The organism is Streptomyces sp. NPDC047042 (assembly GCF_040644035.1).
Lineage (GTDB): Bacteria > Actinomycetota > Actinomycetes > Streptomycetales > Streptomycetaceae > Streptomyces.
Window position 1 is genome coordinate 170,847 of the sequence record NZ_JBEYVP010000004.1, and the last position, 57,671, is coordinate 228,517.

General features: G+C 70.6%; 45 protein-coding genes and 2 pseudogenes (1 of these 47 only partly in view). 12 read left to right on the top strand and 35 right to left on the bottom strand.

All coding sequences use genetic code 11. The annotated features are described in order from the left end of the window. The first annotated feature begins 443 nt into the window (after positions 1-443). The 3 genes from ABZ855_RS05895 to ABZ855_RS05905 all read left to right on the top strand — a co-directional run bounded on the left by ABZ855_RS05895 (position 444) and on the right by ABZ855_RS05905 (position 2,454). Positions 444-992, top strand: a complete 549-nt coding sequence (locus tag ABZ855_RS05895) for a sigma-70 family RNA polymerase sigma factor (RefSeq protein WP_319201900.1) — start codon at positions 444-446, stop codon at positions 990-992. Between the two features lie 147 nt (positions 993-1,139). Beyond that, on the top strand, positions 1,140-1,655 hold the full coding sequence (locus ABZ855_RS05900) for a hypothetical protein (protein ID WP_319201898.1): 516 nt from the start codon (positions 1,140-1,142) through the stop codon (positions 1,653-1,655). 139 nt (positions 1,656-1,794) lie between these two features. Next, positions 1,795-2,454, top strand: a complete 660-nt coding sequence (locus ABZ855_RS05905) for a zf-HC2 domain-containing protein (RefSeq protein ID WP_360801556.1) — start codon at positions 1,795-1,797, stop codon at positions 2,452-2,454. 43 nt (positions 2,455-2,497) lie between these two features. Here ABZ855_RS05905 and ABZ855_RS05910 read toward each other — a convergent pair whose 3' ends face one another. The 3 genes from ABZ855_RS05910 to ABZ855_RS05920 all read right to left on the bottom strand — a co-directional run bounded on the left by ABZ855_RS05910 (position 2,498) and on the right by ABZ855_RS05920 (position 5,824). Further along, positions 2,498-3,361, bottom strand: coding sequence for a DNA-formamidopyrimidine glycosylase family protein (locus ABZ855_RS05910; protein WP_360801559.1), 864 nt, complete (start codon positions 3,359-3,361; stop codon positions 2,498-2,500). A gap of 50 nt (positions 3,362-3,411) precedes the next feature. After that, a complete protein-coding gene (locus tag ABZ855_RS05915) occupies positions 3,412-5,499 on the bottom strand; it encodes a SpoIIE family protein phosphatase (RefSeq protein WP_360801562.1) in 2,088 nt (695 codons plus the stop codon). Positions 5,500-5,563: 64 nt separating this feature from the next. Continuing rightward, positions 5,564-5,824: a hypothetical protein gene (locus ABZ855_RS05920; protein WP_360801565.1), complete on the bottom strand. Its 261-nt coding sequence runs from the start codon at positions 5,822-5,824 to the stop codon at positions 5,564-5,566. An 86-nt stretch (positions 5,825-5,910) separates the two neighbouring features. On the opposite strand from ABZ855_RS05920, the gene ABZ855_RS05925 reads away from it, so the two are divergent. Then, the gene (locus ABZ855_RS05925; RefSeq protein WP_360801568.1) at positions 5,911-7,338 is read left to right on the top strand and encodes a lipase maturation factor family protein; all 1,428 of its coding nucleotides are present in this window, start codon (positions 5,911-5,913) and stop codon (positions 7,336-7,338) included. Here the strand turns inward: ABZ855_RS05925 and ABZ855_RS05930 are convergent. The 8 genes from ABZ855_RS05930 to ABZ855_RS05965 form a co-directional block, all read right to left on the bottom strand. Further along, positions 7,326-8,162, bottom strand: coding sequence for an amidohydrolase family protein (locus ABZ855_RS05930; protein ID WP_360801570.1), 837 nt, complete (start codon positions 8,160-8,162; stop codon positions 7,326-7,328). The two genes, ABZ855_RS05925 and ABZ855_RS05930, sit on opposite strands and share 13 nt — an antisense overlap. After that, positions 8,159-8,473: an L-rhamnose mutarotase gene (locus tag ABZ855_RS05935; RefSeq protein ID WP_360801573.1), complete on the bottom strand. Its 315-nt coding sequence runs from the start codon at positions 8,471-8,473 to the stop codon at positions 8,159-8,161. The genes ABZ855_RS05930 and ABZ855_RS05935 overlap by 4 nt, the downstream gene beginning before the upstream one ends. After that, on the bottom strand, positions 8,470-9,441 hold the full coding sequence (locus tag ABZ855_RS05940) for an aldo/keto reductase (RefSeq protein ID WP_360801875.1): 972 nt from the start codon (positions 9,439-9,441) through the stop codon (positions 8,470-8,472). The genes ABZ855_RS05935 and ABZ855_RS05940 overlap by 4 nt, the downstream gene beginning before the upstream one ends. A 56-nt stretch (positions 9,442-9,497) precedes the next feature. Continuing rightward, the gene (locus ABZ855_RS05945; RefSeq protein WP_360801575.1) at positions 9,498-10,253 is read right to left on the bottom strand and encodes an SDR family oxidoreductase; all 756 of its coding nucleotides are present in this window, start codon (positions 10,251-10,253) and stop codon (positions 9,498-9,500) included. Further along, entirely contained in the window at positions 10,250-11,590 is a 1,341-nt protein-coding gene (locus ABZ855_RS05950; protein WP_360801578.1) for an L-fuconate dehydratase, read from the bottom strand. The genes ABZ855_RS05945 and ABZ855_RS05950 overlap by 4 nt, the downstream gene beginning before the upstream one ends. A gap of 70 nt (positions 11,591-11,660) precedes the next feature. Further along, entirely contained in the window at positions 11,661-12,686 is a 1,026-nt protein-coding gene (locus tag ABZ855_RS05955) for an ABC transporter permease (protein ID WP_360801581.1), read from the bottom strand. Beyond that, positions 12,679-14,205, bottom strand: a complete 1,527-nt coding sequence (locus ABZ855_RS05960) for a sugar ABC transporter ATP-binding protein (RefSeq protein ID WP_360801584.1) — start codon at positions 14,203-14,205, stop codon at positions 12,679-12,681. The genes ABZ855_RS05955 and ABZ855_RS05960 overlap by 8 nt, the downstream gene beginning before the upstream one ends. Continuing rightward, a complete protein-coding gene (locus tag ABZ855_RS05965; RefSeq protein ID WP_360801587.1) occupies positions 14,202-15,284 on the bottom strand; it encodes a sugar ABC transporter substrate-binding protein in 1,083 nt (360 codons plus the stop codon). The genes ABZ855_RS05960 and ABZ855_RS05965 overlap by 4 nt, the downstream gene beginning before the upstream one ends. 166 nt (positions 15,285-15,450) lie before the next feature. On the opposite strand from ABZ855_RS05965, the gene ABZ855_RS05970 reads away from it, so the two are divergent. Further along, on the top strand, positions 15,451-16,188 hold the full coding sequence (locus ABZ855_RS05970; protein ID WP_360801590.1) for a FadR/GntR family transcriptional regulator: 738 nt from the start codon (positions 15,451-15,453) through the stop codon (positions 16,186-16,188). A gap of 94 nt (positions 16,189-16,282) precedes the next feature. On the opposite strand, the gene ABZ855_RS05975 is transcribed toward ABZ855_RS05970, so the two are convergent. Beyond that, a complete protein-coding gene (locus ABZ855_RS05975; protein WP_360801593.1) occupies positions 16,283-17,830 on the bottom strand; it encodes an alpha-L-fucosidase in 1,548 nt (515 codons plus the stop codon). 19 nt (positions 17,831-17,849) lie between these two features. Further along, positions 17,850-19,724 (bottom strand): family 20 glycosylhydrolase, encoded by a 1,875-nt coding sequence (locus ABZ855_RS05980; RefSeq protein WP_360801596.1) that lies wholly within the window; start codon positions 19,722-19,724, stop codon positions 17,850-17,852. A gap of 261 nt (positions 19,725-19,985) precedes the next feature. On the opposite strand from ABZ855_RS05980, the gene ABZ855_RS05985 reads away from it, so the two are divergent. Next, positions 19,986-21,329 carry an amidase gene (locus tag ABZ855_RS05985; protein WP_360801599.1) on the top strand — a complete coding sequence of 448 codons (1,344 nt, stop codon included), beginning with the start codon at positions 19,986-19,988 and terminating at the stop codon, positions 21,327-21,329. Positions 21,330-21,359: 30 nt separating this feature from the next. Here ABZ855_RS05985 and ABZ855_RS05990 read toward each other — a convergent pair whose 3' ends face one another. Both ABZ855_RS05990 and ABZ855_RS05995 read right to left on the bottom strand, forming a co-directional pair. After that, on the bottom strand, positions 21,360-21,848 hold the full coding sequence (locus tag ABZ855_RS05990; RefSeq protein WP_360801878.1) for a GNAT family N-acetyltransferase: 489 nt from the start codon (positions 21,846-21,848) through the stop codon (positions 21,360-21,362). A 59-nt stretch (positions 21,849-21,907) separates the two neighbouring features. After that, positions 21,908-22,081, bottom strand: a complete 174-nt coding sequence (locus tag ABZ855_RS05995) for a hypothetical protein (protein WP_319201864.1) — start codon at positions 22,079-22,081, stop codon at positions 21,908-21,910. Between the two features lie 375 nt (positions 22,082-22,456). Here ABZ855_RS05995 and ABZ855_RS06000 point away from each other — a divergent pair, with 375 nt between their 5' ends. Then, the gene (locus ABZ855_RS06000; RefSeq protein WP_360801602.1) at positions 22,457-23,248 is read left to right on the top strand and encodes an SDR family oxidoreductase; all 792 of its coding nucleotides are present in this window, start codon (positions 22,457-22,459) and stop codon (positions 23,246-23,248) included. A 64-nt stretch (positions 23,249-23,312) separates the two neighbouring features. Here ABZ855_RS06000 and ABZ855_RS06005 read toward each other — a convergent pair whose 3' ends face one another. From ABZ855_RS06005 to ABZ855_RS06030, 6 genes are all read right to left on the bottom strand, one after another. Then, complete coding sequence (locus ABZ855_RS06005; protein ID WP_360801605.1) at positions 23,313-24,824, bottom strand: SDR family NAD(P)-dependent oxidoreductase; 1,512 nt, start codon at positions 24,822-24,824, stop codon at positions 23,313-23,315. A 115-nt stretch (positions 24,825-24,939) separates the two neighbouring features. Then, positions 24,940-26,286, bottom strand: coding sequence for a wax ester/triacylglycerol synthase family O-acyltransferase (locus ABZ855_RS06010; protein WP_360801608.1), 1,347 nt, complete (start codon positions 26,284-26,286; stop codon positions 24,940-24,942). 152 nt (positions 26,287-26,438) lie between these two features. Then, positions 26,439-28,757 carry a GH92 family glycosyl hydrolase gene (locus tag ABZ855_RS06015; protein WP_360801611.1) on the bottom strand — a complete coding sequence of 773 codons (2,319 nt, stop codon included), beginning with the start codon at positions 28,755-28,757 and terminating at the stop codon, positions 26,439-26,441. A 215-nt stretch (positions 28,758-28,972) separates the two neighbouring features. After that, positions 28,973-30,193 (bottom strand): glucose-1-phosphate adenylyltransferase, encoded by a 1,221-nt coding sequence (glgC, locus tag ABZ855_RS06020; RefSeq protein WP_360801614.1) that lies wholly within the window; start codon positions 30,191-30,193, stop codon positions 28,973-28,975. A 53-nt stretch (positions 30,194-30,246) separates the two neighbouring features. Further along, positions 30,247-31,416: a glycogen synthase gene (gene glgA / locus ABZ855_RS06025; RefSeq protein WP_360801617.1), complete on the bottom strand. Its 1,170-nt coding sequence runs from the start codon at positions 31,414-31,416 to the stop codon at positions 30,247-30,249. 37 nt (positions 31,417-31,453) lie between these two features. Then, a complete protein-coding gene (locus ABZ855_RS06030) occupies positions 31,454-32,164 on the bottom strand; it encodes a (2Fe-2S)-binding protein (RefSeq protein ID WP_360801620.1) in 711 nt (236 codons plus the stop codon). Positions 32,165-32,391: 227 nt separating this feature from the next. Here ABZ855_RS06030 and ABZ855_RS06035 point away from each other — a divergent pair, with 227 nt between their 5' ends. Further along, a complete protein-coding gene (locus ABZ855_RS06035; RefSeq protein WP_360801623.1) occupies positions 32,392-33,483 on the top strand; it encodes a DMT family transporter in 1,092 nt (363 codons plus the stop codon). On the opposite strand, the gene ABZ855_RS06040 is transcribed toward ABZ855_RS06035, so the two are convergent. Continuing rightward, positions 33,473-34,672: a transglycosylase family protein gene (locus tag ABZ855_RS06040; RefSeq protein ID WP_360801626.1), complete on the bottom strand. Its 1,200-nt coding sequence runs from the start codon at positions 34,670-34,672 to the stop codon at positions 33,473-33,475. The two genes, ABZ855_RS06035 and ABZ855_RS06040, sit on opposite strands and share 11 nt — an antisense overlap. A 330-nt stretch (positions 34,673-35,002) precedes the next feature. Between ABZ855_RS06040 and gndA the strand changes: the two genes are divergently transcribed. Further along, complete coding sequence (gene gndA / locus ABZ855_RS06045) at positions 35,003-36,442, top strand: NADP-dependent phosphogluconate dehydrogenase (RefSeq protein ID WP_360801629.1); 1,440 nt, start codon at positions 35,003-35,005, stop codon at positions 36,440-36,442. Positions 36,443-36,891: 449 nt separating this feature from the next. Here the strand turns inward: gndA and ABZ855_RS06050 are convergent, their stop codons facing one another. From ABZ855_RS06050 to panD, 3 genes are all read right to left on the bottom strand, one after another. After that, positions 36,892-37,539, bottom strand: coding sequence for an aspartate/glutamate racemase family protein (locus tag ABZ855_RS06050; protein ID WP_360801632.1), 648 nt, complete (start codon positions 37,537-37,539; stop codon positions 36,892-36,894). A gap of 28 nt (positions 37,540-37,567) precedes the next feature. Next, positions 37,568-37,912, bottom strand: coding sequence for a GNAT family N-acetyltransferase (locus ABZ855_RS06055; RefSeq protein ID WP_360801635.1), 345 nt, complete (start codon positions 37,910-37,912; stop codon positions 37,568-37,570). An 81-nt stretch (positions 37,913-37,993) separates the two neighbouring features. Further along, on the bottom strand, positions 37,994-38,413 hold the full coding sequence (panD, locus tag ABZ855_RS06060) for an aspartate 1-decarboxylase (protein ID WP_360801638.1): 420 nt from the start codon (positions 38,411-38,413) through the stop codon (positions 37,994-37,996). A gap of 181 nt (positions 38,414-38,594) precedes the next feature. On the opposite strand from panD, the pseudogene ABZ855_RS06065 reads away from it, so the two are divergent. Then, positions 38,595-38,675, top strand: a pseudogene (locus tag ABZ855_RS06065) (XdhC family protein); the annotation flags it as partial. Positions 38,676-38,688: 13 nt separating this feature from the next. Here ABZ855_RS06065 and ABZ855_RS06070 read toward each other — a convergent pair. Together ABZ855_RS06070 and ABZ855_RS06075 are read right to left on the bottom strand one after the other, a co-directional pair. Then, complete coding sequence (locus tag ABZ855_RS06070; RefSeq protein ID WP_360801641.1) at positions 38,689-40,641, bottom strand: alpha-L-fucosidase; 1,953 nt, start codon at positions 40,639-40,641, stop codon at positions 38,689-38,691. 223 nt (positions 40,642-40,864) lie between these two features. Further along, positions 40,865-42,139: an ArgE/DapE family deacylase gene (locus ABZ855_RS06075; protein WP_360801644.1), complete on the bottom strand. Its 1,275-nt coding sequence runs from the start codon at positions 42,137-42,139 to the stop codon at positions 40,865-40,867. A 170-nt stretch (positions 42,140-42,309) separates the two neighbouring features. On the opposite strand from ABZ855_RS06075, the gene ABZ855_RS06080 reads away from it, so the two are divergent. Next, a complete protein-coding gene (locus ABZ855_RS06080) occupies positions 42,310-42,747 on the top strand; it encodes an Lrp/AsnC family transcriptional regulator (RefSeq protein WP_360801647.1) in 438 nt (145 codons plus the stop codon). Between the two features lie 4 nt (positions 42,748-42,751). On the opposite strand, the gene ABZ855_RS06085 is transcribed toward ABZ855_RS06080, so the two are convergent. From ABZ855_RS06085 to ABZ855_RS06120, 8 genes and pseudogenes are all read right to left on the bottom strand, one after another. Next, entirely contained in the window at positions 42,752-46,144 is a 3,393-nt protein-coding gene (locus ABZ855_RS06085) for a S8 family serine peptidase (RefSeq protein WP_360801650.1), read from the bottom strand. Positions 46,145-46,215: 71 nt separating this feature from the next. Then, positions 46,216-47,646, bottom strand: a complete 1,431-nt coding sequence (locus tag ABZ855_RS06090) for a polysaccharide deacetylase family protein (RefSeq protein ID WP_360801653.1) — start codon at positions 47,644-47,646, stop codon at positions 46,216-46,218. A 143-nt stretch (positions 47,647-47,789) separates the two neighbouring features. After that, a complete protein-coding gene (locus tag ABZ855_RS06095; RefSeq protein WP_360801656.1) occupies positions 47,790-51,533 on the bottom strand; it encodes a helix-turn-helix domain-containing protein in 3,744 nt (1,247 codons plus the stop codon). Between the two features lie 253 nt (positions 51,534-51,786). Continuing rightward, positions 51,787-51,885, bottom strand: a pseudogene (locus ABZ855_RS06100) (deoxyxylulose-5-phosphate synthase); the annotation flags it as partial. Positions 51,886-51,945: 60 nt separating this feature from the next. Next, the gene (locus tag ABZ855_RS06105; RefSeq protein WP_360801659.1) at positions 51,946-52,824 is read right to left on the bottom strand and encodes an alpha/beta fold hydrolase; all 879 of its coding nucleotides are present in this window, start codon (positions 52,822-52,824) and stop codon (positions 51,946-51,948) included. A gap of 197 nt (positions 52,825-53,021) precedes the next feature. Next, positions 53,022-53,591, bottom strand: a complete 570-nt coding sequence (locus ABZ855_RS06110; RefSeq protein WP_360801662.1) for a TetR/AcrR family transcriptional regulator — start codon at positions 53,589-53,591, stop codon at positions 53,022-53,024. 79 nt (positions 53,592-53,670) lie between these two features. Continuing rightward, positions 53,671-54,966, bottom strand: a complete 1,296-nt coding sequence (locus ABZ855_RS06115) for an SNG1 family protein (protein WP_360801665.1) — start codon at positions 54,964-54,966, stop codon at positions 53,671-53,673. 168 nt (positions 54,967-55,134) lie between these two features. Continuing rightward, on the bottom strand, positions 55,135-55,776 hold the full coding sequence (locus ABZ855_RS06120) for a TetR/AcrR family transcriptional regulator (protein ID WP_360801668.1): 642 nt from the start codon (positions 55,774-55,776) through the stop codon (positions 55,135-55,137). Between the two features lie 259 nt (positions 55,777-56,035). Between ABZ855_RS06120 and ABZ855_RS06125 the strand changes: the two genes are divergently transcribed. Next, positions 56,036-57,671: the 5' portion of an MMPL family transporter gene (locus tag ABZ855_RS06125; RefSeq protein ID WP_360801671.1), read on the top strand. 716 nt of this gene lie beyond the right edge of the window; the window shows 1,636 of its 2,352 coding nt (coding positions 1-1,636); the start codon lies at positions 56,036-56,038; the stop codon falls past the right edge of the window.

Sequence of the window (57,671 nt, forward strand, 5' to 3'; positions counted from 1 at the left end):
CACCGGCACCCCGCACCTGCCGGCCGCCGCCGTCAGCCCATTCGGGCACGCGCCCCCGCTCACGGGCCACGTCACGGACGGGAACGCTCGCCCTGCGCCCGCGCCCCGCAACCATCGGCCCCCACCGCACCCCAGCCACCACACCGGCACCCCGCAGCTGTCGGCCGCCGCCAGCAGCCCGTTCGGGGCGCGCGCCCAGGCTCAGGGACCCCGTCTCGGACCGGGACGCGTGCCCGGCGCCCGCGTCGGCGTTCCGCGGGTGCGTTCGGGCGAGTCACCTCGCCACCGCCGCCTCCGGGCCGCGGCGGGGCGGTGCGCATGTCCGGAGGAGGAAGTTCCCGTTCAGACCGTTCGTCGCACCGTTCGTCGACGCGTCCGACCGTCCGCCGCAGACTCCCGTCCGTGCTCTGTCCCGAATCGGGACCTTGCGATGCCATACGGCCATGACGGCCGGAACCACCATCACCCACGGGACGACGACCGCCGAGCACGAGCTGGCCGCGCTGCAGCGCGAGCACGGCCGACCGCTCTTCGCCCTGCTGCTGCGCCTGTGCGACGGCGACCGGCAGCGCGCCGAGGATTTGGTGCAGGAGACCCTCGTACGCGCCTGGCAGCACCCGGAGGCGCTGCGCGCAGATGCCTTCGAGTCGGTGCGGCCCTGGCTGCTGACCGTGGGACGGCGGCTCGCCATCGACGCGCGGCGGGCCCGGCAGGCGCGGCCCGCCGAGGTCGGGGACGCGATCCTCGAGAACGCGCGGGTGTGCGCCGATCACGCGGAACGGTCCGCGGCGACGCTCGATGTGCGGGAGGCTGTGAAGACACTCACTCCCGAGCACCGTGAAGTCCTGGTGCTGGTGTATTTCCAGGGGGCGAGTGTGGCGGAGGCCGCGACGGCGCTGGGTATCCCGCCCGGTACGGTGAAGTCCCGCGCGTATTACGCGCTGCGCGCCCTGCGCCGAGTCCTTCCGGGTTATGCGGCCGACCTGCGCTGAAACCAATGGTCGGGTCAAACCTCGGTAAAGCGCCTTGCTGAGGACCATGGTTGAGCAATGAGCTGTCTTCATCCGTGTCCGCACCGGGCTACAGCCCGGAGGCCCGGGGTCGGGCGACGCGCACGCACCGGAGGAAGGCAGGAAGGGATGCTGCACCGAGGTCAAGAGGGCACGGACGGCACCGGCGGGGGCGAACTCACCGTCCCCATGGCCTGGTTGTACGCCGAGTACATCGCCGACGAGCTGCTGCGAACGGGCGATCTGATGCCGCCCACGTCCTTCGAGTTCCGCGCGGGTCGGGACGCGCTGGCGCTCACCATCTTCCTGTCCGACACCAGCGGTGAGCTCTCGGGAATCCGGGTCATCACTCAACTGGAGAAGTGGCTTTCGCTGACGGCGTACGACCAGCCCTGGCAGGACTGGGTCCGGACACGTATTTCCAGGTTGGCGGCCGACGCACTCGAATCGAGAGCGCCGGCACCCGACTTGGACCTGGCCGCCGCCGCCTGGCGCTGGCTGGAGGAGACCGAGCTGCTCGCACCGGACCTGGACGCCGTTCCGGGTGGCGGGCCCGTGCTCGGTGAGGACGACGGACCGAAGGTCTGGACCCCCGCCTGGCGGCTGGGACTGCCCCTCGGTCATCTGGCGATCCATCTTTTTTAGAATCCGACCAATCCGCGGTCCCGTCCGCTCCGAACACCTTAGGTCTCGATTCGGTATGGGGCTTGAGTGATTCCGCGATCCGGTGCGTACCGGTGGGAGCAACACCACCCCACCATCACCATCGGCACGAGGATTCGGCATGAGGTCCCTGGAACGGCATCGCGACGTCGGCGCATACGCGCTCGGCGTGCTCGACGAGGCGGACGCCTTCCGCTTCGAGGACCACCTCATGGAGTGCCCTCAGTGCGCGGCCCATGTGACTGAATTCGGTCCCGCCACACGGCAGTTGCTGCTGTACCGGCGGGCCACGCCGCGCTCCGTGCACCCCATGGCTCAACCCGGTCCCAGTCTTCTGGACCGGCTGCTCGGCGAAGTGGCGAACCGGCGACGCGCCGACCGGCGGCGTTGGCTGTACGCCGTGGCCGCCGCCGTGGTCTTCGCGGTGGCCGGGCCCGGCATCGCGATCATGGCGAGCGCCGGCGACGACGCCGACCGGACCCACCAGGTCGCCGCGACCGACGAGCGGTCGGGCGTCTGGGCACAGGTCACCAGTGAGGACACGGTCTGGGGCAGCCAGATCGAACTGAAGGTCAAGGACGGCGCCGGCCCCCGTGCCTGCCATCTCGTCGCCATCGCGGACGACGGCACGGAAGAGACGTTGACCAACTGGAACGTGCCCGAGCACGACGCCCGCGCGAGCACGATGATGGGCGCCTCGACCCTGCACTCGGACCAGATCGACAAGTACGAGCTGCGCACCACCGACGGCCTGCGCCTGGTGACACTCGACGCCCCCTGACCCGAACCGCCCCCGAACCATCCTTCGGGGGGCGCCTGTTGCGCTACTTCAGCAGGCGTGACATACGCCGGTCGGCGAGCGGCTTGCCGCCCGTCTGGCAGGTCGGGCAGTACTGGAGCGAGGAATCGCTGAAGGAGACCTCGCGGACGGTGTCGCCGCACACCGGACAGGGCTCGCCGGTGCGGCCGTGCACCCGCAGCCCGCTCTTCTTCTCGGCCTTCAGGCGGCCTGCAGCAAGTCCCCGGGAGCGCACGACCGCCTCGGTGAGCGTCGAGCGCAGCGCCTCGTACAGCCGGGAGTTCTCCTCGGGCGTGAGCGAGGCGGCGAGCTTGAACGGGGACATCCGCGCGGCGTGCAGGATCTCGTCGCTGTAGGCGTTCCCCACCCCCGCGATCAGGCTCTGGTCGCGCAGCGCCCCCTTCAGTTGGCGCCGCTCCCCCGCCAGCAGAGCGGTCAGGCGGGCCTCGTCGAAGTCGTCGGCGAGCGGGTCGGGGCCGAGGCGGGCCACGCCGGGCACCTCCTGCGGATCGTGGACGACGTACACCGCGAGCCGCTTCTGGGTGCCCGCCTCGGTGAGGTCGAAGCCCTCGCCCGTCTCCAGGGCGACACGCAGTGCGAGCGGGCCTTTTCCGGGTTTCGGCGGGCCGTCGGGGAGGCGGTCGCGCCAGTGCAGCCAGCCCGCGCGGGCCAGATGGGTGACGAGGTGCGGGCCGCCGTCCGCCGTCAGGTCGAGGAACTTGCCGTACCGGTGCACGGCGGTGATCTCGCGGCCCTCGAGGGCGGTGACCGGTGGGTCGTACGTCTTCAGGACGCTGATCGCGACAGGCAGCACCCGGACGACCTCATGGCCCACGAGCCGTTCGGTGAGGAAGTCCCTGAGCGCCTCGACCTCGGGAAGTTCCGGCATAGGTCCAGAGTGCCACCGCCCGCGCCGGTGCTCAGCTCGTGGGCGCCGGCTCAGCTCGTGGGCGGCACCACGAACTCGCACCACACGACCTTGCCGCCGCCCCGCGCCTCCACGCCCCAGTCGTCGGTGAGGAGGTCGACCAGGAGCAGACCGCGCCCGGAGACCCCGGTCTCCCCCGCCTCGCGGCGGCGCGGCAGGGCGCTGGAGGAGTCCTCGACCTCGACGCGCAGCCGGCGTTCGGGTCCGCTCAGCACGCGCAGGGTGACGACCGCCGCGCCCTCGGTGTGCATCAGGGCGTTGGTGATCAGCTCGTCGGCCACCAGTTCGACCTCGTCGGCGCGCGCGTGGGCGCCCCAGGCCCGGACCGCGGCGCCGATCATGTGCCGGGCCTCGCTCAGCGCGTCGGGGTCGGCAGGCGGGACGTGCTGCTGGAGCCGCTCGCCGGACTGTACGGCGGCCAGTCCCCGGCGGCGCAGGAGCAGCAGGGCCACGTCGTCGTCCCCGCTGCGCTCGTCGGCCACCTCGATCAGCCGGTCGGCGAGTTCCCAGACGCTCTCCGGGCCGGCGGCGATGAGCTTCCTGAGGGTGCGCAGGCCGTCGGCGAGGTCGGCGCCGGGCTGCTCGATGAGCCCGTCGGTGCACAGCACCAGGGTTTCGCCGGGTTCCAGCTCTAGGGTGGCCACCGGGTATTCGAGGCGGCCGAACTCGGCGGAGAGGCCGAGCGGCAGCCCGCCGTCCACGTGGGCGCGGCGGCAGCTGCCGTCGGCGTGTCGCACCAGCGGGTCGAGGTGGCCGGCGCGGACCACCTGGAGCACACCGGTGGACATGTCGGCTTCCGCGTACAGGCAGGTCGCGAAGCGGCCGGTGTCGAGTTCGTGCAGGAAGACGGAGGCCCGGGCCATCACGGTCGCGGGCGGGTGCCCCTCGGCCGCGTACGCCTTCAGGACGATCCGCAGCTGGCCCATGACGGCCGCCGCGTGCGTGTCGTGGCCCTGGACGTCGCCGATGACCGCGCCGACCCGGCCGCCCGGCAGCGGGATCACGTCGTACCAGTCGCCGCCGATGTCCCGGCCGAGCTGGCCGCCGGAGGAGGCGGCGCGGTAGCGGACGGCGATGTCGGCGCCGGGCACGTTGGGGATGGAGCGCGGCAGCATGGCCTGCTGGAGGCCCTGGGCGAGGTCCTTCTCCTGTTCGAAGAGCATGGCCCGCTGGAGGCTCTGCGCGATGCTGGTGCCGAGTGCGACGAGCACGGCCCGGTCCTCCGCCGAGAAGCCGTACCGGTCGTTGTAGAGCAGGCCCATGGCGCCGATCGGCTGGGCCTGCGCGATGAGGGGCAGATACGCGGCCGAGGTGACCTTCAGGTCGACGAGATGCGGCCACAGGATCGGGTAACCGGCCGCGAACTCCTCGGGCGACTCGATGAACCGCGGGCTGAGGGTCCGTACGACGTCGCCCATCGGGTAGGGCTCGTCGATACGGGTGATGCGCGTGCCGGGCACGGAGGCGCCCGCCGGGCCCTCGGCGACCAGCCGGATGCGGCCGGCCTCCACCAGCCCCATGACCAGACTGGCCGCCCCGAGGTGGGGGACGCCGTGGGAGTTGGTGAGGACGTCGATGACGTCCTCGACGGTGCGGGCGTGCGCGAGGGCGGCCGTGATGACCTGCACGACATTGGTCTGGCGGCGCCGGACCTCGTCCTTGGCGGCCTGTTCGGTACGGGCCTGGCTGTCCCGCAGTTCCTGCGTGGCGTCGCGGACGATGCCGATGACCCGGCGCGGGCGGCCGGTCTCGTCACGGCGGATGTAGCCCTGGGTGTGGGTCCACTGCAGGGCGCCGTCCCGGCGGCGGAGGCGGAAGTAGGTGCCGTAGTTCTCGCTGCCGTCCTTCATGGCCTCGGCGACGACCGAATCGAGCCGGCGGCCCTCCATCGGGGGCACCCTGATGGCCAGGCTCTCGGGGTGGCCGTCGTATTCCTCGGGGCGTATGTCGAAGATCTCGTACGCCAGCGCGTCCATGTGGAACAGGCCTGCGTCCAGGTCCCAGTCGAACGTCCCCATGCGATTGAGCGCCAGAACCGGGTCCGGGTGGGCGGGCCAGTCGTCCGGGAGTGACAGGGCGCTCGCTCCCCGATCAGCCATGCGCCCACCCTGCCAGTTTTTGGCTGATTCTTCGACTTGTCCGACGTCATTCGCCGGACTTCGCTCACTCGCCGACGCCCTCACAGGGATCGGACGGGGCAAAGGCTTCGTAGGGGGTGTTCTCGTCGGGGATCCGGCCGCCGCCGTCGGGGAGGTCGGGGATCTCCGGGACGGTGTCGGGGCCGATCTCTTCGCAGGGATCCAGGGCCGTGCCGATGCCGAAGTCGTCGGGGATCAGTACCTCCTCGCCGGTCGGGTCGCCGTCCCAGCCCCCGATGAGCAGGGCTGCGGAGAGTGCGCAGGTGGTGACAAGAGTCCGGTGCATTCCCCATTGTCTGCGTCACCCGCTCGGCGCACGCAAGCCGAGAACGTCACCCAGCGTCACACTGGGGGGAGGAAGGAGCACGCGAGATGGAGTGGTTCGACGCACCCGGCTACTGGCTGAGCCGGCTGGCCTTCCAGCGGGGCCTGGCCTGTGTCTATCTGGTCGCGTTCCTGGGCGCGGCCCTCCAGTTCCGGGCGCTCATCGGCGAGCGGGGCATGCTTCCGGTCCCCCGTCTGGTCGCCCGGGTGGACTTCCGGCAGGCACCGAGCGTGTTCCAACTCCACTACTCCGACCGCTTCTTCGCCGTCTGGTCCTGGACCGGCTGTGCGGTGTCGGTGGCGCTGCTCGCCGGGCTGGACTCCCGACTCCCTTTGTGGGCGGGCATGTTGCTGTGGCTGCTGCCCTGGGTGATGTATCTGTCGATCGTCAACGTCGGCCAGACCTGGTACGGCTTCGGCTGGGAGTCACTGCTTCTGGAGGTGGGATTCCTCGCCGTCTTCCTGGGCAACGACGAGGTCGCGCCGCCGGTCGTGGTGCTGTTCCTGCTGCGCTGGATCCTGTTCCGGGTGGAGTTCGGGGCGGGGCTGATCAAGATGCGCGGCGACGCCTGCTGGCGGAAACTGACCTGCCTCGACTTCCATCACGAGACCCAGCCGATGCCGGGTCCGCTGAGCTGGTACTTCCACCGTCTCCCGAGGCCGGTCCACCGGGTCGAGACGGCCGCCAACCACCTGACCCAACTCGCGGTCCCCGTGCTGCTGTTCACCCCGCAGCCGGTGGCGACGGCCGCCGCGTCCCTGATGATCGTCACCCAGCTGTGGCTGGTCCTGTCGGGCAACTTCGCCTGGCTGAACTGGCTCACGATCGTGCTGGCACTGTCGGCGGTGCGTCTCCCGGACACCGCGCCGAGTCCCGTCCCGGACACCCCGCTCTGGTACGAGATCGTGGTCCTGGCGGTCGCCGGGGGTCTGGTGGCCCTCAGCTGGCGTCCGGTCCGCAACATGCTCTCGCCCCGCCAGGTCATGAACCGCTCCTTCGACCCGCTTCATCTGGTCAACAGCTACGGCGCCTTCGGCAGCGTCAGCCGGGTCCGGTACGAGGTGATCGTCGAGGGCACGGACGACGACGTCCCGCGCGAGGACTCCGACTGGCGGGAGTACGAGTTCAAGGGGAAACCCGGCCAACCGGCGCGCCGGCCACGCCAGTTCGCGCCCTATCATCTGCGCCTCGACTGGATGATGTGGTTCGCCGCGCTGTCGCCCGCGTACGCCGGGTCGTGGTTCGGCGCGATGGTCGAACGGCTCCTGGACAACGACCGCGACACGCTCCGGCTGCTGCGCCGCTCCCCGTTCCCGCCGGACGCGCCCCCGCACTACGTCCGCGCCCGCCTCTTCCGGTACCGGTACACGACCTGGCGGGAGCGGCGGGCGACGGGGGCGTACTGGGAGCGGGTGTACGTACGGGAGTTCATGCCGCCGACGCGGCTGGCCCGCGTCTCGGCTCAGAGGCCGTAGACGCGGGTCGCGGTGCCCGCGAAGACCTCCTCGCGTTCACTCGCGTCGAGGGAGGCGGTCAACTCCTCGGCCAGGGAGACCACTTGGCCGTACGAGGCGGCGAGCGTGCACACCGGCCAGTCCGAGCCGAACATCAGCCGGCCGGGGCCGAAGGCGTCCAGGGCGGTGTCCGCGTACGGGCGCAGCTCACCGGTCGTCCAGGAGGCGTGGTCCGCCTCGGTGACCAGGCCGGAGAGCTTCGCGACCGTGTTGGGCAGTGCGGCCAGGGAGCGGAGGGCCGAGGCCCAGGGTTCCAGTGCGCCGGAGGCGATCGGCGGTTTGCCCAAGTGGTCCAGGGCGAAGGTGAGTTGTGGCAGTGACTCGGCCGCCCTGACACACGCGGTCAGCTGGTGCGGGAGCACGATCAGGTCGTACACCAGGCCGGCGTCGGCGACCGCGGCAAGGCCACGGCGTACGTCAGGGCGCAGCAGCCACTCCGGGTCCGGCTCGCCCTGGACCTGGTGGCGGATGCCCTTCAGGTACTCGCCGCCGGGGAGTTCGCGCAGTCGGGCCAGCTCGTCGGCGATGTCGCCGCGGGTCAGGTCCGTCCAGCCGACGACGCCCGCGATCGGCTCCTGCCGGGCCGCGAGCGCCAGGAACTCCGGGGTCTCCTCGGGCACGGTGATCGTCTGGACGAGGATCGTGCGGTCGACGCCCGCCGCGCGGGCCCGCGGTGCGAGGTCGTCCATGGTGAAGTCCCGGCGCAGCGGGCTGTCCTCGGCGATCCAGTCCTGGTCGCGGACCGACAGGTCCCACACATGGTGGTGTGCGTCGATCACGGTCACGGCAGCTCCCACACGACGGGCAGGCCCGCCTCGGAGCCCTCGGCGGAGTAGTCGTGCACGACGTCGAGAAGTTCGGCCATCCGGGCCTGCCAGGCCATGTTGACCGGCAGTTTCTCCAGCTCGGCGAGGAGGCGGCCGTAGTCCTCGCACTCCAGGACGTGGAAGAGGTCGGTGCCGCTGCGCCAGATCGTCCAGGAGGTGGCGCCGGCGGCGCGGATCGCGTCGGTCAGCTCGACGGGGACCTCACGGTGGGCGGCGTCGTACTCGGCGACGCGGTCGGCGCGGACCTTCGTGTGCAAGGCCACTCTCATGACGGCTCCTCGGTGGACAGCAGGCCGGTGTCTCTCAGTTCCTGCCAGAAGGCCTCGGGCACGGACACCGCGAACTGCTCGGCGCAGTCGCGGACTTCGGCGGCCGAACGGGTGCCGACGAGGACCCCGGCGACGGCCGGGTGGGCCGCGCAGAAGGCGAGCGCGGCTGCCCGCAGGGTGATGCCGTGCCGGTCGGCGACGGACTTCATGCGCTGGGCGCGGTCCAGCAACTCGCCTGGCGCCGCAGCGTAGTTGTAGGTCGCCCCGGGTCTCGGGTCCGCCAGCAGACCGGAGTTGAAGGCGCCGCCGATCACGACGGACGTACCGCGTTCCACGGCGGCCGGCAGCAGTTCGGTGAGGGCGCTCCGGTCGAGGAGTGTGTAGCGGCCGGCGCACAGGACCACGTCGACGTCGGTGTCCCGGACGAAGCGGGTGAGCATCTCCGTCTGGTTCATGCCCGCGCCGATCGCCCGTACGACGCCCTCGGAGCGGAGTCTCTCCAGCGCCGGGTAGGCCTCGCGGAAGGCGACCTCGGCGTGGTCGTCGGGGTCGTGGAGATAGACGACGTCGACGTGGTCGAGGCCGAGCCGCTTCAGGCTCGCCTCCAGTGTGCGGCGTACGCCGTCGGCGCTGAAGTCCCAGACGCGGGTGTGGGTGGCGGGGACCGCGAAGCCGTTGGCGAGGTCGTCGCCGGTGGGGGTGCCGGCGGGCTCCAGACGGCGGCCGACCTTCGTGGAGATCGTGTACGCCGAGCGCGGGTGCTCGCGCAGGGCAGCGCCGAGGCGGCGTTCGGAGAGGCCGATGCCGTAGTGCGGGGCGGTGTCGAAGTAGCGGATGCCCGCGTCCCAGGCGGCGGACACCGCGTCGTGCGCCTGTTCGTCGGTGACCTCGGTGAAGAGGTTGCCGATGGCTGCGGCACCGAAGGCGAGGCCGGTGACCTCGACGCCGGTGCGGCCGAGCGTGTGCACCGGCAGGGGCCCAGGTACGGACCCGGGCTCGCTTCCTGGGGTGTGGTTCGGCAGGTTCACCGGGCCGCCGGACGCAGTCGCAGGCCCTGCATACCGCCGTCGACGGCGAGTGAGGTGCCGGTGGTGGCGCCGGACAGGGGGCTCGCCAAGTAGGCGATGGCGCCCGCCACTTCGTCGGCCGAGACCAGGCGGCCGGTGGGCTGGCGGGCCTCCAGCGCGGCGCGTTCGGCGACGGGGTCGGCGGCCGAGTCTAGAAGCCGGCCGACCCACGGGGTGTCGGCCGTGCCCGGGTTGACGCAGTTCACTCGGATGCCCTCGGCGATGTGGTCCGCGGCCATGGCCAGGGTCAGGGAGTACACGGCGCCCTTGGTGGCGCAGTACAGGGCGCGCTGCGGCAGGCCGGCCGTGGCGCCGATCGAGCAGGTGTTCACGATGGCGGCGTGCGCCGAGTGGCGCAGGTGGGGCAGCGCGGCGCGGGAGACACGGACCATGCCGACCACATTGACGTCGTAGACGCGGTGCCATTCCTCGTCGTCGTTGTCCTCCACGGTGCCCAGGGCGCCGATGCCGGCGTTGTTGACGACGATGTCGAGACCGCCGAGGTCGGCGACAGCGGCGGCCACCGCCTCCCGCACGGACGTGTCGTCGGTGACGTCGGCGCGGTAGCCGAGCAGTGGTTTCTCGACCGACGACGGGTCGAGGTCGAGGACGGCGACCTGTGCGCCGCGCGCGGCCAGCAGTTGCGCGGTGGCCCGGCCGATGCCGGACGCACCCCCTGTGACCAGCGCCTTGAGACCCTCGAAGTCGGTCATGCGGCCTGCCCCTTCTCCTTCGCCAGGTCGGCGGCCCAGAAGGTGCCGCCGGGGAACGTGTACTGCGCGACGGACTCCGGCCGCATCGCCGCGGAGAAGCCCGGCGCCGTAGGTGCCTGGTAATGACCTTGCCTGATCACCACGGGGTCGAGGAAGTGGCCGTGCAGATGATCGACGTATTCGATGACCCGGTTCTCGGTCGTGCCGGCCAGGGCGACGTAGTCGAACATCGACAGGTGCTGGACGAGCTCGCACAGGCCGACACCGCCCGCGTGCGGGCAGACGGGGACGCCGAACTTGGCCGCGAGCAGCAGGATGGCGAGGTTCTCGTTGACGCCGCCGACGCGGGCCGCGTCGATCTGCACGATGTCCAGGGCGTCGGCCTGCAGGAGCTGCTTGAACACGACGCGGTTCTGGACGTGTTCGCCGGTGGCGACCTTGACGGGGGCGACGGCCCGGCGGATCGCCGCGTGGCCGAGGATGTCGTCGGGGCTGGTGGGTTCCTCGATCCAGTAGGGGTCGAACTCGGCGAGCGCCTTGGTCCAGCGGATCGCCTCCTCGACGTCCCAGCGCTGGTTGGCGTCGATCGCCATCCGGATGTCGGGGCCGACCACGCTGCGGGCGACCCGGCAGCGGCGTACGTCGTCCTCGAGGTCCGATCCGACCTTGAGCTTGATCTGGGTGAAGCCGTCGGCGACGGCCTCGGTGGCGAGCCGGGTGAGCTTCTCGTCGTCGTAGCCGAGCCAGCCCGCGGAGGTGGTGTAGGCGGGGAAGCCCTTCGCCAGCAGGTCGGCCGTCCGTTCGGCGGCGCCCTCCCGGCCCCGGCGCAGCAGGTCGAGTGCCTCGTCGGGGGTGAGCGCGTCGGTGAGGTAGCGGAAGTCGACCTGCTTGACGAGCCACTCGGGTTCGGCCTCGGCGAGCAGCTGCCACAGGGGCAGGCCCGCTCGTTTGGCGGCGAGGTCCCAGACGGCGTTGACGACGGCGCCGATCGCCATGTGCATCACGCCCTTCTCGGGGCCGAGCCAGCGCAACTGGCTGTCGCCGATCAGGTCGCGGTTCAGGGTGCCGGGGTCCGCGCACAGCTCGTCGACGGATCGGCCGACCACATGCCCGCGCAGCGCGTCGATCGCGGCGACCTGGACCTCGTTGCCCCGCCCGATGGTGAAGGTGAACCCGTGCCCCTCGTGCCCGTCGCCCGCGTCGGTGCGCAGGACGACGTAGGCCGCCGAGTAGTCGGGGTCGGGATTCATCGCGTCGGAGCCGTCGAGCTCCCGCGAGGTCGGAAACCGGATGTCGTAGGTGTCGACCGCGATGACGCGGGCGGGGGTCGGGGACACGGGATGCCTTTCGGTCAGTGGCAGGGGTTCCACCGGGGAACCTCAGGGGTACGTCAGGGGTGGCTCGGGATCAGTCCTGCGCACGTCCCGTCGTCACGCGAGCGATCATGAGCGCGACCAGGATGATCCCGCCGTAGATCGCCTGAATCCAGAACGACGGCACCTGGGCCAGGGTCAGCAGGTTCTGCACGACACCCAGCAGAAGTACGCCGGTCAGCGCACCGAACATGGTGCCCTTGCCGCCGTCGAGGCTGATGCCGCCGATGACGGCCGCCGCGAACACGGTGAAGATCATGTTGTTGCCCTGGTTGGCGCTGATCGCGCCCACATAACCGGTCTGCATGATCCCGCCGACGGAGGCGAGCGCACCGGCGACGACGAACACGCCGAGCATCACCCGTTCGACCCGGATGCCGGCGGCCCGGGCCGCGTCGGCGTTGCCGCCGATCGCGTACAGGGCGCGGCCGACGCGGTGGTACTTGAGGACGAGCCCGGCGACGGCGAAGCAGGCCCCGGCCACCCATACCGACATGGGCACGGTGAGGAAGGTGGTGGTGGCGAGGGAGTAGAAGGAGTCGGGCATGCCGAACAGGGTCTTGCCCTTGGTCGCGCCGACCAGCAGGCCGCGCAGCACGATCAGCATCGCGAGCGTCACGATGAACGCGTTGAGCTTGAACTTGACGACCAGGATGCCGTTGAACGCGCCGACCGCTCCGCCGACGGCCACGATCGCCAACAGGGCGAGCACGGCGGGGAGTTCGGTCCCCCACCCGGACTGCGCGGCCGGCAGCACGAGCAGCGCGCCGACGGCCGGGGCGATGCCGACGACCGACTCCAGGGAGAGGTCGAACTTGCCGGTGATGAGGACGAGCGACTCGGCGAGCACCACCATCGCGAGGGCGGCGGAGGCACCGAGGATCGAGATCAGGTTGCGTTCGGTGAGGAACGAGTCGTTGACGAACGTACCGAGCACCATGAGCAGCAACAGGGCTGGTACGAGGGCGAGTTCGCGGGCGCGGCGGAGCAGGACGGTCTTGGCCGAACGCGGGTCCGGGGCCCTGAGGGGGACGAGGGGCGGGGCCTTTGTGTCAGCCATGGTCCACTCCTTCTATGGAGGCGATCAGCTCGTGGTCGCGCCAGCCCGCCGGATGTTCGGCGGCGACGCGGCCGTGGAAGAGGACGAGGACGCGGTCGCAGCGTCGCAGGTCGTCGAGTTCGTCCGAGACGACGAGGACCGCGGTGCCGTCCTCGCGGGCGCTGTCCATGCGCGCGAGGAGGGATTCCTTGGACTTCACGTCGACGCCCGCGGTGGGGTTGATCAGGACGAGCAGTTTGGGGTCGGAGGCGAGGGCGCGCGCCATGACGACCTTCTGGGCGTTGCCGCCGGACAGGTCGGAGACGGGCTGCTCGGGGCCCTCGGTGTGGATGTCGAGGCGGTCGATGAGGGCGGTGGCGAAGCCGCGTTTGCGGCTCTCGGAGACGAACCCGTACCGGCCGAGGCGGCGCAGGACGCTCATGGTGGAGTTGTCGCCGACGGTCATGCCGGAGACCAGTCCCTGTTCGTGCCGGTCACGGGGCACACAGCCGACGCCCGCCGTCAGGGCCGCCTGCACGTCCCCGAACGGCAGCCGCGCGCCGTCCAGCCGGGCGCTCCCGCCGGTTGGTGTGTGGAGCCCGGCGAAGGACTCGGCCAGCTCGATCTTGCCGCTGCCACTGGACCCGGCGAGCCCCACGACCTCACCGCGGCGCACGGTCAGGTCGATGTTCTCGTACGCCGGTGAGGTGAGCCCCTCGGCTGCCAGCAGCACCGGCGCCCCGGGCTCGACTCCCCTGACGGTGACGGCCTGTTCGGCGATGGACTCGCCGGCCATGGCCTCCACCAGGGCCTGGCGCGGCAGGTCCGCGACCGGGGCGGTGGTGATCCAGCGGGCGTCGCGCAGGACCGTCACCGTCTGGCACACCTCGTACACCTCCTGGAGGTGGTGCGAGATGAACAGGAAGGTGACGCCGGATTCCTGGAGTGCTCGCATCCGGGTGAAGAGCCGGTCGATCTCGCGGCTGTCGAGCTGGGCGGTCGGTTCGTCGAGGACGATGAACCGGGCGCCGAAGCTCAACGCCCGCGCGATCTCCACCATTTGACGGTCCTCGACCTTGAGGTCCGCGGTGCGGGCCTCCGGGTCGACGCGCACGTCCCAGGTGTCGAGGAGTTCGGCGGCCTCGGTGCGCAGCCGGCGCCAGTTGATGGCTCCGCCGCGCCCGGTCGGCTGCCGGTTGATGAAGAGGTTCTCGGCGACCGTCAACTCCGGTACCACGGTGGGCTTTTGGTAGACGCAGGCCACCTTGGAGCGCCATGCGTCGCGGTCGGCGATCGGAGGCGCGGGCCGGCCGTCGAAGCTGACCGTGCCCTCGTCGGGGGCCTGGAGGCCCGTGAGGATGCTGACGAGGGTGGACTTTCCGGCGCCGTTGCGGCCCACGAGGGCGTGCGACTCACCCGGCAGGACGGTGAGCCGCCCGTCCTGCAGGGCGGTGGTGGGGCCGTACCGCTTGGTGATGCCGCGCGCCTCGACGAGCGGTACGGCAGGGGTGTCCGGGTTCTCCCGTGGCTGGCTGTTCATCCGACCGTGTTGCCCCAGAGCGCGGTGTCGTCGACGTTGTCCTTGGTGACCAGGGGCGCGGGGAGCTGGTCCTCGAGGATGCCGCTGGCCAGCTTGACGATCGTGGAGCCGTGGTCGGTCGGGCCCGGCTTGAAGGTCTTCCCCTCCATCGCGGCCTTGATGTAGTACATGCCGTACTTGGCGTAGAGGTCGGCGGGCTGGGAGACGGTCGCGTCGATCTCGCCCTTGCGGATGGCGTCGAACTCCTGCGGGATGCCGTCGTTCGAGACGATCGCGATGTGGCCGGCCTCGCCCGCCTTCTTCAGCATCCCCTTGGACTTCAGGGTCTGGAGGGTGGGCGCGAGGTAGACGCCGCCGGCCTGCATGTAGATGCCCTTGATGTCCGGGTTGGCGTTCAGCAGCGTGTCGAGCTTGGAGGCCGCGGTGTCGGACTCCCACTTGGCCGGTATCTCGAGGACCTTGAGCTTCGGGAACTTGGCCTTCACACAGGCTCGGAACGCCTCGGACCGGTCACGGCCGTTCACCGACGCGAGATCGCCCATGATCTGGACGACCTTGCCCGAGGTGATGTGCTTGCCGAGGTAGTCGCAGGCCTGCTCGCCGTACGCGACGTTGTTCGCGCGGACGACCATGGCGACCTTGCCCTTCTCGGGCGCCACGTCGACGGCCACCACGGGCACGCCCTTGCGCTCGGCCTGGTCGAGCCCGGCCTCGATGGCGGCGCTGTCCAGCGGCGCGACCACCAGGCCCTTCACGCCCTGGTTGAGCTGGTTGTTGATGTCGGTGATCTGCTGCGAGGGATCACTGTTGGAGTTGACCGTCTTCAGCGCGTCGACGCCCTCGGACTTGGCCATCTTCGGCACGTAGTCGTTGTACGACTGCCAGAACGGCGACGTCAGCAGCGGCAGGATCACTCCGACCTTGCCGGTTCCGTCACCACTGTCGCCCCCTGAGGCGACGGTGTCCTTGGTGCTGCCACAGGCGCTGAGCACCAGGCCGGCACAGGCGGCCACGGCCACCGCGCCGAGACGGCGAGCCCTGACTCGCGTCTTCGGTTCTCCCACGGTTCTTTCGAACATCTGACGGCTCCTCGTTGAGCGGGATCGAGCGATGCCCCGCATATTTATCAGACCACTTCCCGTTTGGAATACCCCACAGGGCCAAATTTTCCCGGAATCCGACCGTAGTGGTCCGACCAACTTGCTGGTTAGACTGCGGCGGCACCCGGCGACAGGAGGACACGGCGTGGACGAGATCCCGGCCGACAGCACAGAGGCCGCCCCACAGAAGGGCACCGTGACGCAGCGCGCCATCGAGCAGATCAAGGCGATGATCGGCGAGGGGCGCCTGGAACCGGGCCAGCGGCTGCCCACCGAGCGCGATCTCGCCGCCCGGCTGGGTATCTCACGCAGTTCGATGCGGGAGGCGATCCGGGCGCTCACCGTGATGGGCGTACTGGAGGCCCGGCACGGTTCGGGCATCTACGTGACCCAGCTGGAGGCCGGCGACCTGCTGGAGACCTTCGGTGTGGTCGCCGACCTCTCGCGGGGACCGCGGCTGGCCGAGCTGCTGGAGGTCCGGCGCATCCTCGAGTCGACGGCGACCGCGCTGGCCGCGGCGCGGATCACCCCGGACCAGCTCGCGGAGGTGGAGAAACACCTCACGGCGATGAACGCCACCGACGATCCCGAGGAGATCCTCGCCCACGACCTCGCTTTCCATCGCGCGATCACCGCTGCGGCGGGCAATGACAGCATGGCGGCGATCCTGGAGGGCCTTTCCTCCCGCACGTTCCGCGCCCGCGTGTGGCGCGCCTACCAGGAGGAGGGTGCGTTCACGCGCACGCGGCGGGAGCATGCGGCGATCCACCGTGCGCTTGTCGCCCACGATCCGGAGGCGGCGCGGGCGGCTGCGGCAGCGCATGTGGGTGAGGTGGAGCAATGGTTGCGGGGGCAACCTGATGCTCCGGTGGGAGGGGCGTGATTTTCCGCTCCCGGCCCGGTGGGGGCTTGTCGCGCAGTTCCCCGCGCCCCTGGGCGGGGGCGCTGTGCGCCCCCCCGCCCCCCGCCTTCGGTCGTCAGGCCTGCGTTGATCTGTACAGGCCGAACTGGGTGATCCTCGGCTCCGCGCGTGACTGTGTCACCCGGATGCGCCAGCGCCTTGCCCGGAGCGGGGTCGTCAGGAGCAGGATTCGGCTGGCGCCGATCGTGCCCGCGCCTGCCGCCCGGGTCCAGCGGCCGTTGACGTACGCCTCGACGGTGAAGGCCTCGATCTGTTGGCCGTGCTGGATGTCCTCCGCGAGCCGTAGTCGGTTCACCTCCGCCTCCCTGCCGAGGTCGACGGTGACGGTCGTCGGAGTCCGGGTGACCTGGGCCCCGAGCGTCAGGTCGGCCGGCAGTTCCCGGTCCACGCGCTCCCGGAACTCCCGTAGCCGGGTGACGTCGGACGCGGCGAGGCGTCCATCCGTGTCCGGCGGGACGTTCAGGAGGAGTACGGCGTTGCGGCCGACCGAGCCGAAGTAGATCTCGGTCAACTGGTCTACGGATTTGGGCTGTTGGTCGGCATGGTAGAACCAGCCGTCCCTGATCGACACATCGCACTCGGCCGGCCACCACTGGACGTAGTCGGCGACCCCGCGAGCCGCGACGAGCGCGTCCCGGCCTCCCATGTCCGCCGCGTCGTAGGAGAGCGCGAAGTCGGTCCGGCCGTAGTCCTTCTCGGTGACCGGGACGACGCTCCACTCGTTCTCGCGCGCCAGCCCGCCCTCGTTGCCGACCCAGCGGACATCCGGACCGGAGACGGCGATCGTGGCGTCCGGGGCGAGGGTGCGGACGAGGGTGTACCAGCTGTCCCAGTCGTACTTCTCGACCTTGTCCGGCGGGATGCGTCCCTGGGCGCCGTCGAACCAGACCTCGTCGACGGGCCCGTACTCGGTGAGGACCTCGTAGAGCTGGTCGAGCATATGGGCGCCGTAGTCGGTGGCGGGGAGGGTGAACGTCGGGCCGTCCGGACGGTCGTCGTTCTCGACCGGGGTGGGGATGGTGTGCTCGGTGCGCGCGCTGCCGTTGGCGTAGACGCCATGCAGGAACTGGTTCTCGTCGGCCGGGGAGATGTACACCCCGACCTTCAGCCCGTACCGCCGCATGGAGTCGGCGAACGAGCGCAGCACATCGCCCTGCCCACCGCGCCAACTGCTCGACGCCACCGAGTGGTTGGTGTACCGGGACGGGTAGAGGACGAAGCCGTCGTGGTGCTTGACGGTGAGGATGGCGAGTTTGAAGCCGCCGTCGCGCAGGGCCCGCGCCCACTGGTCGGTGTCGAGGCCGGTCGGCTGGAAGACGTTCGGGTCCTCGTCACCCGTGCCCCATTCGAGGCCGGTGAAGGTGTTCACCCCGAAGTGCAGGAACGCGGTCCGCTCCAGCCGCTGCCAGGCGATCTGCCGTGCGGTGGGCCGGACTTGGGAGGCCTTGCGTACGAGGGTGTCGGCGGAGTCGGCGGAGCTGACCGGGATACGGAAGACCGGCTCCTCCGTCGGCGAGGCCGGAGCGGCCAGGGCCATTGAGGTGCCCCTGGAGGCGACGAGTGCGGCGGCCGCCGTGACGAAGAGACGTCTGGAGACTGTCATGGGGAACGGACTCCTCGGGTCATTGGAGGTCAGTGGAGGGGGTCAAGTGCCAGACGGCGGGCGTGCGTTGGTCCGGCGGGTACTGCACGAGACGACCGTCGTCGGTCACATGCACCGCCATCCGCGTGATCGCGTTGAGGAGTTGGTAACCGCCCGCGGACTGCTCCAACTCCCAGCGCTGCAGGGTGTTCGCGGTGGCGCAGGTCTGCTCGGTGAGTTCGACGCCGGGCTGGAGCGGGGTGTTGAGCGTGAGCTTCCCGCCGCGCACCTCCAGGCAGCCGGTCCCGGTCTTCAAGGTGATGTATCCGTCGGGCGTGCGTCGCACCTCGGCGGCCAGTGAGACGGTGCCCGACCGCAGGGTGTACGTGCCGTCCGCGACCGGCACCTGGGCCGGATCCCGCCAGCCGGGGGCATGCCCGACGGCCGTCCCTCGCGCGGTGAACTGGGCATACGTGGCGTCCGGATGCGGATCGCCCCAGGTCGCCTGCGCGAGATGCCGCAGCGCGGGGTCGGTGTCCACGGCGACCTCGTTCTCGGTCTCGCCCCGCCCGTTGTCCGGCCAGAGGCTGATCTTCGCGCCCACGATGCCCTGGCTGGAGGCGAGTTTCTCGCCCTCGAAGCTGCGCGGGTCCCAACTCTGGTCGTACAGGCCCTTGGTGTCGGTGTGGAAGCCGCCCCGGACGAGGTACAGGGCGTAGGCCGCGTTCATCAACGGGTAACCCTGGGCGTGGAGTTGGCTCGGTTTCACGGCCACGTTCAGCCAGTGCTCCACCGTGGTGCCCGCGGTCACCGGCACGGTGTTGGCTCCGGTGAGCCCGTCGTTCCAGATGCGCAGCTTCTTGCCGTTGGCCGCCAGATAGGTCCGGATTCGGTTGACGAAGTCGATGAACGCGTCCTGGGGTGTGGCGTTCGCCCCGTACTTCTCCCGGGCGTAGCGGAGCATCTGCGGGTACTTGGCGAAGTCCGAGCCGAGCATGTACTCGTCGGCGCCCATGTGCCAGGAGGCACCGGTGAAGACCTGCGTGTACTCGTCGATCAGGCTCGTGTAGTAGTCGAAGGCGGCCGGCTGGGTGATGTCGAGCCTGCTGGGTTGCTTGTTGCCGTCGGAGTCCGTGAGCTGCAGATCCGGGCGGTTCTCGATCCACGGGTCCATGTGGCCCGGAGAGTTGATCTCCGGGATGATCTCGATGTGGTACTTGTCGCCGAGGGCGACGAGCCGCCGTATCTCGTCCTTGGTGTAGTAGCCCCAGGTGTTGGCCTCGGGGTGGGTGTCGCTCTTCACCTTTAGTTCGAGGAGCAGTTGGTTGAGTTTGGCGTACGCCATGTCGCGTACGAGGTTCTCCAGCCACCGCGTCGAGATGTGAATGTAGCAGGCGCACACGCCGACGCCCCGTTCCGCGTACCGGGGTACGTCGACCGTGCGTCCGCCGGGGATCCGGTCACCCTGGGCGAGCAGCTGGAGGAGGGTGCGGGTGCCGTAGAAGGCACCGCTCTCGGTCGCGCCGGTCACCGACAGCCTTGCGCCGGCGCGGAGTTCGTACCCTTCGGCGCCGAGGGCGGTCCGTGCCGGAGCCACGTCGATAACGATGTCACCGGCTCGCGCGCCACCGCTCACGACGGGTACGACACCATGGCCGGCCGCCCGGAGATCGTCGGCGAGAGTGCCCGCGACCCGGCGCTCCCGCTCGGTGTCCGCGACCAGACGGGTGGCGTTCCCGAACTGGTAACTCCCGCTCTCCGGGGTCCAGTTGCCGAGCGCGGGCACGGTGACCGGAGTTGCCGCCGCTTTCGCCGCTCCTGCCGCGCCCGTACGCGCGGACGCCTGGACCGGTACGGCGAGCAGCAGGAGGGCCACCACGGCACCCAGGAGCCGGCCTCTTCGATACGTACTCATCTGGAAGCTCCCATTCATCGGAGGTGTGATGATTGAGCGCGCCCCAGGAGGTGTCAATGGGGCCTCGCGGCATACAGATCCAGCCAGTGATCGGATGACCAGCGGGTCTGCGAGGACGGTCGACGGCGTCGCCGTCAGAAAAGTCCAAGACACCCGGCCCGAATGTCCAAGACCGACTGCTCTCGACGCTCCCTGTACTCACGAGTAGCCTCATCGCCGCACGCGTAGCACGATGTGTTGTATCCACCCCGAGGAGCCCCCGTGACCAGCTGGGTCGGCCGTACCGCCACCGAGATCGCCGCCGCCGTACACGAGAAGCGCGTGTCGCCCCGTGAAGTCGTGGCCGAACATCTCGCGCGCATCGAACTGCTGGACGCCCGCGTCGGAGCGTTCCGCCGGCTGCGGGCGAAGGAGGCGCTGGCCGAGGCGGACGAGGTGGCCGACCGCGCGGACCTGGCGGACCTCCCGCTCGCGGGCGTACCCATCGCCGTCAAGGACAACCTGGGTGTACGCGGTGAGTCGACGCGGCACGGTTCCACCGCGACGCAGGACACCCCCGCCGACCACGACCATGTCACCGTGGCCCGGCTGCGCGCGGCGGGCGCGATCGTCGTCGGGGTCACCAATGTGCCCGAGCTCTGCATCTGGGGCACCACGGAAGGCCCCCTCGGCACGGCCCGCAACCCCTGGGACACCACCCGCACGGCGGGCGGTTCGTCGGGCGGCAGCGCGGCGGCCGTCGGCGCCGGAATGGTGCCGATCGCCCTGGGCAACGACGGGATGGGCTCACTGCGCATCCCCGCCGCCAACTGCGGTGTCGTCACCATCAAGCCGGGCCTCGGGGTCGTCCCGGCGGGCATCGGCAACGGCGACTGGTTCGGTATGTCGGAGAACGGGCCGCTGGCGACGACGGTCGAGGACGCCCGGCTGATGCTGTCGGTCCTCGCCGACACCCGGTTCGTACGGTCGGACGCGCACGCCGGCCGCCGGGTCGCCCTCTCCGTCCGCAGCCCCATCACCGGCGTCACCATCGCCAGGCCGTACGTCTCCGCCGCGCGTGAGGCCGCCGCGCTGCTGGACAGCGCCGGTCACGAGGTGCGGCCCGCCGACCCGCCGTACCCGCTGTCGATCGGGGTGACCTCCTTCACGCACTGGACGGCGGGCACGGCACGGGACGCGGAGGGCTTCGACCGGAGCGGACTGAGCCGGCGGACCCGGGTCCACGCGGCCGTCGGGCGCCGGTTCGTCGGATACGTCGAGCGGGGGCAGCACAAGGAACAGCTGCGCCGGCGCCTCGAGCCGTTCTTCGCCGAGCACGACGTGCTGCTCACCCCCGCCCTCGCCCGGCGCTCACCCGTCGCCGCGGCCTGGCACGAGCGGGGCTGGCTGCGCAACGTCCTCGCCAACACCAACTACTCACCGATGACGCCCCCGTGGAACCTGACGGGCTGGCCGGCGATGGCGGTCCCGTTCGGCACCCTGCCCTCGGGCGCGCCCTGCGCGGTCCAACTCGTGGGCCGTCCGGGCTCGGAGGCCGTACTCCTCGACGTGGCCCAGCAGTTGGAGGAGCTGCACCCCTGGCAGCGGACGGCTCCGCTCGCCTGATCACCGATGGGGAGCGAGTGATGGGGGCTGTCAGTCGCCGAGTGCTTTGTACATGATGTGCAGGCCCACTCGGCCGTCCCGGGGATGCTCGAACGCGTCCGGGACCGTGCCGAGGATCGTGAAGCCCAGCGAAGTCCACAGCCTGACCGCCGGGTTGGTCTCGACGACGGCGTTGAAGACCATGCCCCGATAGCCGTGGGCCTCGGCCTCGCCCAGGACGTGCTCGGCGAGGGCGCGGCCGATGCCACGTCCGCCGCGGTCGGGGTCGACCATGAAGCCGGCGTTGGCGATCCGGGCGGCGGGGCCGGCGTAGTTGGGGGTGAGGTAGGCGGAGCCGACGATGTCTCCGGCGCCGTCCTCGGCGACGTACACGCGCTTGGCCGGGCTCATCCACAGTGCGCGGGCCGCTTCCTCGGAGGTGTCCGGGTCCCAGGTATAGGTGTCTGCGGCGGCCACGATGCGGTGCCAGAACGGCCAGATCCGCGGCCAGTCGTCGGCCGCGGCTCCCCTGATGATCAGCATGGGCGCGAGTCTGGCACGCCCATGCCGACAACGATCTCGAGGGTCCTGTGGGTGCGTCAGTCGACGCTGGGCAGGATGTGGGGCTCGGCGAGGTCGTCCTCGTAGCCCGCCAGGCGGATCGGGGCCGACCTGGCCCACACGTCGAGGCTGCCGAGCCGCTCGCTCCGGTCGCCGGGGGCCGCCGTGCGTTCCTCAGGGCCTTGTTCGAGATTCGTCTTCTCCGGTGTCACCGCGCACTCCTTATGTGTCGGGTCACCCTCAGGGCATTCGGGACCAGTCTGGTGCCGGCCGCTCCATGTCCCTTCGGGCGTGGGTCAAGAACAGTCAGGACGCGGTGGCGCCGGTGACGGACCGTGGGTGTGGGTGGAACCCGTCGTGCTGCCCGTCCGGACCAGTATTAACCAAATGAGCGGGCGCCCGCTCGATGGGGCTGAAAACAAGGGGTAAAGAACTCAAGTCACCCAGTGTTCATTCAGCCATAATCTGCGGTTGTTTGTTACCTGGAGGGCGATTTGACCATCACCCGTACGGCCCAACCGACGTACCCGTGTGCCCCGTACGCCCAGGGTCTGTCGGCTGACGGTCCGTCATGAGACGGTACGCGGATGACGTCACCGCACGGACTCGATGGGCGCGTCGCCCTGGTCACCGGGGGCACCCGCGGGATCGGACTGGCCGTCGCCGCGGCACTGGTACGGGCGGGGGCCCGGGTGTGCGTGACGGCCCGGGATCCGGCCGGGGTACGACGGGCCGCCGAGGAACTCGGCGGTGTCGGGCTGGCGGGCGATGTCGCCGACCCGGCCCACCTGCCGGCGTTGACCGAGTTCACACTCGACACGTTCGGGCGGCTCGACATCCTTGTGAACAACGCGGCGACCAACCAGCCCTACGGCCCACTCATGGACGCCGACCCGGACCTCTGGCGCGAGGCGTTCACACTCAACGTCGAGGCTCCACTGCGGCTGACGCAGTGCGCATGGCGGGCCTGGATGCGCGAACACGGCGGCACCGTGATCAACATCTGCACGGAGGGCGCCACACATGTCGGCCCCAACGTGGGCGCGTACGGCACCAGCAAGGCGGCCCTCCTCCACCTCACCCAACAACTCGCAGGCGAACTGGCCCCACGAGTACGGGTCAACTCAGTCTCCCCCGGCCTGGTACGAACGGAAATGGCCCGCTTCGTCTGGCAACACACCGAGAACCCCGGCTTACCACTCGGCCGCATCGGCGAACCCGAGGACGTCGCCCAAGCAGTCCTCTGGCTGGCCTCGGACGCAGCCGAATGGGTAACAGGAACAGACCTCCTGATAGACGGAGGAACCCGAGCCCGCCCAGCGCATACGGCAGCGAAATCCCCGGTTCATGAACACCTACGGCGACACGAACCCACCTAGGGGCGCGGGGAACTGCGCGACAAGCCCCCACCGTCCCGCAGACGCCCCACGACCCCTCAACCACCTACCACTTACCAGGCGCGTAATCCTTCATGAAGACCCCGTACAGATCCTCCCCCGCCTCACCCCGCACGATCGGGTCGTAGACCCGAGCCGCCCCATCGACAAGATCGAGCGGCGCATGAAACCCCTCGTCAGCCAACCGAAGCTTGTCGTAATGGGGACGCTCGTCCGTGATCCACCCCGTGTCGACCGAGGTCATCAGAATCCCGTCCGCCTCGAACATCTCCTGCGCACTGGTCCGCGTCACCATGTTCATCGCGGCCTTCGCCGCGTTCGTGTTCGGATGCCCCGCACCCTTGTACCCGCGCCCGAACACCCCTTCCATCGCCGACACGTTGACGACATACGCGCGCCCGCTCGCCGCCGCACGCGCCGCCCCCGCCATCACCGGCCGCAGCTTGCTGATCAGGATGAACGGCGCCGTGTAGTTGCACAGCTGCGTCTCGAGGAGCTCCACCGGGGAGATCTGCTCGATGGTCTGCACCCAGGTGTTGGTGTCGACCACGTCGGGAACCAGACCCCCCGCGTCGATGGCGGTGCCGTCGAGGTGCCGGGCGACGCTGGCGTTGCCGGCGACCAGAGCGAGGTCGGCGACCTGCTGGGCGTCGATGCCGCTGATCCCGACGGGCAGCGCGGCAAGTCCGTCGACCGCGCCGGAGTTGAAGGCGCCGATGACGTGGTGGGCAGGCAGCTCACCGGCGGGCAGCGGGGCGCTCTCGGCCTCGACCAGCGCGGCGTAGGCGGAGGGGAGCCGTCGTACCGTCTGGGTCGCGTTGTTGATCAGGATGTCGAGGGTCCCCTGTTCGGCGATCCGGTCGGCGAGGGCGACGACCTGGGCGGGGTCGCGCAGGTCGGTGCCGACGATCTCCAGGCGGTGCAGCCAGTCCGCCGAGTCGTCCATGGCCTTGAAGCGGCGGATGGCGTCCTTGGGGAACCGCGTGGTGATCGTGGTGTGCGCGCCGTCGCGCAGCAGCCGCAGCGCGATGTACATGCCGATCTTGGCCCGGCCGCCGGTGAGGAGCGCGCGCTTGCCGGTGAGGTCGGTGCGGGCGTCGCGGCGGGCGCGGTTCTCGGCGGCGCAGTTCTGGCAGAGCTGGTGGTAGAAGTAGTCGACCTCGACGTAGCGGGTCTTGCAGGTGTAGCAGGAGCGGGGGCGCTGGAGTATCCCCGCGATCTGCCCCTCCTGGGTCACCGACGACGGCAGGATGCCCTCGGTCTCGTCGTCGATGCGCTGGGCGGAGCCGGTGGCCGTGGCCTCGGTGACCGCCTTGTCGTGGGCGGTCTTGGAGGCCCGGCGTTCCTGTCGGCGCCGCTGCTTGACCGTGCGGTAGACACCGGCGGTGGCGCGGCGCACGGCGATGGCGTCGGGGTGGTCGACGTCCAGCTTGTCGAGTTCCTCGAGCACGCTGAGGCAGACGGCCATGCGCTCGGGGTCGATGCCGGGACCGTAGGAGACGTCCGCCACGTCGTCCATGCCGTCCACGGCCGTCGGGCCGTCCTCTGTCACCGTCATCGCGCTGCCGTTCCCTGGGTCGCCTTCGCGGCGCTCGGACCGCGCCAGCTCTCGAACAGGCGATTTTACGGAAGCCCCGGCCCAGGGACCAAACCCGCGACGATCATGACGCGGGTCACAGGGTGCAGGCGGTGACCAGCGTCTCCACCTCCGCGGACAGAGCGGCGGCGAACCGGTCGAGGTCGGGGACGGCCTCGGCGTCCGCGACGAGCCCGAAGTGGACCTGCCCGCGGTAGGTCGAGATGGCGACCGCGAGCGACTGGCCCTGGGCGAGCGGTGCGAAGGGGTAGACCTCGGTGAGCGGGTTGCCGCCGAGTTTCAGGCCGAGGCTGGGCAGCGGCACGCTGGTGACGAGGATGTCGAACCAGAGCCGGGCGGCCTGTTTGACCAGCGGCCCGCCGATCCGGTGTGCGAGCGGCGGCACATGGTCGGCGAGCAGCGCGACCGCGCCGGCGCCCCGTCCGGGTCCGGCGTCCTTGTTGCGGTCCATGGCCCTGCGTACGGCGGCGAGGCGCCCGAGCGGGTCCGGATCGTCGACGGGCAGGCGCATCAGATATCCGGAGAGCCGGTTGCCCTGCGGATGCGCGGTGCGCGGGCGCCGTTTGGAGACGGGGATGAGGGCGCGCGGGGCGACGCCCTCGCTGCCGTCGCCGCGTTCGTCGAGCCAGCGCCGCAGGGCTCCGGCGACGACGGCGATGAGTACGTCGTTCACGGTCCCGCCGACGGTCTTGCGCACCTGGTGGACGTCGTCGAGGTCGACGGCGACCCCGGCGGTGCGGCGGGTGCCGGTCGGTTCGGCGACGAGCGCCGCCGACGAGCGCGTACCCAGGCTGTGCAGGCCGGAGCGGGCGACGGAGGCGCCGATGTCCAGGGCGCGGCCGACGTCGGAGAAGGCGTCGCGGACCAGGCCGGGCAGCTTGCGCATGTCCGGGAAGGGCTTGGTGGCCGGCGGTTCGGGGCGCGGGCGGGGCGCGGGCAGGTCGAGGGGGTCCATGACGCCGGCGGCGAGGGTCAGTGCGCGCAGGCCGTCGGCGAGGGCGTGGTGGAACTTGAAGAGCACGGCGAAGGAGGTGCCGTCCTCGGCGGGCAGCACATGCGCTTCCCAGGGCGGCCGGCCGCGTTGCAGGGAGCGTTGCATGAGCCGTCCGGCCTCGGCGTGGAAGTCCGCGGTGGGTGCGTGCAGCCGGACGTGGTCGAGCGGGTCGAAGTTCGGTGCGGGTTCACGGGTGGCGCCCCCGAAGGCCAGCGGGAGCCGGGGCTGCCAGACGTCCCGGATGCGCATGCGCAGTCCGGGTACGGCGGGGGCGCGGGCGGCGAGGAGGTCGGCCGCGTGTGCTCCGGCGGTGGGCGAGCTCGCGGGGAAGACGCCGAGTGCGCCCAGGTGCATGGGGTGCAGGTCGGAGTCGAGGTGCCAGAACGCCAGGTCGAGGGGGGCGAGCAGGTCCGAGGTCTCAGAGGTCAAGGGATCACTCTCGCGTCGACGACGGGTAGGTCAGCAGTCAATCGCTAGCGAGCGATTACGGTCAAGTACGATCAAGCTACGCACAGTTAACAACGGATTACGTCCCGCCGCTTCGAGAGCGGCGGGACGCCGGTGACTCACGGGATTACTCCCTACCGCACGGGGGCCTGATTCAGGGCGGGCGGCGCCGCGTCCGCGTCCGTTCCCCACCCGGACGGCTCCGGGCCGACCGTGAACTCGAGCGAGCGCGCGCCCTTCAGCATCCCGCTCGTCACATACGTACGGCTGTAGGAAGATCCGTCGACGGCCACCGACTGGACGTACCGTCGGCTGTCCGACGTACCCGGTGCGGTGAGAGTGAGGGCGCCGAGCGGGTAGTAGCGGGGGTCGAGGGTGAGGTCGACCCGGTCGAAGACCGGAGTGGACAGGCCCCAGGTGTCGTAGCCGGGCTGCACCGGGAAGATCCCGAGCGCGGACAGGACGTGCCAGGCGGACATGGTGCCCATGTCGTCGTTCCCGGTCATCCCCGTCGGGCCGTCCGTGTAGAGGGTCAGCGCGGCGTGCACGACCTCGGTCGTCTTCCAGGGCTGTCCGGTGGAGAGGTAGGTGTAGGGGGCGGTGAGGTCGACCTCGTTCTGCGGGTTGTACTTGTCCGCGTTGTAGTAGGCGTACGGCCCGTTCACCCACACGTCGCGGGCCGTCCCCGCCGGGTCCGCCTTCAGCTTGTCGTACGCGAAGAAGGCGTCGAGCCGGTCGTTGGCCGCCTGTCTGCCGCCGAGCAGGTCCACCAGGCCCGGCAGGTCCTGCGGAACCAGCCACTGGTACTGCCAGGCCGTGCCCTCGTGGAACCCCTCGCCCTTGGCCGGATCGGGGTCACCGGTGAAGGCGCCCGAGCCGTCCCGGGGCCGGAAGAACCCGGTCACCGGGTCGAAGACCTGGCGGTAGCTCCGCGCCCGGTCCGCGTAGCGGTCGGCGTCGGCCTCGTGGCCCAGTTCGCGGGCCATCTGCGCCAGCATCGCGTCGGACAGGGCGTACTCGAGGGTCACGGACGCGCCCCAGTGGTAGTCCGAGTCGCCGGGCTTGGTGCGCGCACGGCCCTTGAGGTAGGGCGCGAAACCGTTCTCGATGTACTCGCGGTTCGCCTCGCGCCCCAGCATGGGCACGGCGGTCGGGGGCACACCGTCGGCGTTCTTCTTCAGGGCGCGGTAGGCCCGCTCCTCGTGGCCGTGCAGCAGGCCCTGCTGGTAGGCGTGGGTGAGGAAGGGGGTGACCGGATCGCCGGTCATGATGTTGGTCTCGACCGTGCCGTAGCCCCACTTGGGCAGCCAGCCGCCCTCCTCGTCGATCTTCAGCACGGAGAGCGCCATGTCCCGGGCCTCGCGCGGCGCGAGCAGCGACAGGAGCTGTGCCTGGGTGCGGTAGGTGTCCCACAGGGACCAGTTCTGGTAGTACGTGAAGTCCCGCGCGCGGTGGACCTTCAGATCCCAGCCGGTGTAGCGGCCGTCGGCGTCGCTGCCGATGTTGGGGGCGAGGAAACTGCGGTACAGGGACGAGTAGAAGGTCCGGCGCAGCGTGTCCGTGCCGCCGGTCACGCCCACGTCGTCCAGGCGCGCCTCCCAGGCTTCCCGGGCCGCCTCCCGCACCTCGTCGAACGGGCGTCCGCCCTCGGCGCGCAGATTGCCGGCCGCGCCGGCCGCGTCGACGTACGACAGTGCGGTGGTCGCCTCGACGGTGCGGTCCCCGTCCGTCGTGTCGAAGCGGACGTAGGCGCCGTCGCCCCCGGTCCGGGAGCCGCCGGTGACTGTCGTGCCGTCCCAGGTGCCGTACGCCGTGAAGGGGCGGTCGAAGCGGGTGATCGTGTGGACGGTGTACGGGTTGGTGCCCCGGCAGAAGCCCGAGCCGGTGATCGTCGTGCGCACGGTCCGGTCGTCGAGGATCTCGACCCGGCTCGCCACCTTCGTGTGCAGCGACTGGCCCGCGTTGAGCAGCACGTTGGCCTGCGTGGTCGCCGGGAAGGTGTAGCGCTGGACGCCGGTGCGGGCGGTCGCCGTCAGCTCGGCGTCGATGCCCGACTTCAGGCCGACCCGGTAGTAGCCGGGGCTCGCCGACTCGCCCTCGTGGCCGTACTCGGCGGCGTAGGCCGCGTAGTCGGTGCTCGTGATGTCGCCGGTCGTGGGCAGCACGGGCAGGTCGCCGCCGATACGGCAGCCGACGCCGGAGAGGTGGACGAGGGAGAAGCCCCGGATACGGGTCTGGGAGTAGCGGTAACCGGTCTTGTGGCCGGTGTCGGGCGACAGTTGCACCATGCCGAAGGGCACGGTCGCGCCGGGGAAGGTGTTGCCCTCGTTCTCCGTGCCGATGAACGGGTTGACGAGATCGGTGAGCCGACCGTCGCGGGCATGGGCGGCCGGGGCGGCGAGCACCCCCGCGAACAGGGCGGCGGCCGTCACCGCCCCGGCGGTTCGCAGCATCCATCTCACAGCAGGGACCTCCGTGCGGGTCGGGCCGGTGGGCCGGGTGCCGGATCCGTTCCTCGCCGGACGCTCCGATCCGCGCGACGGCCCGTACGGTCACCTCGCGGCCGTACGGCAACAGCCCGTTCGGCTCACTCGGGGGCCCCGGACACGCCGACGGCCCCGGTGAGCACGGACTCACCGGGGCCGTCGGCGTGGAGACACACCTGTGCCTACGACACGTGCTGGCCCTTCCCCAGGCCGATCACCCCGCCCTTGGAGACGGTGTACAGCTCAGCGTCCCGCTCCGGGTTGACGCCGATCGTCGCGCCCGGCGGGACCTCGACATTCTTGTCCAGGACGGCTCCGCGCACGATCGCGCCCCGCCCGATGCGCACGTTGTCGTGCAGGATCGACCCCTGCACCACAGCACCCGGATCGACGCGCACCCCGGGCGAGAGGACCGAGCGCGTGACCTGGCCCCGGATCAGACAGCCCGCGCTGATGATCGACTCACTGGCGATGCCGCCGGCGTTGAAGCGGGCGGGCGACAACTGGCCGGAGTGCGTGTAGAGGGGCCAGCTGCGGTTGTAGAGGTTGAACGCGGGGCGCTCGGCGATCAGATCCATGTGGGCGTCGTAGTACGCGTCGAGCGTGCCGACGTCCCGCCAGTAGCCCTGGTCGCGGGTGGTCTCGCCGGGGACGTGGTTCTCGCTGAAGTCGTACAGCTGGGCCTCGCCCCGGTCCGTGAGCGCGGGCAGTATCGAACCGCCCATGTCATGGACGGAGTCACCGTCCTCGGCGTCCCGCTGGAGGGCCTCTATCAGCGCCTTGGTCGTGAAGATGTAGTTGCCCATCGAGGCGAACACGGACGACGGGTCGTCGGGCAGGCCGGGCGGGTCGGCGGGCTTCTCCAGGAAGCCCTCCACGGTCTGGCCGTCCGAGCCGGGACTGATCACGCCGAAGGACGACGACTCGGCGCGCGGCACCCGTATGCCGGCGACGGTGACCCCGGCGCCGCTCTCGATGTGCTGGCCGAGCATCTGGCGCGGGTCCATGCGGTACACGTGGTCGGCGCCGAACACGGCGACGTAGTCGGGCTGTTCGTCGTGGACCAGGTTGAGGGACTGGAGGATGGCGTCGGCGCTGCCGAGGTACCAGCGCGGGCCGAGGCGCTGCTGGGCGGGGACCGGGGTGACGTAGTTGCCGAGCAGACTGGACATCCGCCAAGTGGTGGTGATGTGCCGGTCCAGCGAGTGCGACTTGTACTGCGTGAGCACGCAGATGCGCATGATGTCGGCGTTGACGAGATTGGACAGGACGAAGTCGACCAGGCGATACGTTCCGCCAAAGGTCACCGCTGGTTTGGCCCGGTCAGCGGTCAGCGGCATCAGGCGTTTGCCCTCTCCACCCGCCAGCACGATCCCGAGCACAGACGGCCCACCACGACGCATCGCCGCTCCCCTCACCGTGGTTGTGCACGATGCCTTCCCGTACGCCGGTCGGGCTAAGCCTGTTGACCATGTTTGAGGATCTCCTCATAGAGCCTCACCGTCCGCCGGGCCACCGCGTCCCAGCCGAACTCGCCCACCGCGCGCTCCCGTCCGGCGTCCCCCATGCGGCGCGCGGCCTCCGGGTCACCGAGCACGGAGTCCAGGGCACGGGCGAGGTCCGCCTCGAAGACTCCGGGGTCGTCGTCGAGGGACACCAGCACCCCGGTCTTCCCGTCCTCGACCACCTCGGGGATGCCCCCGACCCGCGAGGCCACGACGGGAGTCCCGCAGGCCATCGCCTCCAGGTTCACGATGCCCAGCGGCTCGTACACCGAAGGGCAGACGAACACGGCGGCGTGGGTGAGGAGTTGGATGACGTCCGGACGCGGCAGCATCTGCGGGATCCAGAAGACGCCCTCGCGTACGGCGCTCAGCTCCTGGAAGAGTTCGCGGAACTCCCGGTCGATCTCCGGAGTGTCGGGAGCGCCCGCGCACAGGACGACCTGGGCCGCCGGATCGATGTCCCGTACCGCGCGCAGCAGATGGGGCACGCCCTTCTGGCGGGTGATGCGGCCGACGAACAGGACGTAGGGCCGGGCCGGGTCGACGCCGATCCGGGTGAGGGCCTCCGTGCCGTGGTCGGGCTGGTAGAGGGTGGTGTCGATGCCGTTGTGCACGACGTGGACGGTGGCCGGGTCGAGGGCCGGGTAGCAGGCGAGGATGTCCTCGCGCATGGCCCCGGACACGGCGACCACGGCGTCGGCGGCCTCGATCGCGGTGCGCTCGGCCCAGCTCGACAGGGCGTATCCGCCGCCGAGTTGCTCGGCCTTCCAGGGGCGCAGGGGCTCCAGGGAGTGCGCGGTCATGACGTGCGGGACGCCGTACAGCAGCTTGGCGAAGTGGCCGGCGAGATTGGCGTACCAGGTGTGGGAGTGGACGAGTTCGCGGCCTTCGAGGGCGGCGGCGATGGACAGGTCCGTGGAGAAGGTGCGCAGGGCGTCGTTGCTCCCGTCGAGCGCCGACCAGGGCCGGTGGCGGATGACGCCGGTGCCGCGGCCCTCGCCCCAGCAGTGCACCTCCAGGTCGGTGAGGGCGCCCAACTCCCGGGCCAGGAACTCGACATGAACGCCCGCGCCGCCGTACACATCCGGCGGGTACTCCCGGGTCAGCAGGCCCACTCGCACCCAAAACTCCCTGTCTCGGCGGTTGGTTCCCACATGGTCACCCAGATGTGGCGTCCGGGGAAGACCATGGGGTCCTGGTGAAGCAGCAGTCGCCGCAGACTCCGCCGCCGGGCACCCGGTAGTAGAGGCAGCAACTGCGCCGCCGGAAGGAGGTGCCGGTGAACGTTCCCGTCGGGGCGAGGCGCGGGTGGGCGAACAGTTCGGCGGCGAGGGCGCGCGCGCCGTGCGACCGGCGGCCGAGTTCGCGGGCCGCGCCGGCCAGGGCGGAGCCCGCGTTGCCCCACAGCAGGCCCTCGGCGACGCCGTACCGGGCGTACAGGGCGGCGTTGAGAGGCTCGAGGTGCCGTCGTACGACGAGATCCGCGACCGTCGCCGCGTCGGCCGCCCGGGGCCGTACGTCCGCCAGCCACAGGTCGTCGGGGGCGCTCGACGCGGCGTCCCAGTGGAGCAGTCGGGGGTCGAGGTCGGGGACGTGGTCGTACAGGACGGCGCAGCCGAGCGCGATGGACCACAGTCTGGCCGCGAGGGCCTGTTGGGCGATCGACGCGGAGACCCGTGGCTCGGACGTGCGGAGACGGTCCGCCACGGTTCGGACACGGAAAGTTATGGAATCCGGGTAAACGTCCTCTTCGCGACGGGCGTATGCCTGCGCGAGTGTCGGCGCGGGGTCGAGGGAGTCTCCGGCCGTGCGTAGTACGAAGAAGCCGCCGAGCTCTCGCAGCGCCGTGAGATGGGGGTCGAGGTCCACGACAGGCAGTAGTACCAGGTCGGGCGGCGGCCGAGAGCAGCAGCGTCATCCCCGCGTCACCCACCCTGGGGAGGACGTGCGGCCCGGCGTACTCCATCGGTAGTAGGACTCATTGAGTGCTCTGGTACGACGCGCGGACGCGCGCGAGGGGGGATCGTGGTGACTATGGAAGCCGACCGTTCGCCGCGCCGGGTCACTGGCCCACGCCGCACGCAGAGGAGTTGCTCATGAGCGCCCTCGCGTTGTCCATCCTGCTGTCGCTCGTCTCCGCCGTCGCCTACGCCGGCGGGGCGATCGTGCAGGAGCGGGTCGCGGACTCCGAACACGGCACGTCCTACGCGCCGATGCGCAGGCCGGTGTGGTGGGCCGCCGTGGCGCTGAACGGCTTCGGCGGAGTGCTGCACGTCGTGGCGCTGGCGTACGGGCCGCTGAGTGTCGTCCAGCCGATGGGCGCCCTGACCATTGTGTTCGCGCTGCCGATGGCGGCCCTGTTCGTGCGCCGCAAGGCCGGGGCGACCGCCTGGCGGGGCGCGATCATGGCGACGATCGGACTCGCGGGTCTGCTGTCCCTGGTGGGCACGTCCGAGGCGCAGTCCCTGGGCACCACCCATCGGGTGCTGCTGGCCGTGGTCAGCGGCGCGGCGGTGGTGACGCTGATGGTGGCGGGCCGCGCCGCGCACCGGCATCCGGCGGTGCGCAGCACGCTGCTCGCGGTCGCGTCCGGTATCGCCTTCGGTATGTCGTCGGTGTTCACAAAGGTGGTCGCCGTGGACTGGACCGGGGGTCTCACGGCCGCGGACCTGCCCACGCTGGCGCTGATCGCCGTACTGGGTGCGTCCGGTCTGCTGCTCTCGCAGGCGGCCTACCGGGGCGGCGGCCTCGCGGCTCCGCTGGCGACCCTGACGGTCGTCAACCCCGTGGTGGCGGCGGCGGTCGGCATCACGATGTTCGGGGAAACGTTCCGGTACGGCACCACGGGCACCATCCTCGCGCTGAGCTGCGGAGTGGTCGCGGCCGGCGGCCTGATCCTGCTCACCACGGAGCGGCTGCAGCACGCCCCGCACACCGACACACCGCCGTCCGCCTTTCCTTCCCCTGCTGCACCTGCTTCGTCTGCTTCACCTGTCTCCGCTGTTCCGGCACTCGCGGTACCGGAACAGGCCGAGGCCGGACGCGAGGAGAAGGCAGCGGTGAGCGCGGGGCCCACGCTGGACGAACTTGCAGAAGCCCCCATCCCCTACGGGGCCTTCTACGGCATCCCCTACGTGCCGATCCCGGTACCCGTCCGGGACCGGCACCGTACGCGGGTCAGATCCTGACGCCGCCGGCCCTGAGATAGGCCACCGGGTCGATGTCACTGCCGAAGCCGGGCCCCGTCCGCACCTCGAAGTGCAGATGCGGGCCCGTGCTGTTGCCGGTGGAGCCGGAGCGCCCGATGCGCTGTCCGGCCGACACCGAGCCGCCGGCCCGCACGGAGATCGCGGACAGATGCGCGTACTGCGAGTAGCGCCCGTCGGCGTGCCGGATCACCACCTGGTAGCCGAACGACCCGCCCCACCCGGCCTCGACGACCTCGCCCGCCCCGATCGCCTTCACGGAGGTCCCGGTGGGCACCGGGAAGTCGACGCCCGTGTGGTAGCCCTTCGACCAGGAGGAACCCGACTTGTGGTACGGCGTCCCGGTCCCGGCGCTGACGGGCGCAGTGAGCGTGGCGTCGGTCCTGGGGGCCTTGGGCTCGGCAACCTTCTCGGCCGGGCGCGAAGGGGCGGCCTTCTCCGGCCTGGGCCTGATCTTTGCCTTCGTCCTGGACTCGGTCTTCGACTTGCGCGCGGGCTCCGTGTGGGCGGGCGCGTGCGGTGCGGCCTTCGTACGGAGGCTGAGTCGCTGGCCGGGGACGATCAGGTCGGGATCGGCGCCGACCGTCGTGCGGTTGGCGGCGTACAGCCTCCGCCAGCCGCCCCGGACGTCCCGCTCGTCGGCGATGCCGGAGAGGGTGTCGCCGTGCACGACGGTGTACATCTCGGCGGTGCCCGCCCGGGACTGGGGCGTGGTCTGGGGCTTCACGTCACGGACGGTGTGCTGGGGCCTGTTATCCGCGCCGCCGGCGGGCCTGATGTCGGGAGTGTCGCCGCCACGCGTGAGCCCGGCGCGAACCGAACAGGCGGGCCAGGCGCCGGGGCCCTGCCCATCGAGCACCTTCTCGGCCACGGCTATCTGCTGGTCCCTGGTGGCCAGATCCGCGCGTCCCGCGTAGGCCGTGCCGCCGTACGCCTCCCAGGTGGACTGGGTGAACTGGAGCCCGCCGTAGTACCCGTTGCCGGTGTTGATGTGCCAGTTGTTCGTGGACTCGCAGGCGGCGACCTTGTTCCAGGTCGCCGCGTCAGCCGCGTCCGCCGCTCCGGCGCCGACGAAGGGGAGCGCGATACCCGCGCTGCCCGCGGTGACGGTGAGAGAGGCCCGGTTGATTCTGTTCGGCTGGTACCGGCGGTGCTTGCCGCGTACGGCCATGGAAGAGCCCCCCTCAGCTTTGCCCGAAGTCGCAAAAGTATGTGCTGGGAACAGGCCATGACAAGACGGCAAATCAGCCTCCGTACGGCCGAAGAGCGCCCGGGGGCGCACCGAAGTGGCCTGGAATACGGGCCGGTTGTGTGAACGCTGAGGCAGGTGGGGGTCCTGGTCCGTATCTGCGTACGCAGGAACGATGGACCCGGATGTGCGGTCGGCGTACCGGCACGTCAGGATGGCCCGAAGGGCAATACTGGCGAGCAGGAACAGGCACCACCGATTCCAGGACCCACCGGCACCACCGTTTTCCAGGACCCACTAGGAGTCATCCGCATGAGCAACTCAGCCCAGATCGGCGTCACGGGACTCGCGGTGATGGGCCGCAACCTCGCCCGCAACTTCGCGCGCAACGGCTACACGGTCGCGTTGCACAACCGGACGGCGGCGCGTACGCACGCTCTGGTCGAGGAGTTCGGGACCGAGGGCGACTTCATCGCGGCCGACACCGCCAAGGAGTTCGTGGCGGCGCTGGAACGGCCGCGGCGTCTGGTCGTCATGGTGAAGGCCGGTGAGCCGACCGACGCGGTGATCCAGGAGTTCGCCCCGCTCCTGGAGCCCGGCGACATGATCATCGACGGCGGCAACGCGCACTTCGCGGACACCCGGCGCCGGGAGCGCGACCTGCGCGAGCAGGGCATCCACTTCGTCGGCATGGGTGTCTCGGGCGGCGAGGAGGGCGCGCTGCTCGGCCCGAGCATCATGCCGGGCGGCCCGGTCGAGTCGTACGACTCCCTCGGTCCGATGCTGGAGAAGATCTCCGCGAAGGCGGCCGACGGCACCCCCTGCGTCTCCCACGTGGGTCCCGACGGCGCCGGGCACTTCGTGAAGATGGTGCACAACGGCATCGAGTACGCCGACATGCAGCTGATCGGTGAGGCGTACCAGCTGCTGCGCGATGTCGCCGGGTACTCCCCCGCGCAGATCGCCGACATCTTCCGCACCTGGAACACGGGCCGGCTCGACTCCTACCTGATCGAGATCACCGCCGAGGTGCTGTCGCACGTGGACGCGGCGACGGGCAAGCCGTTCGTGGACGTGGTGGTGGACCAGGCCGAGCAGAAGGGCACCGGCCGCTGGACGGTCCAGATCGCCCTGGACCTCGGCGTCCCCGTGTCGGGTATCGCCGAGGCGGTCTTCGCGCGCTCGCTGTCCGGTCACGCGTCGCTGCGTGAGGCCTCGCGCGGACTGGCGGGCCCGAAGGCGACCCCGCTGAGCGAGTCGGAGGCGGCGGCGTTCGCCGACCGTGTCGAGCAGGCGCTGTACGCGTCGAAGATCGTGTCGTACACGCAGGGGTTCCACGAGATCGCGGCGGGCGGGGCCGAGTACGACTGGAACATCGACCTCGGCGCGGTCTCCGCGCTCTGGCGCGGCGGCTGCATCATCCGGGCGGCCTTCCTGGACCGGATCCGCGCCGCGTACGACGCGCGGGCCGACCTGCCGAGCCTGCTGTCCGACGACACGTTCGCGCAGGAGATCGCGGCGGCGCAGGACGACTGGCGCGAGGTGCTGGTCGCGGCGACGCGGCAGGGTGTCCCGACGCCGGGGTTCGCGGCGGCGCTCGCGTACTACGACGCGCTGCGTGCGGAGCGGTTGCCCGCGGCGCTTACGCAGGGGCAGCGGGACTTCTTCGGGGCGCACACCTACCGGCGCACGGATCGTGAGGGTGCGTTCCACACGCTGTGGGGTGGGGACCGGTCCGAGGTCGCCGGCTAGGCGCTCCACGGGTTGGGCTGGCGGTTCGCTGCGGGTCGGTTGGCGGATTGCCATTTGCCCCCGGACCGGTCCCCCCGCCCCCTGTCGCGGGGGCGCGGGGCGGCCGGGTCGGGGGTATCGGTTTTTGGTGCGGGTCGGTGGGGGCTGGTCGCGCAGTTCCCCGCGCCCCTCAAGGGGCGCTTTCCTGCTCGGCGTTCAGGACAGCGGGGGGCCCGGTTCCGGGTCGGGGGTTGGTTCGGGGCCCGGGGGTTGCGGGATGGGGTCCGGGGGGAGCGGGGGTGTCGGGTCGGGGCCCGGCGGGGGGCCCGGGGTCGGGTCCGGGAAGGGGCCCGGGGTGGGGCTCGGCGGTACGGGGTGCGGGTCCGGTTGCGTCATGGTGTCCTCCAGCCAGGGGATGCGTCGGCTCTGGACTTCTCCCCCGCGTACCCGGCGTACGCGCCCCCACTCACCTAGGGGGCCGTACGGGTCGCCGCCGCGCCCGCCGCCAGCCCCGGCCGGGGGCTGGACAGCACCGGAACGGTGGTGGTGGCCAGCAGCTGCGCCGGGGTCATGGAGGCCTGGGCGAGGATGATCGCGTCGGTCTTGTCTCCGGGGAGGGTATCCACCGCGTCGGCCACCGACCGGACGTAGCCGTCCATGTCGCCCGCCTGGAAGAGGGCCCAGGCGCCCTCCACGAACAGTTGCCGTACGTCGACGGGGAGCCCGGCGCGCCGCGCCTCCTCCTCGACCAGGGCCACCGTGGGCCCGAACGTGCTCTCCGAGGTCGCGACGACGACCACCCCCGGGCCGATGGCCACCGCCGCTGCGGCCATCGGACGGTCGACCCGCAGCACGGGCACCCCGACCTCCTCGGCGGCGGCCTCCGCGACACCGCCGATGGAGGAGCAGGTGCAGAGCACGGCGGCGGCGCCGGCTGCGGCAGCCTGGTCCAGTACGGCCCGGACCTCGTCGGACACCGCGTCGGGGCCCTCTGCGCGGGCCCGGGCCAGCAGGTCCTCGTACACCAAGTGGACGAGTTCCAGGCCCGGGTGGTCCTCGTCGCGCAGGGCGTCGAACACCGGGATGTGCAGGGGCGAGGTGTGCAGGAGTGCCAGCACGGGACGGAGGGCCCCTTCCTCGTGGACGTCAGAAGCGGCCGGGGTTCGCCGCGAGCCACTCCTTGGCGGCGCGGAGCAGATCGGGGTCCGCGGCCGGGGCCTCGGCGGGGTGACGCTCGGCCCACTTCACGACGTACGGGCAGAGCGGGGCCACGTCGATGCCCTCGCGGGCGGCCATGGCGTAGAGCTCGCGGGCCAGTGAGCCCGCGATGCCCTTTCCCTCGTGCGCCGGCTCGACGATCGTGTGGACCGGGACCAGTGCGCGTCCGCGCGCGGCCAGCACGAAGTACTCGATGCGGCCCACGACTTCACCCGCGGCCACCGCCTCCAGGCGGCCCGCCGGTCGGTCGTCGCGGATCTCGATGTCGCTCATCGACACACTCCTCATCGAATCATCGAAAACTCTGGACCATCGGGTCCATCGGGTCGCCGGACGCGCCGACTCACCGGACGCTCAGACCGTGACCGCCTGCGGACTGCGCTCCTGGTCCGAACCCGGCACCGGCTCGGCCGGGTCGGCGCCCAGGGCGACGATACGGTTTCCCTGGTCCACATGGACCACCTTCGGCCGCAGCGCCCGCGCCTCGGCGTCGGTCACCTGAGCGTAACTGATGATGATCACCAGATCTCCGGGATGGACAAGGTGGGCCGCGGCCCCGTTGATCCCGACGACACCGGACCCCCGCTGGCCCTCGATGACGTACGTCTCCAGCCGGGCGCCGTTGGTGATGTCGACGATGTGCACGAGCTCGCCGGGCAACAGGTCGGCGGCGTCGAGGAGGTCGGCATCGATGGTCACGGAGCCGACGTAGTGCAGGTCGGCCTGGGTGACGGTGGCGCGGTGGATCTTGGACTTGAACATGGTGCGCAGCATGGCGAAGCTCCCGGGTTGTCTGCTCCCTGCCTGCTTGTCGCAGGTCAAGGGCGGTCTTCGGAGGCTACAACGGTTCGCGTTTCCGGTCAGCTGTCGCGTGGTGTATCGGGACTCACACTGGCCCACGTCCATCACGCGTTCGGCGAGCGGGCGCGGGACCTGCCGATCACATCGGGCAAGCACGGCCGCCGGCTCGGTGTCCGGCGGCTGTGTGGAAGGCGCGGTGGACGACCTGTGCGTCCAGGCCCTCAGCAAGGGTGAGGCAACTGCGTGCGTCAGACGGCGATGATCTGCCATTGCTGCCGCGTCAGTGACGCGTACGGCTGCTGTTCGATGTTGGCTCCGTCGGCCGTGCTGCCCTCGTCGACGGCGAGGCAGAGCCCGCTGTAGCGGTTGACGAGGAAGTAGTAGCCGTCACCGGTGGGCGTGACGGCCCACTGCTGCTGGGGGGCGGACGCGTCCGACCAGATGCCGACGTTGCCGCCGTCGTCGCGGGACAGGCCGGCCACCTCCATGAGCCGGCCGCTGGCCACACCCTTGACCTTGTAGTAGCCGTCGCCGGTGTTGGTGAAGGTCCACTTCTGGTTCGCCGCGTTGAGCCAGGGCCACTGAAGGACGTTGGAGCCGTCGGTGGTGCCCCCGGCCGCCACGTCGGCGACCTTGCCGCTGTTGCGGTTGACCAGTTGGTACACCGTGCTGTTGCCGGGCAATGTGGAGGACACCAGGGCGGGGGTGGCCGTCCTGCCGCCGATGTGCACACCGCCGATGTTGGCGTAGCCACCGGTGGCCGCGTCGGCCCGGATCCGCACGAACCCCGCGTTGCGGGCGGGCCATTCGGCCACCTTGGTCGCGCGGTCGCCGGCCCAGGTGCCGGTGGCGACCTGCGTGAAGTTCGTGCCGTCGGTGCTGGTGGAGATGGTGTACGAGGTGATGTCACCGTCGGTGGCGTCGTTGCGGTTCCACTGCTTGGGCAGGTACTCCAGGGTGGAGACGTTGCTCCAGACACCGCCCAGGTCGATCGTGATCGAGTGCGGCAGCGCCGCGGACAGTCCCCACGTCGACCAGCAGGTCTCATATCCCTTGTCGCTCAACCCGTCAATGGCGTTGAGCGGCCCCTCACCGGTGCGGAATCCGGTCGCGTAGGCGCTGATGGGTGTCACGGGATGCTCGGCGCGCGGCATCTGGGTCGGCAGTGGCGGCCGGGAGGTGTTGGGGCTCCAGGCCGCCCCGACCTCGGCGAGCCGGTTGACGATGTTGGTGTCCAGCTTGCCGTCGCGGTTGGGCGGGCAGTTGAGGATGAACGAGGTGTACTTCGGCTCCAGGTCCGCCAGATGGGACAGGATCGCGTCCTTGCTCATCAGGCCCTCGGTCGGTGTGGAGGGATGCCAGAACCACCCGTTGCTGATCGTCTGCCCCTGCGTGGCGGCGTAGGTGTTCCCGACCGGCGCGGAAACGCCGAGCGGCTCCTCGAAGTAGATCGCGTCACCGAGGAACGGCACCGACAGCGCACCGTGGTCGATCATGACGATGTCCGGCTGGAGCGACTTCACGTGCTCCCGGATCCGCTGGTAGGAGAGGGCCTGCTGTCCCATCTGCCAGGCATAGCCGTCGGTGACGAACAGGTCGATCTTGCCGTAGTTGGTGAGCAGTTCGGTGATCTGCCCCAGGACGAAGGTCATGTCGCTGGACTGGATGGCGTCGGTAATCTCAAGACCGGACACCCCGTGCCGGCTCTCCCACGCCTCGACGCCGTAGGTGCGGTCCCAGATCGAGTAGTAGAGCCCGACCTTCAGCCCCTTCGCCCGGAAAGCATCGCAGTACGCCTTCACCACGTCCTGCTTGTAGGAGCTGTTCGCGACGTTCTGGGTGCCGTAGGCACTGGGCCACAACGCGAAGCCGTCGTGGTGCTTGGTCGTCAGGATGCCGTAGCTCATCTTCGCGGCGGCCGCCGCGGCGGCCCACTGCTCGCAGTCCACGGCCGTGGGCGCGAACAGAGTGGGGCTCTGGTTCGGGGCGGCCCACTCCTCGTTGGTGAACGTGCCCAGGTTGAAGTGGTTGAACATACCGAACCGCATGTTCACCAGGTTGCTGAGATTGGTCTGGGCGTCCGCGGCTGCAGCCTGCGCGAGCAGAGGGGACAACGCGGGGAGTACGGGCAGCGCGGTGGTGGCCGCAGCGGCCCCCGCCGCACCCAGCAGCGAGCGGCGGGACAGTCTTCCTGACGACATGGGCGTACTCCAGGTTGAGGGGACTCCGGCCCCAAGGCGCCGAGTGTTACGCATGAAGTTCAGTGATGTGACGGCTCCATGTCAACCCGTTGAAGGGATGTAAGCTCCCCATCTCCAGTCATTGGCGCCCAATTTGCGAGCTGAATACCTTATTGCCGTTCCAGACATGCCATGTCTTAGTGCAGTGCCCGCACGACTCAAGAGATCCCATGAAAGACCGGTACTAGTCGGCGCCGACCGCGCGCAGTGTGGCGAGGATCAGTGCCCGGGTGACAGTGACGATCTCGCTGACGCGGACCTGTTCCTGTGGGCCGTGTGCGAGGCGTACGTCGCCGGGGCCGTACTGCAGCGTGGGGATGCCCGCCCCCGAGTACAGCCGCAGGTCGCTGCCGTAGGGAGCGCCTCGCTCCGGTGGTCGTGGGCCGCCGGTGACGTCGGCGTGCGCGTCGCCGACCAGGGCTGCCAGCGGGTGCCCGGCGGGCAGGCGTCCGCTGGCGAACTGGCCTCCGGGCCAGGTCACCGTGGCGGGGTGGGAGCGCAGCCACGGATCGGCCGCGCAGGCTTCGGCCACGCACGCCTCCAGTTCGGTGCGGGCCTGGGCCGGATCCTCGTCCAGCCGGACGCCCAGTCTTCCTTCGGCCACCAGCAGGTCGGGCACGCTGCTGGCCCAGTCGCCGGCATGGACGGTGCCGACGGACAGCGGGTAGGGGACGGGGTACTCCGACATGAGCGGGTCGGCGCCGGTGTTGCGGCGCGCTTCGAGGCGGGCGAGCGCGAGGTGGATGGGCAGGTAGGCGTCGACGGCGCTCACGCCCACGTATCTGGTGCTGCCGTGGGTGGCGCGGCCGGGTACCTCGATGCGGAAGGTCAGGGCGCCGGCGTTCGCGGTCATGAGCGTGCCGCCGGTCGGTTCCGGGATGATGCAGGCGTCACCGGTGTGGCCGCGCTGGAGGGTGCCGAACGCTCCGAGTCCGCCGTCCTCCTCGCTGACCACGAAGTGCGCGGACACCTGGCCGCGCAGTCTTGCGCCCGCCGCCCGTATCGCGGCCAGGGCGGCGAGTATCGCCACCACTCCCCCCTTCATGTCGCACGCTCCTCGCGCGTGCACCACGTCCCCGGTGGCCCGGGGGCGGAAGGGGTCGCCCTCCCACTGCGCCGGGTCCCCGGAAGGGACGACGTCCACGTGGCCCTGGAGGACCAGGGTCGGCCCGTCGCCCTGGGGCCGCGTGCCGCCCACCAGGCCCCACGACTCCGTGCGCGGGGCCTCGCTGCCGGGAAAGTGGGGATGGGCACGCAGCTCGGGCAGGTTCATGGACCACAGGTCGACATCGAGGTCCATCCGCTCCAGCTGCCGGGCCAGAACGTGCTGAAGCTCGGACTCCGCGGCGCTCCCCGTCACGCTCGGGACAAGGAGGAGTTCCATCAGCAGCCGGCCGATGGCCGCCTCGTCCACCGCGGCCAGGGCCGAGGCTTCCACATCGCTCAGGCTCGCTGTCATCTCAACACTGCTTCCGGCACGTGACATCAGGACAAGCCGGAGACTATGTTCGGGCAAACAGCGCAAGCAATCGCCATTTGCTGCTGTCCACTGTCGATTTATTGCAATCTCAGCGGCCTCATGGCTGATACTTGCGCCGGGCCGCCAGGTTCTGACGTCTGGAGTGGGTCATGGACGCCATCGATGAAGCGATCATCCGCCACGTGCTGCACAACGCACGTGCCACATACGCCCAGATCGGCAAGGCGGCGGGGCTGTCCGCGCCCGCCGCCAAGCGGCGTCTCAACCGGTTGGAGGCGACGGGCGCGATCCGTGGTTACAGCGCTCTCATCGACCCTCAGGCCTTGGCCTGGCACACCGAGGCTTTCGTCGAGGTCTTCTGCACCGGCAATCCCACCCCCGCCGAGCTGCGCCAAGCCCTGGAGGCCATCCCCGAGGTGGTCGAAGCCTGTACCGTCTCCGGCGCCGCCGACGCGGTCGTCCACATGCTCGCCAGGGACATCCACCACCTGGAGCAGGCCATCCAGCGCGTGCGCGCCACAGCTCCCATCGAACGGACCGAGAGCGCCATCGTGCTCTCCCGGCTGTTGAACCGGCCTCGGGTGTGACGGGTCAGTGCACCGCGGCGATTCGGTAGGCCCGGACGACGGTCTGGGTGACGGTGTTGCCTGCCCTGTCCGCCGCGCTGATCCGCAGGGACACATAACCGGTGCGACTCGGGTGGTGGAGCAGGGCGCTGCCGGTGGTGCCTCGGCGGGTGACGGGGACCGTCTTCCAGGTGCGGCCGTTGTCGTAGGAGACCTGGAGGGCGAGCCGGGTCACCGTCGACCGTTCCGCACCCGTGGGGCGCTGCACAGTGAGCGGGACGCGGAAGGCACGGCCGGCCGGGGCGGTGCTCTGGAGGTCGACGGCTCCGCCGGTGCGTACGGTCAGCAGCGGCAGCGCCGAGGTCGTCGAGCCGCGGGGCCTCGCCGAGGTGAAGCCCCAGGTCAGCGTGGAGCGGGTGCCGAGCGCCGACCAGTCGACCGTGCGCGTGGTGCGGGCGGTCAGCGTGTAGCGGCGCTTGGCGGCGCCGGCGACGGTGAAGCCGATGTTCGAGAGGTCGCCCGTCCGGCCGACGACCCGTCCGCCGGAGGACAGCACGACCTCGCCGTCCACCGCGAAGTCGGCGGAGCCGTCGAGGCGCTGCCCGGTTCCGGTGGCGGCGTACGGCGCCAGGTCCAGGGACAGGTAGTCGCCCTCGCGGGTGGCGCTGTAGAGGGCCGGGCCGACGGGGGCCCGGTTCCAGTCGACGGTGTACGTGCGTCCGGCCTGGTAGCGACGGGTCGCGGTCGTCTCGTCATGGTCCGGGAGAGTGCCGTCGGGCCTGTTGTCCGTCGTCCCGAAGAGGTCGAGGTAGTGCGTCCAGGTGAGTCCGGGGGCGACCGAGTAGTACTCGGTCACTCGGCTCGGCAGTGCGGTGTGCAGCGTCGGAACGAACGGCATCAGCTCCACGTCGTTCGTCGGCTGGTCGGAGCGCACGGCTGCTACCCGCCTGCCGCCCTGGGAGGCGTACCTGGCGTGCACGGTGGCCAGTTGCCGGTCGTGGACGACGGGGTCGGTGTCGGCGGGGATGCCGCCGTTGTGCGACTGCCGGAGGGAGTAGCGGTAGGCGCCGCGCGAGTCCTTGCCCGTGAGGGTGGTGGAGGCGGCGTAGCGGACGCCAGGGGCCTGTGCGGTGGGCGTGGCGTACAGGGTGGCCCTGCTGCCGACGACGGCGGTGAGTGAGTAGCCGTCGTCTGCCTCTGCGCCGGGCAGCGCGAGGGAGGCCGAGGTGGAGATCGCTGTGGCGCCGCGGTGGTCGACGCGGGCCGAGACCTTGCCGGCCTTGCGGCCGTCGAGGGTCACGGTGCGGTCCCGGTCGGTGCGGATGCCGGTGGCGGCGAGCAGGGTCCGGGTGCCGGTACGGGTGCCGGATCCGTCGAACTCGGCCAGGCTGTCGTCGATGCCGAGGACGGTGTAGTCGTCCTTCGGCAGGCGCAGCCGGGACGTGCCGTCACTCCCCAGCCGGATGTCCTGCTGGATGCCGGTGTGCGGGCCGACGACTGTCAGCGTCGCGCCCGCGGCCGGCTTGCCCGCACGGTTGAGGCCGGTGACGGTCAGTGTGTGGCGTTCCGGTTCGGCGAACAGGCCGACCGCGGTACGCACCGTGGTGTCCGGGGCGGTGGCGAGGACGGCACCGCCGTAGCGGCCGACCTGGGCCCTGGTGGTACGGCCGCTGACGTTCGCGGTGGCGGTGCCGTGCGCGGGGACGGTCACGCTGGTGGCGTCCAGGGAGAACATCCCGGCCGGGGCCCGCCTACCGCCGGGGCCGTAGGTGTCCAGGGCGAGCTTGAGCGTGACCGCCCGGTCGGTGTCGTTGCGGTAGGTGATCTGCCGAGTGGCGGTGGCGTCGGCGTGCGGCCAGGCGAACAGGCCCAGGTTGGCGGCGCCGGAGGTGGCATAGATCTTCTGCTTCAGGGCGCGCACGATGTCGAGGCGGCCGGCGCCCTGCTGGAAGGCGGTCAGGTTCTTCAGGCCGTGCGCCGAGGAGGTCAGCGCCCGCTTGAAGTCGGCGGCCTTCCAGGTGGAGTGGGCCTGGGCGAGCAGGGCCACGGCGCCGGTGACGTGCGGGGTGGCCATGGAGGTGCCGGACGCCTGCTCGTAGCGCGGGTTGGGCACGGGCGTGTCCATGTTGGTGCCGTCGGCGCGGGCTCCGATGATGTCCTCGCCGGGTGCCACCAGGTCGGGCTTGACGGCGTCGTCGCCGAGTCGGGGACCCTGGCTGGAGAAGTCGCTGAGGGTGTCGCGCTTGGTGGTGCTGCCGACGGTGAGCGCGGCGTCCGCGCTGCCGGGGCTCTCCACGGTGCCGTCCACGCCGTTGCCCGTCGGCCCGCCCGCGTTGCCGGCGGCCACCACGAAGAGGGTGCCGGTCTGTGCGGTGATCCGGTTCAGGGCGGTGGCCACCGGGTCGGTTCCGTCGGTGACGGTGTCGCCGAGGCTGAGGTTGACGGCGACCGCGTGCTGGGCCGCGGCCCACTCCATGCCGGCGATGATCGCGCTGTCGGGGCAGCCGCCGTTGTCGTCGCAGACCTTGCCGATGAGCAGTCTGGCGCCCGGTGCGACGCCCGCGTACTTGCCTCGGGACGCCGCGCCCGTGCCGGCGATGGTCGAGGCGGTGTGGGTGCCGTGCCCGAACCCGTCCTTGAGGCGGGTGCCGGTGAAGACCTTCGAGGCGGCGATGCGGCCCCGGAAGTCGGGGTGGCCGGCGTCGATGCCGGTGTCCAGATCGGCGATCAGCACGCCCTTGCCGGTGATGCCGGACTTCCACGTGGCAGGGGCGCCGACGATCTTGTTGCTCTCGTCGTCCAGGACCTTCGCCCTGCCGTCCAGCCAGAGCTTGCCGACATGGCTGGCCAACGGTCCCTCGAGCAGTGACTGCCACAGACCACTGGTGCTCTTCTTGGGCTGGGTGAGGGTGCCGCCGTTCAGAGCGCGCAGGGTGCGGCCCAGGTCGGCGCCGTGTGCGGTGAGGGCGGACCGGGCGGACCGCCGGCCGGCCCGTTCCATGACGATCAACGGCAGTGAGCGCGAGCGCGCGTCGTCCCGACCGATGCGGATCAGCTCCGTGACGTCGAACAGCCGCGCGTCCACCTTCCCGGTCGACAGGAGGCGCTCGGCGTCATTGGGGAACACGCTGATGTGCTGTGTCCCGGCTCGGAGGGAGCGTACGAGGCGGAAGCCCATGTCCTCCCGGCCCTTGCCGGGCAGCACGGACACGGCGGGGGCCTTGCCGCCGGGCTGGGGACGCAGGATGACCCGGTCGCCGGTGATGAGGGTGACGGTTCTGGCGGCCCCCGTGTGCTGCCCCACCGACGCCGCGTCGGGGGCGACGGCCTGCGCGTCCGGTCCCGGCACGGCGACCAGGACGGTCACCACACCCGCGAGGGCGGGGAGCATCCCCCACCTGACTGTTTTGGGCAGCAATGCGTACTCCTTCGGTGTCCGGCTCCGCGCCGGAATCTGGTGGTGCGGCGATTTGGCGGCCTACGCGGTGCTCAGAGGCTGGCGCGCAGGTGGCTGACCGTGACGAAGTGGTAGCCGCGGGCGGTGAGGGTGCGCAGGATCTGCGGGACCGCGGCGACGGAGGTGGGGTGGATGTCGTGCATCAGGACGACGCTGTTGCGCTGCGCCTTGTCGATGACGGTCTGGGCGACCTTGGCGGCGTCCGGATATTTCCAGTCCTCGGTGTCCACGTCCCAGAGCACCGGGGAGAGGCTGGTGGCCGACCGGACCGTGGAGTTGATGGCGCCGTAGGGCGGGCGGAAGAGGGTGGGCTCCTTGCCGGTGGCGGCCTTGATGGCGGCGCTGGTGCGGTTGAGCTGGGAGGCGATCTGCCCGGGGGTGAGCTTGGTGAGGTCGGGGTGGTTCCAGGAGTGGTTGCCGACCTCGTGTCCGGCACGGGCCTCGGCGCGGACCAGGTCGGGGTGGGCGGCGACGTTCTGGCCGACGGTGAAGAAGGTGGCGCGTGCCTTGTACTGGGCCAGGTAGTTCAGCAGGGTCGCGGTCTCGGGAGCCGCCGGTCCGTCGTCGAAGGTGAGCGCGACGCAGGTGACCTGCTTGCAGTCGGTGTCGTCGTCGCCGGACGCGGTGTGGGTGGGGACGACCGGGCTGGGGGTGTTCCTCGCGCCCAGGTCGAGGGAACGGCTGGGGGTCATGGTCTGTCGCTGGGCGCGCTTGCCGAACGCGGACAGCCAGGGGGTGACCGTCTCCTCGGAGAGGGTCACCTGGAAGGTCCCGGCGGGCGGCGGGCCCACCTCGCCGCTGTCGAAGCTCACCTGCAGCCCGCCGTCGGCGGTGAAGGCCATGTTCTCCAGAGCGGTGACGCGGGAGGCGGGGTCGGAGAGCGCGCCGTCGAAGGCGGTCGTGTCGAAGCCTTCGCGCCCCTTGAGCTCGTCTTTCAAGGCGGCGATGAAGGCGTCACGGGAGTCGTCGGCGATGAGTTCGAGAGCAGGGGCGTAGTCGCCCGCGTCACCGTCGTACCAGTACGTCTTGGTGGCCAGCCCGGACCCGGCGCCGCTGCCGTCCTGTGTGGTGAGCCGGACGCCCAGTACATCGCCGGAGGCCACCAGGAACCTGTGGCTGACGTTGAACTCGGCGCCTGAACCGCTGTCGCACGCCACCTCGCGGAATGTGGCCAGGCGCTGGTCCACCTCCTTCTTCATCACGGCCGTCATCGCCTCCGCGCCGGGCACGTCCGGGTAGCTCGTGGCGAACGGACAGGAGCGCTCCTCGCTGCTGTTGCTGACGATCCGCAGACCCTTGATCTTCGACGGGTCGACGCTGTGGACGGGTGAGGGCGAGGGGGATGCGGCAGCGGCACGCGGAGGGCCGGCGGATGCCGGCTCCGAGGAACCTGGGGAACAGGCCGTGGTGATCGAGAGGGTGCCGAGCAGCAGGAGCGAGGGCAGCAGGGTGTGAGTGCGCATGGGTGACCAGAACCTGAGGGAGGGGAGGGCGGACGCCGTCGGCGGGCGCCGCGGTCGTTCTGGTCACGAGCGTCCAGGTCAGAGGCGTTTTTCAGCGACCCTCGAGGCCACTCTGAAAAATCCGGTTCCTGTGAGCGGCCGCGTCAGCCGCTGGTGGGGCAGACGCTTTCGTACGGCGCGTCGGGGACGTAGGTCCGCCATTGCGCCGCGGTCAGCCCGCCGCCGGCGCGGGCGCAGACGGTGTCCACGACCTGGTCCGGGGCGACAGAAAAACGCAGGAGCGGCACGTGGGGGCTGCCGGCGTAGACCGTGCCGCCGTCCTCGGTGAAGGCAAGGGAGTCGATCCCGTCGCCGGGCGTGGGCAGGTCCGTCCCGAGAGGCTGATGTCCCTCGGTGTCCCACAGCCTCAGCGTCCCGTTCGCGCCGCCCACGGCGAGTGTGCCGCCGTCGGAGGAGAAGGCGAGCGCCCCCACCGCCTCCGGTTCGCCCTGGGTGACCGTGTCGGAGGTGCCGGTCAGTGCGCCGGTGCGGTCGCGGATCGCGCCGTCCCACAGGGTGACGTGCCCGGTGGAATCGCCGACGGCGAGCTGGGTGCCGTCGGGGCTGAAGGCGAGCGCGGTGACCTGGCGGCCGTCGGCGAGCGCGCGTCCACTGACCGTTCCGGCCCCTGGATCGACGTACTGGTCGTCGGAGCTCACGAGCAGATCCCCGTCCGGTCGCCCGGCCAGTGCCTCCCCGGAGAAGCCGCGCACGGTCCCCGACCGCCGGTGGTCGCGGGTGTTCCAGACCTCCGTCGTGGAGGTGCCGTCGGTGAAGCGGACGGCCAGCAGGGTGCGGCCGCCGGGTCCCAGGGCGAGGGCTGCGGCAGGGCGGTCGGCCGCGCCGGAGGTGTCGAAGACCGTACGGATCCGGTGTTTGCGTACGTCCCACACGGTGAAGCGCAGCCGCGACGAGCCGTGGGAGGACGCGGTGTCGGCGAGGGCCAGGGCGCGGCCGTCCGGGCTGAAGGCCAGCAGGGGAACGTCCTCGTCGGAGGTGCTCGGCAGCGGGCCGAGCTTCGCGTGCGCGAGGACCGTGCCCGTGCGCGTGGCTCGCAGCTCGAAGCGGTATTCGGCGCCGGAACGGGTGACGGTGGCCAGGGTGGTGCCGTCCGGGCTGAGCACGCTCGCGTCGGTCGGTGTGCTGTGCCACCGCGGGGCGAGGCGGGCGGTCAGGTCAAGGGTGTGAACCGTGGCGCCGTCGAGGTAGCGCAGGAGGTCGGGATTTCCCCGGTCCCACGTCAGCCAAGCGGCCTCGTCCTTGGACATCGGCCGGTCGAAGACCTGGGTCCCGCCGGTGGCCAGTCGCCAGACGGCGAGTTCGTGGTCGTCCGCCGTGGCCACGAACTCGCCGTCGGCGGAGAGCGCTGCCTGTGTGAAGCCGGTGCTCCCGGCACTGGCGAAGTCGGCGAGCGTGCGTCCGCTGGGGACGTCCCAGACAAGGGCCCGCGTGCCGTAGACGGCGGCCAGCCGGCTGCCGTCCGCGCTGAACCGCAGCAGGCGGGAGCCGCTGTCCGCACCGGTGCCGGTTCCGCAGACGGTCCCGTCCGCCTTCTCCCAGGCTCCCGGGAGCCGTTTGCGGCCGACGGTGTCCCACAGCTGGAGTGGCCCGTCGGCGGGACAGAGGGCGAGCAGACGTCCGCCGGGGCCGACCGCCTCCGAGGAGAGTGTGCGCGCGAGGTCGGTGGTGAACAGGACTTGGCCGTCGTCCGTCCGGTGCAAGGCGGCTGCGCCCGGGCCGTCGGGTGGTCCGGTGAGGTACGTTTTCCCGTCCGGCGAGCTGCCCCGCAGTGACGCGTTGCCCAGCTCGGCCTCGGATCTGCCCGCCGGAAGGTTCCACAGCCTGCCTCCCCCGTCCGGCCCGATGACATCGAGGAACCGGGAGTCGGGCCCGACATCGCCCACCTCCGTACCGCTCGGCAGGCGGTAGGTGGCGGTGACCTTGTGGTCGGTCACATTCCGGGCGGTCACCGTGGTGCCCTCCACGCTCAGCAGCGTCCGGCCGCTGTCGGCGAGGAAGCGCCGGACGTCTCTTCCAGCCACCGGGTCGGTGAAAGCGTCGCGTTCCGGCTGTGTCAGAGACCCAAGCAGCGCCGAGCGGGACTCGGTGAGCGGGGCCATCTTCCATGCCGCCACCCCGAGCAGGGCGGCGGTGCGCGGATCGGTGGAGCGCAGGCTGCCGGCCACGGTGGCCAGGCGGCGAGCGGTGGCCTTGGCGGATTCCTCCCGGCTCACCTCGTTGCGCTGCCAGGCGACCAGGCCGGCGGTCAGCGCCAGGACGAGGAACACGGACAGGGCGATGGTCAGGGAACGCGTCCGGCGTGCGGTGCGTGTCTCGGCCTCCCGCTCGGCGTCCTGAGCGGCGAGGGAGGCAGTGAGGAAGTCCCTTTCCAGAGGGGTGAGGTCGTCGTTTTCCAGGAGGGTGAGGTCGTCGTTCGGCTGACCGGCGAACAGTTCGGCGGCCCGCGCCAGCCTCGTGCCCCGGTACAACGCTCCGGGATCACGCGCCAACTCCTCCCAGCCGCGAGCCGCCTCACCGAGTCGGCGCTGGGCACGCAGCCTTTCCCGGCTCTCCTCGATCCAACCGGCAAGACGCGGCCAGCCGGTGATCAGCGCCTCGTGCGACAGCTCCACCGTGTCGCCGTCCAGGGTGACCAGACGGGCGGCGACGAGACGCTCCAGCACGCCCTGCGCACCGCTGCCGAGTTCGGCGCGGGATGCCGGACGGCGGGTGTCGGCCGTGCCGTCGCCAGGAGCGATGAGCCTCAGCAGGATGCGCCGGGCGATACGGTTCTGCTCCGCCGGCACCTGGCTGTACACCTCCTCGGCGGTGGCGGCGATCGCGCCCCGTACTCCGCCCGCCTCCTCGTACGCCGCCAGGGTCAGCAGGCGGCCACGCCGACGGCGCCAGGTCTCCAGCAGGGCATGGGAGAGCATGGGCAGCGCGCCCGGCTGGTCGACGACCTCGTCGATGATCCGGGCGGTGAGGGTGCGCTCCACGTTCAGTCCGGCGGAGGCGGCCGGGCCGGTGATCGTCTCGCGCAGCTCGTCCCGGCTCATCGGCCCGACCAGCAGGTTGGCCCGGCTGACGGCGGAGGCCAGCTCACGGTGTGCGGAGCAGTGGCCGTAGAAGTCGCCGCGGACCGCGACCACCACCCGCAGTCCGCTCTCCGGCCGCCGGGCCGCGAGCAGCAGGTCGAGGAACCGGTCGCGTTCCGCCCGGTCGTGGCACAGCGTGAAGAGTTCCTCGAACTGGTCGACGATCACCCAGGTCTCCTGGCCACCGCCGCGCGGCACCAGTGCCTCCGCGTGCGTGCGCGCGGGCTGTTCTCCGGGGGCGAGCACGCGGATCACCGCAGGCCGCTCCGCGCCCGCCGCCTGCCGCAGCCTCGGAATCAGTCCCGCCCGCAGCAGGGACGACTTGCCGCTGCCGGACGGCCCGAACACCGCGACGAACCGGTGCTCGCGCACCAACTCCACCAGTTCGGCAACGAGAGTCTCCCGGCCGAAGAACAGTTCGCTGTCGTGCGGTTCGAACCGCGCCAGCCCCCGGTACGGCGGCTTCTCGTCCGGTATGGATGTACGGACCTCGACGTCCGCCTCCCGCCAGTGGCGCTCCCATTCGTCCGGGTCCGCGTCCAGCGCTTCGGCGTACGCCCGCACCACCGCCAGGGAAGGCAGCTGATCACCGGCCGCGGCCTGGGACATCGCGGTGATGGAGTAGCCCGCCCGTGCGGCCATCTCCCGGTACGGCGGCTTTCCCGCCTTCTCTCGCAGGAGCCGCAGTTCGTGCGCGAGGCGCTGCACGGCACCGGCGTCGGGATCGACCGGCTTCTCACGTCGTCCCACCGGGAACACCTTTCACACACGTCAGGCGTTCAAGCTACTTTTTCACCCGACCCCCGGCAAACCTGACCGTCTGTGACGCTGCCCACGGGACACCGACCCGGGGACTCCAGGTCCATCCGGCAGGCGAACAACGACCGGCGTACGCCGTGGCCGGGCAGCGGGTCCGGTACCGCGTGTCGACCGTCGTCATCGACACGGAGGTGCACACCGTCAGGCCGGTAGCCGACCGTCACGGTCGCGCAGGGCGGACTCGACAGCAGCTTTTGTGGAAGCGAACGCCTGCATGCAGGAGCACGAACAGCGTCCGCCAGGCTGCGGTGTCCCGGCGACGTGGAGCCGCGAAGGCGGAACCCTGAGGCGTGGTCCGTGCCGGGCCCCGTGCACGTACCGCCCCGGGCGAGTGGACCGGCGGTCATGCCTCCGTGTGCAGTAGGGCCGCCAGCTTTTCCGGCCACTCCAGTGCGATGAAGTGGTCCACTCCCGGCAGCTGGGTGAACTGGGCGTCGGGCAGCAGTCGCTTGTTGGCCGCCCGGTCGGAGGGGCGGGACCAGTCCTTCTCCCCGTAGACCAGGTGGACGGGGGCCTTGACCTCGGGGTAGCGCGAGCGGGCCGCGATGAGGCTGGGCATGTTGCGGTAGAGACCCCGGGCGACGTCCGGGTAACCGGGTCGCCTGCCCACCTGGATCAGCTCGTCCACGTAGTCGTCCCGCAGCGCGGCCTTGTCGCCCACGCCGCCCTGCAGGATTCTGCGCAGGACGGGCTTGGGCTCCTGCTGGGCGATCACCGCGCCCAGCCCCGGAGCCTGGATTCCGCCGATCACCGCACGCGCCAGGAGGCTGGACCGGGCGATTCCGTCACGGTAGTCGTACGGGTTCACGGCCACGACGCGCCGTACCCGCTCCGGCAGATCGGCCGCGGTGGTCAGGGCGAGCACCCCGCCCAGGGACTCCCCGACGAGCGTCACGTCGTGGAGGTCGAGTTCGGTGAGGAGCCGTTCGACACCCGCGCGCAGCGCCGGCTCCTCGTACGACGCACCGGGCACGATCTCGGAGTAGCCCATCCCGGGCAGGTCCAGGGCATACACCGTGTACTGGTCGGAGATCAACGGGATGAGGAAGCGGAAGTGCTCGGCCTGCGTACGCACCGTGTGCAGCAGGACCAGCGGAGCGCCGGTGCCCGCTTTCAGATAGCGCAGCGTTCCCTCGCGACTGTCACGGCCTCCACGCGGGGCAATGGTGTGACTGGTGGTCCCGGGGATGTGAATCGTCGGACGCGCCTCTTGGTTGGGCATGTCGTCGTCTCCTTGTGCGATTGCGTGGAAACGATCGGGAAACCGATCGGTTTCCAGTACTGTAAACCGATCGGTTTCCCGGCCGCAAGTCCCAGGGCTCCACAGACGCCGCAAGACCTTGATTCACGCAGGAAAACGACATACGCCAGAGGGGCCCGTCAGGTCGACGAGCCCCTCTGGCTGCAGGAAGCGGCTGCTCAGCTCACGTCTGCCACATCGAGCAGGGCGGTCACGGTCGGCGCGACGAGCCCCGTCAGTTTGTCGGCTTCGATTCCCGCGCGGGCGCTGGCGCCGTCGAAGACCAGGATCAGCTGCCTGGCCAGCAGGTCGGGGTCGCTCGCCCCGCCCTGTGCGGCCTCACCACGGAAGAAGGCCGTCAGGTTGGCCTTGATCCGGTGTGCCTCCTGGCTCGCAGGATGGCTCTGATCCTTCAGCTCGATCTGCACAGCCAGGTACGGGCAGCCTCGGAAGTCGGGCGCGGCCGCCTGCGATTCCAGCCGCTCGAAGACGTGCATGATGCGCTCGCGGGGTGAGCGGCCGTCGTCCGCCGGGGGCACGAGTCCGGCCACGAACGCGGCGGCGCGCTCCTTCACGCTTGCCGCCAGCAGATCGTCCTTGCTCTCGAACAACTGGTACATGGAGCGCTTCGACACTCCCGCCGCCTTGCACAGCGCCTCGATGCCGATGCCGACACCCTCCTGGTAGGTCAGCTTGCCCGCTGCCTCCAGTAGCCGCTCTCGGGAACTTGGCTTCACATCCGTGGTCATGCCCCGAGAGTAACTCGATCCCGACGAAATGGACACCGATCGGTGTATGAGGGTGGCGTGCAGTCGAGCCCGCCGCGCGCTACACCGGGGCCGCGGTCTTCTCGGGCTCCGTCTCGGCGGGGATGCGGTGCAGCCCCTTGCGGTCGTACCAGCCCGTCACGCCGAAGCCGAACAGGGCGGCTGCCACCAGGGCGGCGCCCATCATGACCCAGGCCCGGGTGAGGCCGGCGTCGCCCTGGGCGTCGTAGTAGAGGATCGAGCGGATGCCGCCGGTGATCTGCCTCAGCGGCTCGAACTCGGCAAGGAAGCGATAGAAGGCGGGCAGCGCCTCGAGAGGGGTCGTGGCGCCCGCCGTCGGTACCGCCATGCCGATGAAGACCAGCGTGACCACCAGCATGCCGGGCGTGCCGAACACGGCGAGGAGCGTGAGCGCGCCGATGCCCGAGACCGCGACGGCGCACACCGAGAACAGCCACAGCAGCGGCAGATGGGAGGCGTCCATGCCCATGATGCCGACCGCGCCCGCCATGATCAGGCTCCCCATCAGCAGGGACAGTCCGGCCATGAGGGTGCTGCTGACGGCGAGGGTCTGCACGCGGGTGGCCCGGATCAGGGGGCGGTGCAGGCGCAGCGGGCCCATGTCGTTGTGGGTGTAGCCGAGGGCGTGGTCGACCTGGCCGTTGATGACGTTGGCGGCGAGCATCCCGACGACCACGAGGGCGAGCGAGTAGTAGAACGCCGTCAGGCCCAAACCGCTGTGCGAGTCGAGCGGGTGGCCGTCCTTCACGGTGACGGCGGCGGGGTCGGCGAGCAGGAGCCGCGCCGCGGTGGGCAGTTTCGCCTGCTCGGCGTCGGCCCGCGCGATCAGTTCCCTGCCCACCTGGAGCGAGGCGTTCTCGGCCGCCTGCGTCGTGGCCGTGCGCGCCAGGCTGGAACCCACGCTGCCGGCGGACTGGTTGGTCAGCACCGTCAGCGTCGGACGTACCGGGTTCTTGGCGCCTTCGGTCGTGGTGAGTGCGGTGATGGAGGAGGTGAAGTCGGCGGGGACGACGAGCGCGCCGAACAGCTTGCCCTTTCCTATCTCCTCCTTCATCTCCTTCTCGTCCATCACCTTCCAGTCGATCTTGTCCCCGCCCGCGGTGGACTTCGCGATCGAGCCGGTGATCTGACTGCCGAGGTTGACCTGGCTACCGCCCGCGTCGGCCCCCTTGTCGGCGTTGACGACGGCGACCGGGAGGTTCTTCATGTGGTCTACCGGATCGATGTTGGCGCCGACGTAGAACACCGTGAACAGCACTGCGAGTACGCCCGTGATGACACCGTTGGCGATCCACAGGGGTTTCGCGCGCAGGACGCGGAAGGGGTGAATGTTCATCGGTTACTCCGGTTTCGGCGACGCGGCCATGTCGGGGAAGTGAGCACTCGCGGCCAGCGCGGCGAGGACGCTGGGATCAGCTCGCGAGCGTCACCCCCGTGGAAACCGGTCGGCTTCGACGTATCGTAAACCGATCGGTTTCCAAATTCAAACCGGCGTGGTCGTGAATCAGGTGTGTGCGGCGACGTTGCCTACCGCGATGTGCAGATCGCCCTCTTCAGGCACCAGCGGGGGCAGGGGCGTCGCGTTGGCAGGGTTGAGCGAGTCGAAGAGCAGGGCGATGAAGCGGGCCCGCAGGGAGGGCGCGGTGCCGGGGAGCCCCAGGCCGACGACGGCCATGACGAGGAAGCGGGGAATGTCCTCCGCCGTGAGGTCGGGGCGGATCTCACCCTGCCGCTGTGCGCGCAGCAGTACGGGGTGGAGGGAGTCGCTGAGGCGCTGGAGCGCGTCCACGGCGACATCGGCGAAGTTGCTGGCGAAGCTGACCAGTCCCTGTTCCTGGACGACGAGGTCGAGCAGGTGTGTCGCGATGTCCTGGAGGGCCTGACGCGGGTGGGGTGCGTCGGCGGCATCGTCGATGAGGGGGAACAGGTCGGTTTCGAGGATGTCGTCCAGGACGGCCCGGACGATGGCTTCCCGGTTGGGGAAGTGGCGGTAGAGCGTGGCGATGCCCACGCCGGCCTCGGCCGCGATCTGCTCCAGAGAGGCCTCACCCCTACCAAGGACGATTCGTCCGGCTGCGGTGATGCGCTCCACGCTGGAGCGTGCGTCGACCCTGCGTTTGGGGGCGCGGTCCTTCGTGGTCGCCATCTGCGGCTCCTCCCTGCTCTGCGCTGAAGGCTATCGCCGCTACGGCGCCTCTCGAGCGGCCACTCCCCCGGCTCGACCGCTCACCGGCTCGACCACCCCCGCCCCGACCGCTCCCCGACGGACCACTCCTCGCGACCGCTGCCGGACTGCCCCTCGCCCATCCACTGCCCAAGCGATAGTCTCCTATCGTTTTGATAGTAGCCTCTCACTTCGCATGAGGTGTCGCCCGTCCGAGGGCGCCCGGAGATGGGAGAGAACTGTGTCCGTCCTGCTCTACCGGCTGGGAAGGTTCGCCTACGGCAAGCCCTGGTTCGTCATCGGGGGCTGGCTGGCCGTGGTGGTGGCCGTCGTGGCGCTGCTGGCGGTCAACCCCGTCAAGCTCAGCAACGAGGTGCGCATCGACGGCACCCCGGCCCAGGAGGTCATCGACGAGCTGGCCGTCGACCTGCCGGGAGCCTCCGGAGGTCAGGGCATGCTGGTCTTCCAGGCCCCGGCGGGTTCCCGTATCGACGAGGAGAGCGTCCGGACCCCGCTGCTCACGGCGGTGGACGCCGTCTACCGCCACGACCACGTGATCGACGTGAGGAAGGTTCTGGCCCAGGAAGCCGCCAAGGGGCAGGGCAGTGCGCTGATGCGGGCCCAGGCCGCGGTGGCCAAGGCTGCCGAGGCGCCGTCCTCCGGGCGGACACCCGTCCCGTTCCAGGTGGATGGCCGTCCGGTGCCGGGAGTCATCGTCTCGGCCGACGGGTCGTCGGCCCTGATGCAGTTCCAGTTCGACCAGCAGACCTACGAACTTCCTTCCGGGACCATCGACGAGCTCGTCCGGACCGCCGAGCGGCAGGCCGCGCACGGCGGTCTGAAGGTCCTGCCCTCCGCGTCGATGATGGAGATACCGGAGATCGCCGGGGTCGGGGAGATCGTCGGCGTCGTCGTCGCGGCCCTCGTCCTGCTGATCACGCTGGGCTCGGTCGTGGCAGCGGGCCTGCCCCTGGTCATCGCGCTGGTCGGTGTGACGGTCGGCGTGGGTGGAGCCTTCACCCTCTCCACCGTCTTCGAGATCCACTCCCTCACCGCGGTACTCGCGCTGATGCTGGGACTGGCCGTCGGCATCGACTACGCCCTGTTCATCGTCAACCGGGAACGCCGGCTGATCATGGACGACGGGCTGGACGCCCATGAAGCGACCGGTCGGGCCATCGGCACCGCCGGAAGCGCGGTCTTCTTCGCCGGCAGCACCGTCATCATCGCCCTGGCGGGGCTCCTGGTCATCGGGATCACCCTGCTCAGCGCCATGGCCGTCGTCGCCGCGGCCACGATCGCGATCGCCGTCCTGCTCGCCCTGACCCTGTTGCCGGCGCTGCTGGGCCTGGTCAAGGAACGCGTCTGCCCGAGTCGGACCCGGGTCAGGGCGCAGCGGCAGGAAGTCGCCGCCGCGCCCACGCGGGCCACCCCTTGGGGAGCGCGTCTGGTCCGCCACCGGTACCCCGCGCTCGCCGCCGCGTTCCTTGTTCCGCTGATCCTTGCGGTGCCCGCCGCCGACATGAAGATGGGCCTGCCCTCCGGGGCCAGCTACAACCCCGACACCGCGCAGCGCCAGAGCTACGAGCTGGTCAGCGACGCGTACGGGCCCGGCTACAACGGCCCGCTCATGGTCGCCGTCCGTTCCACCGTCAAGGACCGGCCCGTCAGCCCCGAGACCCTCGCCGCGGTCACCTCCGACCTCCAGGGCGTCAAGGGCGCGACCTCGGTCTCACTGGCCGGGATCAACAGCACCGGCACCACCGCCGTCCTCACCCTCGTTCCCGGCAGCGGCCCGAACGACGACGCCACCAAGGACCTCGTCACCGCCGTACGGGACAAGAGCGCGCGGATCAGCGAGACCCACGGTGCCGTCA

Excerpts from the sequence above, each read along its gene's own strand:
- ABZ855_RS05915 (WP_360801562.1), bottom strand. The coding sequence starts at position 5,499 with ATGGCTGATCGGGGAGCGAGCGCCCTGTCACTCCCGGACGACTGGCCC.
- ABZ855_RS06080 (WP_360801647.1), top strand. The coding sequence starts at position 42,310 with ATGGACGCCATCGATGAAGCGATCATCCGCCACGTGCTGCACAACGCA.
- panD (WP_360801638.1), bottom strand. The coding sequence starts at position 38,413 with ATGCTGCGCACCATGTTCAAGTCCAAGATCCACCGCGCCACCGTCACC.
- ABZ855_RS05920 (WP_360801565.1), bottom strand. The coding sequence starts at position 5,824 with ATGCACCGGACTCTTGTCACCACCTGCGCACTCTCCGCAGCCCTGCTC.
- ABZ855_RS05895 (WP_319201900.1), top strand. The coding sequence starts at position 444 with ATGACGGCCGGAACCACCATCACCCACGGGACGACGACCGCCGAGCAC.
- ABZ855_RS06090 (WP_360801653.1), bottom strand. The coding sequence starts at position 47,646 with ATGCGCACTCACACCCTGCTGCCCTCGCTCCTGCTGCTCGGCACCCTC.
- ABZ855_RS05965 (WP_360801587.1), bottom strand. The coding sequence starts at position 15,284 with ATGTTCGAAAGAACCGTGGGAGAACCGAAGACGCGAGTCAGGGCTCGC.
- ABZ855_RS06015 (WP_360801611.1), bottom strand. The coding sequence starts at position 28,757 with ATGCTGCGAACCGCCGGGGCGGTGACGGCCGCCGCCCTGTTCGCGGGG.
- glgC (WP_360801614.1), bottom strand. The coding sequence starts at position 30,193 with ATGCGTCGTGGTGGGCCGTCTGTGCTCGGGATCGTGCTGGCGGGTGGA.
- ABZ855_RS06035 (WP_360801623.1), top strand. The coding sequence starts at position 32,392 with ATGAGCGCCCTCGCGTTGTCCATCCTGCTGTCGCTCGTCTCCGCCGTC.
- ABZ855_RS05980 (WP_360801596.1), bottom strand. The coding sequence starts at position 19,724 with ATGAGTACGTATCGAAGAGGCCGGCTCCTGGGTGCCGTGGTGGCCCTC.
- ABZ855_RS05910 (WP_360801559.1), bottom strand. The coding sequence starts at position 3,361 with ATGCCGGAACTTCCCGAGGTCGAGGCGCTCAGGGACTTCCTCACCGAA.
- ABZ855_RS06005 (WP_360801605.1), bottom strand. The coding sequence starts at position 24,824 with ATGACGGTGACAGAGGACGGCCCGACGGCCGTGGACGGCATGGACGAC.
- ABZ855_RS05935 (WP_360801573.1), bottom strand. The coding sequence starts at position 8,473 with ATGAGAGTGGCCTTGCACACGAAGGTCCGCGCCGACCGCGTCGCCGAG.
- ABZ855_RS05900 (WP_319201898.1), top strand. The coding sequence starts at position 1,140 with ATGCTGCACCGAGGTCAAGAGGGCACGGACGGCACCGGCGGGGGCGAA.
- ABZ855_RS05960 (WP_360801584.1), bottom strand. The coding sequence starts at position 14,205 with ATGAACAGCCAGCCACGGGAGAACCCGGACACCCCTGCCGTACCGCTC.
- ABZ855_RS06120 (WP_360801668.1), bottom strand. The coding sequence starts at position 55,776 with ATGGCGACCACGAAGGACCGCGCCCCCAAACGCAGGGTCGACGCACGC.
- ABZ855_RS06075 (WP_360801644.1), bottom strand. The coding sequence starts at position 42,139 with ATGACAGCGAGCCTGAGCGATGTGGAAGCCTCGGCCCTGGCCGCGGTG.
- ABZ855_RS06105 (WP_360801659.1), bottom strand. The coding sequence starts at position 52,824 with ATGCCCAACCAAGAGGCGCGTCCGACGATTCACATCCCCGGGACCACC.
- ABZ855_RS06000 (WP_360801602.1), top strand. The coding sequence starts at position 22,457 with ATGACGTCACCGCACGGACTCGATGGGCGCGTCGCCCTGGTCACCGGG.
- ABZ855_RS05925 (WP_360801568.1), top strand. The coding sequence starts at position 5,911 with ATGGAGTGGTTCGACGCACCCGGCTACTGGCTGAGCCGGCTGGCCTTC.
- ABZ855_RS05905 (WP_360801556.1), top strand. The coding sequence starts at position 1,795 with ATGAGGTCCCTGGAACGGCATCGCGACGTCGGCGCATACGCGCTCGGC.
- ABZ855_RS06070 (WP_360801641.1), bottom strand. The coding sequence starts at position 40,641 with ATGTCGTCAGGAAGACTGTCCCGCCGCTCGCTGCTGGGTGCGGCGGGG.
- ABZ855_RS06040 (WP_360801626.1), bottom strand. The coding sequence starts at position 34,672 with ATGGCCGTACGCGGCAAGCACCGCCGGTACCAGCCGAACAGAATCAAC.
- ABZ855_RS06055 (WP_360801635.1), bottom strand. The coding sequence starts at position 37,912 with ATGAGCGACATCGAGATCCGCGACGACCGACCGGCGGGCCGCCTGGAG.
- ABZ855_RS05975 (WP_360801593.1), bottom strand. The coding sequence starts at position 17,830 with ATGACAGTCTCCAGACGTCTCTTCGTCACGGCGGCCGCCGCACTCGTC.
- ABZ855_RS05955 (WP_360801581.1), bottom strand. The coding sequence starts at position 12,686 with ATGGCTGACACAAAGGCCCCGCCCCTCGTCCCCCTCAGGGCCCCGGAC.
- ABZ855_RS05945 (WP_360801575.1), bottom strand. The coding sequence starts at position 10,253 with ATGACCGACTTCGAGGGTCTCAAGGCGCTGGTCACAGGGGGTGCGTCC.
- ABZ855_RS06115 (WP_360801665.1), bottom strand. The coding sequence starts at position 54,966 with ATGAACATTCACCCCTTCCGCGTCCTGCGCGCGAAACCCCTGTGGATC.
- gndA (WP_360801629.1), top strand. The coding sequence starts at position 35,003 with ATGAGCAACTCAGCCCAGATCGGCGTCACGGGACTCGCGGTGATGGGC.
- ABZ855_RS06110 (WP_360801662.1), bottom strand. The coding sequence starts at position 53,591 with ATGACCACGGATGTGAAGCCAAGTTCCCGAGAGCGGCTACTGGAGGCA.